Consider the following 49267-nt stretch of genomic DNA (forward strand, 5'->3'; position numbering starts at 1 on the left):
GAGCGCAACCTTGCCAAGGTTGAGGTCACGAGTTCGAACCTCGTGTGTCGCTCCAATTTGATAGCTTTCATTGTGCTTAACAGTGAATTGCGACACTCGCTCGTTTACAGAGCAAACTTACCAAAGTTGAGGTTACGCCTTTCTGTTATGGATAGGGAACTTCGTGTGTCGTTCCAATTCTTATTACTGCTTAAAGCAGTGATACATGGACGCGGGATGGAGCAGCTTGGTAGCTCGTCGGGCTCATAACCCGAAGGTCGTCGGTTCAAATCCGGCTCCCGCAACCAATTCACATCGCTCTTTTCATAATGCTGCGAAGCATGAACCCCTGAAAATCATATTTTAATCCGCATCAGTCGATGCCGGACGATTTCGTTTGTGTTTTAAACATGAGACGACTTGTCTGAGCAACGAATTGTCTGGTGTTCGGAGTGCTTTCTGTCCTTTAATTAACAGAGTTATCCACATACATCATTCTGTGGATAAGTTGGTTGATAAAGTGTTTTCAGCTTGGGTTTAAAGGGCTGCAAAGAAAGATCTTTTCTTTATGCGACAACAATAAAAATTTCCCTTTGCTGCATAAGTGCATGTTATTTATGGGGAAAGTTGCTTTTATTGCGGATCGGGTGCGTTAAATCAGGATCATTAATTTGTATTTTTTTGATCCTAATCATTTCTTTAGGTTGTGTTTAACTTTTTTCTCTTCCCTGAAATCTTTCGAGTCTTGACTTTTTTTCCACATTCCAGAATTGAGAACAAGGTCATGAATTGAACATGTAAAAAGTGTTTTCAATCTCTTGCATATGAGCTACGCGTTAGGCGTCTCTTGGAAGGCCTTTTTCGACGATTCTGATTAAGCGTTTCTTCTTCGTCTCGATAGAGTCTGATTCATTGGTAGGGAATTGGCTGAATTGCTGCTCTAGAGCCCAATTGATATGTTCATCTAGTAATTCACTTTCACCACGACGGCTCTCTAAGGCGTCAATGGCCTTTTGGCTATATTCTGCATTACCAAGTGCGACAGAAATATTACGCAACCATTGTAAGTGGCCAATTCGGCGGATCGCAGACCCTTCCATTTGTTTTAGGAAGGTTGCCTCATCCCATTCAAACATAGTAACGAGATCTGGGTCTTTAAAACTATCACGACGGTGAAAGTCTTCTTGAGTGGTGACTTCCGCGTATCGGTTCCATGGACAAACTAACTGACAATCGTCGCATCCGTAGATACGGTTCCCCATCGGTTTGCGGAACTCTTCAGGGATAACACCATCAAATTCGATCGTGAGATAAGAGATACAGCGTCGTGCATCTACGATTTTATCGTCAACGATAGCTTGCGTCGGACAGGATGTGATACATGCTTTACACTTGTCACATTGATCGACGCTTGGTTCATCCACGGGTAATGGCAAGTCGATAAGCAATTCGCCAAGGAAGAACCATGAACCACAGTCTTTATCTAAAATGAGTGAGTGCTTGCCTGTCCAGCCTAACCCGGCTTTTTGAGCGAGTGGGCGTTCAAGGATAGGGGCTGAGTCGACAAAGGGGCGATAGCCATATTGTCCGACTTCTTGCTCAATAAGTTTGCCAAGTTTATTAAGCTGCTTTCTCACCAACTTGTGATAATCACGACCAAGCGCATAGCGACTGATGTAAGCATGGTTTTTGTTTGCCAAATTGGAAGCGAACTTAGCTTCAGGTGGCAGATAGTCCATGCGCACGCTGATGACACGTATGGTTCCCGGTAGAAGTTCATTGGGTCTGGCTCTCATCATGCCGTGACGAGCCATCCAATCCATTGAACCGTGATAGCCAGCATCAAGCCATTTTTGCAGAGCCGCTTCATGTTCACTAAGATCAACATCGCAGATACCGACTTTCTGAAAGCCGAGCTCTTTACCCCAAATTTTGATTTGTTGAGCGAGTTGTTCGAAGTTCATGTTTTATCACCGAGATAAAGGGGGGCGGATCTTACCGGATCTTATGAATTGGTGCTACCAGAAAGTCTAGATAAGTATTTTGAAACAAAGTCAGCAAAAGTTGACGTGGGCATGAGCAATTTTCCTTATGCATTCAATAGAATCAGGTAATTAGGATTTGTCTTTTTTGGTCATTTTTTCGCATATATGACATTTGAGAGCTTGTCTCTCAAAACCAACACAGTTTACTATTCCTGTTCTTTTGATTTTTATATAGTCAACGATCATTAGTTAGAGAAACATCAATGAGCACGAAACAATTTAATCTTAAAGATGAGCATGAAACGGTAGCACTAGGCACCGCACTGGCTCAGCTTTGTTCTCAACAAACCACCATTTATCTGCACGGTGATCTGGGTGCGGGTAAAACAACCTTCAGTCGTGGTTTTGTCCGTGCTCTTGGCCATCAAGGAAATGTAAAAAGCCCGACCTATACTTTGGTTGAACCTTATCAGCTAGGTAAGTGGCAAGTTTACCATTTTGATCTTTACCGATTGGCGGATCCGGAAGAGTTGGAATTCATGGGGATTCGAGACTACTTCACGGATGATGCGATTTGTTTGGTGGAATGGCCAGAGAAAGGGCAAGGAATGCTGCCACAACCAGATCTTGATGTGGACATTCGTTACCAAGGCGAGCAGCGTGTAGCCGAACTAACGGCGAACAATGAATATGGTGTGCAGTTACTCAGTCGATTGGAGCTATGTTGAGTCTTCCTAAATTTAGAGTAGTGGCGGCGTTTGTCGCCACTTTTCTCCTTATCATCCCCAATTTAGCATTTGCTAACGTCGTAAAAAGTTTCCGAGTTTGGCCTTCACCAGATGAGACTCGTGTCGTCATCGATTTGAGCTCGGAAGCAGATTATTCCTATTTTTCTTTGTCTGGACCAGACCGCTTAGTCGTGGATATTAAAAACACCACGATGCAAGCCAAATTGCCTGTCACCGTAACTGACAGCCCGGTTCTAAAGCGGGTTCGTAAGAGTTCTCCACCGAACAAAGGTACATACCGTTTGGTATTTGAGCTCAAGAAGAACGTTAAAGCTGAACTCTTCACGCTAAAGCCAACTGGGCAATATGGCCACCGTTTGGTTATTGACTTACCACATGGCGCGAAGACATCGACAGCAGCAACCAGTACTTCAAAACCAAGTACCCCAGCAACACCAAGTAAAGACATGAGCTCGGTGAAGCGCGCACAAGAAATACTTATTGTCATCGACCCTGGTCATGGTGGTGAAGATCCTGGTTCAATCGGCCCATCGCGTCGTAAATATGAAAAGGATGCGGTGCTGAGCATTTCTCGTAAGATCTCGGCTCAGTTAGATGCGGTTCCCGGTATCAAAACTCGTATGACTCGTAACGGGGACTACTTTGTCAACCTCAACCGTCGTGTGGCGATTGCGCGTGAAAACAATGCTCACCTGTTGATTTCGATTCACGCTGATGCGTTCACCTCTCCAAAACCTCGTGGTGGTTCGGTATTCGTATTGAACACGCGTCGTGCAAACACAGAAATTTCCCGTTGGGTTGAAAACCACGAGAGACAATCTGAGTTGCTTGGCGGATCGGGGACGGCGTTTGTTAGCAACACTAATGATCGTAACGTGAACCAAACATTGTTGGATCTTCAGTTCAGCCATTCGCAGAAAGAAGGCTATAAGCTAGCAACCAACATTCTTGGCGAGATGGGTAAAGTTGCTCGCTTGCATAACTCGAAGCCAATCAATACCAGCTTGGCGGTTCTGCGTTCTCCACAAATCCCTTCAGTTCTGGTTGAAACAGGCTTTATCTCGAACCCAACGGAAGAGAAGTTATTGTTCCAACGTGCGCACCAAGACAAATTAGCACGAGCTATCACTAAAGCGGTTGTACAATATCTGAAAGACAACCCGCCAGAAGGTACGGTGTTCTCGTCTTCTGCTAAGCCATCGATTCATACTGTGAAACGTGGTGAGTCGTTGTCAGTTATTGCTCAGAAATACGGTACGTCGACCAAAGCCATCATGAGCGCGAACAAGCTTAAATCGAGTGGTTTGGCGGTTGGTCAAAAACTGAAAATTCCTGGTTCTGGTGCAGCGTCGGTTTCTATTCCGAACAAGCCAAATACCGTTGAAACTGAGACGATCACACACACGGTTAAATCCGGAGAGTTCCTTGGCAAGATTGCCAGTCACTATAAAGTGAAAATTGCGGATATTCGCCGTGAGAACAAGCTGAAATCAGATACGCTTTGGGTTGGCCAGAAGTTGAAGATCACTGTCGCAGTGAAAGACAAACCAATCCGCAAGCACAAGGTTGCTCGCGGTGAATACCTAGGTAAGATTGCATCGAAGTATGGCGTTAGCGTGTCAAGTATTCGTAAGGCGAACAACTTACGTTCTGATGAACTAGCGGTTGGGCAGGTGCTGATCATTCCAAACAAATAAGTGAGCTGATAACTCATCATGACCATCAAGATTTTGCCAGCTCGACTGGCAAACCAAATCGCGGCAGGAGAGGTCGTCGAAAGACCTGCTTCTGTCGTGAAAGAACTGGTAGAAAACAGTCTCGACTCTGGCGCGACTCGTATTGATATTGATATCGAGAAAGGTGGTGCCAAGCTGATTCGCGTGCGCGATAACGGCAAAGGGATTGTGAAAGATGAGTTAGGTCTGGCGCTGAGTCGTCATGCTACTTCTAAGATCCACACATTGGACGATCTTGAAGCCATCATGAGTTTGGGATTCCGCGGTGAGGCGTTAGCGAGTATTAGCTCGGTGTCGCGCTTAACCATGACTTCTCGCCCAGCAGCGCAAGAACAAGCGTGGAGTGCCTACTCGGAAGGGCGTGACATGAAGGTTAAGCTTCAGCCGACGGCACACCCAATTGGTACCTCGGTTGAAGTCTTAGATCTGTTCTTTAATACGCCCGCACGCCGTAAATTCCTCCGCACTGAGAAAACCGAATTTGCCCACATCGATGAGCTGCTAAAGCGCATTGCGTTAAGTCGCTTTGATGTCACTATCAATGTGCGCCACAACGGCAAAATGATTCGTCAATACCGTGCGGCAAAGAACCAACTTCAAACTGAAAAGCGCATTGCTGCGGTATGTGGTAATGCTTTTGTGCGTAATATGCTTCGTATCGAATTGGAGCATCAAGGTCTCAAGCTTCATGGCTGGATCACCACGCCAGAAGGAGCGAGACAACAGAGTGACTTACAATACTGCTACGTGAATGGGCGTATGATGCGTGACAAGTTGATCAATCACGCGATTCGTCAAAGCTATGAAACCAGCTTAAAGCCGGATCAGTTCGCCGCGTATGTCTTGTTTATTGAGCTCGATCCGCACCAAGTGGATGTTAACGTGCATCCAGCCAAGCATGAAGTGCGTTTCCATCAAGCCCGCTTAGTGCATGACTTTATTTATCAAGCTCTAGCAGATGCTCTGGCACAAAGCTCGGTGATTGATAAACCCCACGTCAACGAATCCGCGTTCCACCATGCCGACCCTGTTGAATCTTTTGAGGCGAGCACGGCAAATCAAGAACCAGTCAGCGCACCAGAGCCTGTGATCTCTCCTGTGCCAGAGCAAGTCTATCAAGCGATTGATAACACTCCAGCTTATCCGGGGCGTTCAGACTATGAAGCGAAACCTCGCGATAGGGCACCAAGTGATTCTTCTGTGCGAGAAGCACGTCCGGCAGACTCTTTCAGACGAACAGATTGGGTTGAGTCAAAACCTGCGCCTAACCCAAGTTCTAACAGAGAACAACGTCATGCTGAGCCTGCGCCAAGTAAACAAGAAGTGCGCGCTTATCATGAATTGCTTCAAACGCCAGATTTTGAGCCTCAAAAAGAAGCTCCAAAAGCATCAGTTAGCACATCGGCAGAAGCTGCTTTACGGCCAGTTACGGCATTAAGCAAAGCGCTGGCTGTGGTGGACGAGCAGTTTGTCTTGATGAGCAGCGATAGTGGTGTGGCTTTGGTCGCGTTGCCAAGAGCGGAGTTTTATCGGACCAAAGGTCAGCTAACACCAAGCGACGGAGCGTTAAAAGCTCAGCCACTGTTGGTTCCATTATCCGTTAAGTTGGAGCCGGAATTAGTTGAGCTTGCGCGCGATTATCAGCAAGATTTTGCGCAGTTGGGCATTCAACTGAAAGCTCGAAATGACAAAGCTTTGATGGTCATGGGTGTGCCATCACCACTGCGTCAACAAAACTTACAAAATTTGATACCAGATCTGTTATCTTACGCGCAAACTCGCGTGAGAGGAGAGGTGGCAACGGTTCAGCTGCTATCAGAGCTGATAGATTGGCTTGCTTTGCAGGTCACTACCGTTAAGAGCCACTATACTCTTTCCGAAGCCATTCAAATTATTGCGGAACTTGAACAGCTAAGACATGGTCAATTGCCATTAGAAGATACAAAATTTGTGTCTGCTGTTGATTTCTCTGCCACGATTGCCAAATTAAGACCATGACAGACAAACTACCTTTGGCGCTATTTTTAATGGGGCCAACAGCATCAGGTAAAACAGAGCTAGCGATTCGACTTCGCCAGAGATACCCAGTTGAGATCATCAGCGTGGACTCGGCGTTGATCTACAAAGACATGAATATCGGCACAGCAAAACCAGATGAGCGAGAGCTAAGTCTAGCGCCGCATCGTCTTATCGATATTCTTGACCCGAGCGAATCATACTCTGCGGCGGACTTCCGTCGTGATGCACTACAGGCAATGGATGACATTGTTGCAGAAGGAAAAATTCCGTTATTAGTCGGCGGAACAATGCTGTACTACAAAGCGTTACTTGAAGGCTTATCACCTCTTCCTGCTGCAAATCCTGAAATTCGTCAGCAAATTGAGCAAGAGGCATTGACTAAAGGTTGGTCGGTGTTGCACGATGAGCTGAAAGAGATTGATCCTGTATCAGCTGCGAGAATTCATCCAAACGATCCTCAACGTTTATCTAGGGCATTGGAAGTATTCCGCATTTCAGGTAAAACTCTTACTGAGTTGACTCAAACGAAAGGCGACAGCTTGCCTTACCGAGTCAAACAGTTTGCAATAGCTCCCAAGGACAGGGCAGAACTTCACCGTCGAATTGAGCTGCGTTTCGATAAGATGATGGAAGCGGGTTTTGAAGAAGAAATGAAAGCGTTGTATGCGCGCAAAGATCTTCACCCTGATCTTCCTTCTATCCGTTGCGTGGGCTACAGACAGATGTGGGAGTACTTAGACGGGGACTGCACGCGCGACGAAGCCGTTTTTCGTGGCATCTGTGCAACTCGTCAATTGGCCAAGCGTCAAATCACCTGGTTACGCAGCTGGAATGATTTAACTTGGTTGGATAGCGATAACATTGAACAGGCACTTGAAACTATGTCAGAAGCAATAGCATCTGATTGAGATAGCTGTGTATAATGTGATCGTTTTTGCGTGAACGCACTCTCAAAGGATCTGTTATTGGCGGTTTTTATACTATGCTGCTAATTACTTAGGGTGCATTTTGATTCGTTTAGCTCAGATGCAAAAGCAGTATCTTTTGCATTGCACCACTAGCTAAATAATTACAACTACAAATTAAATAAGGAAAATAAAATGGCTAAGGGGCAATCTCTACAAGACCCATTCCTAAATGCGCTACGTCGTGAGCGTATCCCGGTATCTATCTACCTTGTGAACGGTATTAAACTACAAGGTCAGATCGAATCTTTCGATCAATTCGTGATCCTGCTGAAAAACACTGTAAATCAAATGGTGTACAAGCACGCAATCTCTACCGTTGTTCCGGCTCGTCCAGTGAGCCACCACAGTGGTGATCGTCCTCAAGGTGATCGTCCACAAGAGAAATCTGAAGATTAATTCTTCATTTAGTATTGCAAAAATAAGGAGTTGATTGCTTGTTTGACCGTTATGAATCCGGTGAGCGAGCCGTACTTGTTCATATCAACTTCACGCAAGAAGGTGAATGGGAAGATCTGGCTGAATTCGAAATGCTGGTTTCTTCCGCTGGGGTAGAGGCGCTGCAAGTTGTGACTGGCAGTCGTCAATCCCCACACCCGAAATACTATGTCGGAGAGGGTAAGGCGCAAGAAATTGCTACTGCGGTACAATTAACTGGTGCTGAAATTGTGATTTTTAATCACTCCCTCTCTCCTGCCCAAGAACGTAACCTCGAAGCGCTGTGCAAATGTCGAGTCCTCGACCGCACCGGTCTCATCCTCGATATCTTTGCTCAACGAGCACGAACACACGAAGGTAAGCTGCAAGTAGAGCTAGCCCAACTTCGTCATATTTCTACTCGTTTAATTCGCGGTTGGACGCACCTTGAAAGGCAGAAAGGCGGCATCGGTCTACGTGGGCCAGGTGAAACCCAGTTAGAAACCGACCGTCGTTTATTGCGTGACAGAATCAAAGCTATCCTTCGTCGTCTTGAAAAAGTCGCGAAGCAGCGTGAACAAGGGCGCCGTGCCCGAAACAGAGCAGAGATCCCAACGATTTCTCTCGTGGGCTACACCAACGCGGGTAAGTCGACACTCTTCAACCGTATTACAGAAGCTGGCGTTTACGCGGCAGATCAATTGTTTGCTACTCTTGACCCAACTTTACGTAAGATAGAGTTAGCAGACGTAGGACCTGCGATACTTGCAGATACCGTTGGTTTTATCCGACACCTGCCTCACGATTTGGTTGCGGCCTTCAAAGCAACCTTGCAGGAAACGCAAGAAGCTGACATTTTGTTACATGTTGTTGATGCCAGTGACGAGCGTTTTCGTGAGAATATTCAAGCTGTTCATGAAGTTTTAGAAGAGATCGACGCACATGAAGTGCCGACACTCGTAGTAATGAACAAGATTGACAATCTAGAAGAGCAGAAACCACGTATAGAACGTGATGAGGAAGGCGTGCCTCGTACGGTCTGGGTTTCCGCGATGGACGGATTAGGCATTGATCTTCTGTTTGACGCGCTGACCGAACGTTTAGCGTCGCAAATGGTTGAGCATCAGTTGCGAATTCCTCCACAGTATCAAGGACGATTCCGTAGTACATTCTTCCAAATGAAGTGTATTCAACGTGAGGAATATGACCAGGAAGGTAACTTGTTGATCAATATTCGAATGCAACAGGTAGATTGGTCTAGACTTGAAAAAAGAGAAGGGGCAGTTTTAGTCGACTTTATAGTCACTTAAAGGACTGCTACAGTATAACGTCATATCAAATGATGGAGCTTTCTAATGGCGTGGAATGAGCCTGGAAATAACAACGGCAACAATGGCCGCGATAATGACCCTTGGGGTAATAATAATCGTGGTGGCCAGCGTCCTGGTGGCCGAGATCAAGGTCCGCCAGATTTAGATGAAGTGTTCAGCAAACTGAGTCAAAAGCTGGGTGGCAAATTTGGTAAAAAAGGCGGCGGTGGTGGTTCACCTATCGGCGGTGGTGGTAGTGCGATTGGCTTTGGTGTCATTGCAGTTATCGCGATTGCGGTGTGGTTCTTCGCTGGCTTTTACACCATCGGTGAAGCAGAGCGCGGTGTTGTGCTGCGTTTAGGTAAATACGACCGTATCGTAGACCCAGGTCTGAACTGGCGTCCTCGTTTTATCGACGAATACGAAGCGGTTAACGTGCAAGCGATTCGTTCGCTACGTGCATCTGGTCTAATGCTGACAAAAGATGAAAACGTAGTAACGGTAGCGATGGACGTTCAATACCGTGTTGCTGACCCATACAAATACCTATATCGCGTAACCAATGCGGACGACAGCTTACGTCAAGCAACGGATTCTGCGCTACGTGCGGTAATTGGTGACTCACTGATGGATAGCATCCTAACAAGTGGCCGTCAGCAAATCCGTCAAACAACACAAGAAACTCTGAACCAAATCATTGATAGCTACGATATGGGCATCGTGATTGTTGACGTGAACTTCCAGTCTGCACGTCCACCAGAGCAAGTTAAAGATGCGTTTGATGATGCAATCGCAGCACGTGAGGATGAAGAGCGTTTCATCCGTGAAGCAGAAGCTTACAAGAACGAAATCTTGCCTAAAGCAACTGGTCGTGCAGAGCGTTTGAAGAAAGAAGCGCAAGGTTACAACGAGCGTGTAACTAACGAAGCACTTGGTCAAGTAGCTCAGTTTGAAAAACTACTACCTGAATACCAAGCGGCACCGGGTGTAACTCGTGACCGTCTGTACCTAGACGCGATGGAAGAAGTTTACTCAAGCACATCGAAAGTGCTGATTGACTCTGAATCTAGCGGCAACCTTCTTTACCTTCCAATTGATAAGTTGGCTGGTCAAGATGGTCAAACAGACACTAAACGTAAATCGAAATCGACTTCAACGTACGATCACATCCAATTGGAATCTGAGCGTTCGCAAGAAGACACTTCGAGCTCGCAGTCTCGTTCAACTGGTACACGTCAAGGGAGATACTAAGAATGCGTAAGTTAATGATCCCTGTACTGGTAATCGCACTGGCATTAATGCTGATGTCACTGTTTGTGATTCCTGAAGGTGACCGCGGTATTGTGGTTCGATTTGGTCGTGTCTTGAAAGACAACAACGACATTACTCGTATTTACGAGCCGGGTCTGCATTTCAAAATGCCTTTGTTTGACCGCGTGAAAACACTAGATGCGCGTATCCAAACAATGGATGGCCGTGCTGACCGTTTCGTAACGTCTGAGAAAAAAGACGTAATCATCGATACCTACGTGAAGTGGCGTATTGAAGATTTCGGTCGTTACTACCTAGCAACTGGCGGCGGTAACACGCTGACTGCTGAAGCGCTTCTTGAGCGTAAAGTAACAGACGTTCTACGTGCAGAAATCGGTTCTCGTGAAATCAAGCAAATCGTATCTGGTCCACGTAATAACGACGTACTTCCAGAAGACGCAAGCAGTGATGAAGTGAGCACAGAGGCAGCTCGTGAAGCATTGGAAATCGATGGCGAACGTGACCTAATCATGTCTGAAGTGTTGAAAGACACGCGCGACAGCGCAATGAAAGATTTGGGTGTTCGTATCGTTGACTTCCGTATGAAGAAGATCAACCTACCAGATGAGATCAGTGAATCTATCTACCGTCGTATGCGTGCAGAGCGTGAGTCGGTAGCTCGTAAACACCGTTCTCAAGGTCGTGAGAAAGCAGAAGTAATCCGCGCACAAGCTGAGCTTGAAGTAGCAACGATTCTTGCTGAAGCAGACAAAACAGCTCGTGTAACACGAGGTGAAGCGGATGCAGAAGCAGCGAAGATCTACGCAAATGCGTACAACAAAGATCCTGAGTTCTTCAGCTTCCTACGTTCTCTAAAAGCTTACGAGAAATCGTTCAGCTCTAAGAGTGACATCCTTGTTCTGGATCCGAAGAGCGAATTCTTCCAATACATGAACAATGCGAAAGGCGCAGAAGCGAAATAAGCTCCGCGTTCAAGCAAATTGAAAAGGCTCCGTTATGGAGCCTTTTTTGTATCTATTTCTTGCTGCGCCGATTGCTAACGGCCAGATAGGTCAGAGTTGGGGCGGTAGAGTGATTAACTCATCATGATAGCGATCACAGCGCCGGCTACGACCAAGCAACCGCCGATGCGACGCAGATGGTTATCGGGTTGCTCGCTCAGTTGGGCAACCATGTTGCGCCAGCCATTTGGGGCGACCAGAGGGCCAATCCCTTCAACAATCAATACTAGCCCTATCGCTAGCCAAATTGACTCAGACATTGCGATTCCTTGTGGATTTAAGAAAGGTAAATATTATCAGTGATGTAGTGATTTCGAAATGAACAACATCGGTGATGTTTGCATTCTAGTATCAACTCTGTGAACAAAAATGACTGCAAGAAGAGTGATTCGGTGCTAGAATCCATTTTTAACTAGCAATCAGACTTGGAAAGATGGGAAATAACGTAGTCGTTCTAGGCACCCAATGGGGTGACGAAGGTAAAGGTAAAATTGTAGACCTTTTAACTGAAGATGCAAAATACGTGGTACGCTACCAAGGCGGTCACAACGCAGGTCACACACTTGTAATTGACGGTGAAAAAACCGTTCTTCACTTAATTCCATCAGGTATCCTTCGCGATAACGTAAAATGCGTTATCGGTAACGGTGTTGTACTATCGCCTGAAGCTCTAATTAAAGAAATGAAACCTCTTGAAGAGCGCGGCATTCCAGTACGCGAGCGTCTTTTCATTTCTGAAGCATGTCCTCTAATTCTTCCTTACCACGTTGCAATGGACCAAGCTCGCGAAATCGCTCGCGGTAAAAAAGCTATCGGTACAACTGGCCGTGGTATCGGTCCAGCATACGAAGATAAAGTTGCTCGTCGCGGTCTACGCGTTGGTGACCTATTCGATATGGAAGCTTTCGCAGAGAAACTAAAAGAAGTAATGGAATACCATAACTTCCAACTAGTTAACTTCTACAAAGCTGAACCAGTAAGCTACGAAGAAGTACTTGAGCAAGCGAAAGGCTACGCAGATCTACTAACTTCAATGGTTATCGACGTAACTGACGAACTAGACGCAGCACGTAAGCGCGGCGATAAGATCATGTTCGAAGGTGCACAAGGTACTCTACTTGATATCGACCACGGTACTTACCCGTACGTAACTTCTTCTAACACGACTGCTGGTGGTGTTGCTGCAGGTTCTGGTTTCGGTCCTCGTCACATCGGTTACATCCTTGGTATCGCGAAAGCTTACTGTACTCGCGTTGGTGCAGGTCCATTCCCGACTGAGCTATACGACGGTCTAGACAAGCAAGATCCAGTAGGTAAACACCTAGGTGAAGTTGGTCACGAGTTCGGTGCGACAACAGGTCGTCTACGCCGTACTGGTTGGTTCGATGCTGTTGCTATGCGTCGTGCAATCCAAATCAACTCTGTATCTGGTTTCTGTCTAACTAAACTAGACGTACTAGATGGTCTAGAAGAGCTAAAAATCTGTACTGGTTACAAGATGGAAGATGGCTCTACGCTAGAAGTTTCTCCGATGGCTGCTGAAGCATTCGAAAAAGCAACGCCTATCTACGAAACAATGCCTGGTTGGTCTGAGAACACATTCGGTGCGAAATCAATCGAAGAGCTACCACAAGCTGCTCTAGATTACATCAAGCGCATTGAAGAGCTAACTGGCGTGCCAGTAGACATCATCTCTACAGGTCCTGACCGTAACGAAACTATCATTAAGGTTCACCCATTCGAAGCTTAATCGATACTCGTTAGAGATTATAAAAACCGGCTTTTATAGCCGGTTTTTTTGTATCTGTGAGTTGTGTTCACTATGGAAAAACTGCTGAAAAATGCGACTCGCTGTGGCAAATATTTGCCGTTAAGCTTAAGTAGGAGGCAAAAATTGCCTAAAGCTTAACTGACCTTTGCCGATAAGGTTATCAAGCAGAGGAGATCCTTGGCTGATCTTTGGTTTCTTAGATACCTTAAAGAGTACATTTATGAAGTTACGAACAGTGGCTGCTTCACTGTTATTGATGCTGAGTGCGACATCGGCCAAGGCAAATGTTGCCGATGTAGGGGCGCCTGTCCCCATCTACACCGAAGCAGAGCTTATAAAGCTTATTGAGCAGAATAAGCATCTAGAACGCGTGCGCGCTGATAACTGCCAGCTAGTGGAAGATATCGTGGCACGTGCGACGCGCATTAACTTGCCGTCTTATGAATTCCTTTATGGCGATATGTTGGCGTGGGGCGTTTGTGTTGATCAAGATGTCGAACTTGGTCTTTATTACATGGAAAACGCAGCACACCAAGGTTTGCCTGCTGCACTAGAGCAGCTAGGTCGCTATTACTCTCGCGGTACTTTAGTCCAACAAGATAAAGAACGTGCAATCCCATACCTGCGCGAGGCAGCGGCAATGGGTAACTTGAATGCGCGTATTCACCTTGCTGAGCTATTGCTACGTGATTACGGTAGCCCGTTAGATTACGAAGATGCTTACCGTTGGTTATATAACTCGGTGACTGCCGACCAAAGAAAGCACAAACGTATTGCGATGCTGAGAAACGGTCTTGAGCAACGCATGCCACAAAACATTATTGCGCGCGCTAAGCGCCGCGACACCTTCTGGTAGGTGTACTCTTAAAACTCCAGTAACTTCATAAATCTCTGCCAATAGATACAACAAAGCCCACACCATGTGGGCTTTGTTGTTTTTCCCGAAGCGTAATCGCAGGCGATTAAACGACTTTGTGTGGGCCGAAGCACTCGTAATGGAACTGCTCTTGCGCTACGCCAAGCTCAAGCAATTGTTTGGCGACGTGCTGCATAAAGCCAACCGGACCACAGAAGTAGACTTGTACGTTGTCTTGCTTAAGGGCTGCTTCAATTTCATTTAGGTTGACGAAACCAGTGAAGTGGAAGTCTTCACCAATCTTGTCTTCTGCTGTTGGTTGGTTGTACCAAACCAACGAGTTCATGTTCTCTTTAGCATTCACGAGCTGGTTTACGTGCTGTTTGAATGCGTGTTGTTGACCGTTTTCTGCAGCATGCACCCAGGTTACTGGCGCTTGGTGCTCAGAAAGGCTCTCAAGCATCGATAGAGTCGGAGTTAGACCAACGCCCGCTGACACCAAAACAACCGGTGTGGTCGAGTCCACATCCATAAAGAAGTCACCCGCAGGTGCCGCAAGTTGCACCTTATCGCCGATGTTCAACTCATCGTGAAGGAAGTTCGATACTTTACCGCCTTCTTCACGTTTCACCGAGATACGATAAGTGTTCTCTTGAACCGCAGAGGATAGGCTGTATTGGCGAATCTCTTGGTTTTCGAACTTATCACTGTTGATGTAGATGCCTAGGTATTGACCCGGTTTGTACTCAGAAACCACTTCACCATCGGTTGGTTTGAAAACAAAGCTACAGATGTTTTCACTCTCAAGCTGTTTACCCACCAACTCAAATTCACGCAGGCCACGCCAGCCACCTTGCAGTGCTGCATTCTCTTGGTAGATTTGCTCTTCGCGTTGAATAAACACGTTAGCCAACACACCATAAGCTTCTGCCCATGCATCAATCACTTCCTGGCCCGGAGAGAACAGCTCGTCGATCGTCGCCAGTAGGTGTGTACCAACGATTTGGTACTGATCTTTGGTGATCATAAAGCTGGTGTGTTTATGGGCGATTTTCTCTACAGCACCAAGTAGTGCTGGTAGGTTATCGATGTTGGTTGCGTAAGCGCAGATTGCATTAAATAGAGCTTCACGTTGGTCACCATTACGCTGGTTGCTCATGTTGAAAATGTCTTTCAACTCAGGGTTATGGGTGAACATACGATCGTAAAAGTGCGCCGTTAACTTCGGGCCGGTTTCTGCAAGAAGTGGAGCAGTTGCTTTCACGATATCAATGGTTTGGTTGCTGAGCATAATGGCTTCCTATTTAAAGTTGTATTTGTAATGCATGTTTAAAGTTGTATCTCAAATGTATCTTTCGATCAAGAAAAGAATTACAATTTTGCTACTACAGAGGATAGCAACATGCAGTTAACTAGCTTTACCGATTATGCGCTCAGAACCTTGATTTACTTGGCTTCATTGCCAAAAGATGAGCTAACAAATATTACCGAAGTGACTGATTTATTTGGTGTATCACGTAACCATATGGTGAAAGTGATCAACCGTCTTGGTCAACTTGGTTATGTGCATACGGTACGCGGTAAAAATGGTGGTATTCGATTACTGAAAGCACCTAAAGAAATCACAGTTGGTGGTGTGGTGCGCGATTTAGAGCCATTGGATTTGGTGAATTGCTCCGTTGAATTTTGTCACATCACGCCAGCCTGTCGTCTAAAAGAAAAGTTAGCAAAAGCGAAAATGGCGTTTTTGGCTGAATTGGATGGTTGCACGATTGAAGAGCTGTTAAGTGACAATTCTGAACTGCTGATCTTACTTGCTCGTCCTTAGTCTTCTTAACGCTTTATAAATCTTCTTACTGACACTCTTTTTTAAAGCAATTTCTGTAGCTTATCGAGAGACTCGGATATACTAGCTCTATACCTTCCTTGCTAGATAGGCGTGCCTATGTCAGACAATATTCCAAACGATCCTTTCGCAGATCGTGAATCCAAAAATTACGAAAACCCAATTCCAAGCCGAGAGTTCATCACCGAGTTTCTGCAGCAAGCTGGTGTGCCGATGAATCGCAATGATTTGTTCGAAGCATTAAAGCTAGAAGGTGAAGAACAATACGAAGGTTTGCGCCGTCGACTGCGCGCAATGGAGCGTGATGGACAGCTCGTATTTACGCGCCGTCAGTGTTACGCGTTGCCAGAAAAACTAGAGATGGTGAAAGGTTACGTAATTGGCCACAAAGATGGTCATGGTTGGGTTCGTCCTGAAGGCAGTGTCGGCAAGGATAATGACATTGTACTGCCACACCATCAGATGAAGCACATCATCCATGGTGACTACGTGTTGGTGCAACCAACTGATAATAGCAAGCGTGGTCGTCGTGAAGGTCGTCTTGTTCGCGTGTTAGAAGAGCGCAACACGCAGATCGTAGGTCGTTTCTTCCTTGAATACGGCTACTCATACGTTGTGCCTGATGACTCTCGTATCAGCCAAGATATTCTGATCCCAAATGAGCACAAAGCAGGTGCTCGTATGGGTAACGTGGTCGTTATTGAGATTACTGATCGCGGCTCTCGCTCACGAGGCATGATGGGTAAAGTGGTAGAAGTTCTTGGTGAAAACATGGCGCCGGGCATGGAAACGCAAATAGCAATCCGCACCCACCAAATTCCCCACGATTGGCCAGCAGCTGTCGATAAACAGATCGAAAATTTGGGCGAAGAAGTTCCGGAAGAAGCAAAAGAAGGTCGTGTTGATCTACGTGACTTGCCGCTAGTAACCATTGATGGCGAAGACGCTCGTGACTTTGATGACGCGGTTTACTGTGAGAAGAAAAAGAGCGGCGGCTGGCGTCTATGGGTCGCGATTGCTGACGTAAGTTACTACGTACGTACAGACTCTGCGCTGGATAAAGAAGCCATCAACCGTGGTAACTCAGTGTACTTCCCATCTCAAGTAGTGCCAATGTTACCTGAAGTACTATCAAACGGCTTATGTTCACTTAACCCACAAGTTGATCGTCTGTGTATGGTGTGTGAAATGACCATCTCAGAGACGGGTAAACTATCGGGCTACAAACACTACGAAGCCGTGATGAACTCGCACGCTCGTCTGACTTACAACAAAGTGGGCGCGATTCTAGAAGGGGATGAAGAGCTACGCATGCGTTATCACGCTGTCGTTCCTCACCTTGAAGAGCTGCACGCGATGTACAAAGTACTTAAAGAAGCGCGTGATAACCGTGGTGCGATTGAATTCGAAACTGTTGAACCTAAGTTCATCTTCAACGCGGATCGTAAGATTGAAAGTATCGAGCCAGTGATTCGTAACGACGCACACAAGATCATCGAAGAATGTATGATCCTAGCGAACATCGCTTCAGCGTCTTATGTTGAGAAAGCGAAAGAGCCAGCGTTGTACCGTGTTCACGAATCTCCGGGTGAACTGCGCCTGCAAGGTTTCCGTGACTTCCTAAGTGAGTTAGGTCTGGATCTGAAAGGCGGTCTAGAGCCATCACCAACCGACTACGCTGATTTGGTAAAACAGATCGCAGAACGTCAGGATAAAGAGCTGATTCAAACCATGCTGCTTCGCTCAATGAAGCAAGCGGTCTACAACGCAGACAATGCCGGTCACTTTGGTCTAGCGCTGAAACGTTACGCGCACTTCACGTCGCCAATTCGTCGTTACCCAGACCTGCTGCTGCACCGCGCAATCAAGTACCTGATTGCTAAAGAAGAAGGTCGCAACCAAGATCGTTGGACACCAACTGGTGGTTACCACTACTCGTTTGACGACATGGACTTCTACGGTGAGCAATGTTCGATGACAGAGCGCCGTGCAGACGACGCAACCCGTGAAGTGGCTGATTGGTTGAAGTGTGAATACATGCAAGACCACGTTGGCGACGAGTTGGATGGCGTTATTGCCAACGTAACCAGCTTTGGTTTCTTTGTTCGTCTGACTGAGCTGCATATTGATGGTTTGGTGCACATTTCGACGCTCGCGAACGACTACTACCAATTTGATCCTATTGGTCAAAGACTTATCGGTGAAAGCTTCGGTAACATCTATCGCCTAGGCGATGCGGTGAAAGTGAAAGTGCTTGCGGTTAACTTAAATGACAAGCAAATTGACTTTGAATTAATCGAAACAAGCCGTAAGCTACGCGGCAAAGGTAAGACTGCGAAGAAACGCGCAGCAGATGCCAAACGCAAAGCAAAAGAGAAAAAACGTGCGGCAACCAAAGGCGGTACTCGCGCGAAGCCGATGATTGAACCGACCAAGCGCCCAGAACCTGCGGAGGCAGGCAGTGCTCGCAAAGGTAGCGCGAAGCGCGGTGACGTTGAAGGTACGAAAAAGCCGAAGAAAGCACGCAAGAAAAAGCCACACAGTAAGCCGAGAAAGACTAAGCGTACTAAGAGCGACGCTGAGTAGGCTGAAGCGCCAATCTAGTCCGAAAAGGAGTAGATTGGCGAAGGCAAGACGACCAGAACAACAGGTTAAACAATGAGTAACGAATTTATTTACGGCATTCACGCAGTGAAAGCGGTATTAGAACGCGAACCAGAGCGTTTTATCGAAGCATACGTCCTAAAAGGCCGCCAAGACGATCGTCTAATGCCAATCCTGAATGACCTTCAGGTTTGTGGTGTTTCGATTCAACAAATGACGCGTAAAACGCTAGACGACAAAGCGCACGGTGCTAACCACCAAGGCATCATTGCTCGTGTTAAAGCTGCGAAACAGCTTAATGAAAATGACATTGATGGCATCCTAGCGCAGCATGAATCACCGCTACTATTGGTATTGGATGGCGTGACGGATCCACACAACCTAGGTGCTTGCCTACGTAATGCAGACGCAGCTGGCGTAGCGGCGATCATCGTACCGAAAGATCGTTCTGCACCGATGAACGCAACCGTAAGCAAAGTGGCTTGTGGCGCAGCTGAAGTCGTGCCATTGATCCGAGTGACTAACTTGGCTCGTACTATGCGTACACTGCAAGAGCAAGGTATCTGGTTTGTTGGTACGGCGGGCGAAGCAACGCACGACATCTACCAAGCAAAACTGACGGGGCCTCTTGCTATCGTAATGGGTGCAGAAGGTGACGGTATGCGTCGTCTAACTCGCGAAACCTGTGACGATTTGATTAAGATCCCAATGGCTGGCAGCGTTTCAAGTTTGAACGTATCAGTGGCGTCAGGTATTTGTTTGTTTGAAGCGGTTCGTCAGCGTATTGCTGCAAAGTAATTGCTAAACAATTTAATAAACAAACAGTTACTGTAAAGTCAGACATAATGATAAAAACAAAGGATGGGGTGCCATCCTTTGTCGTTTTCACCGATTTATAAATAAAAATCTTCAGGGAAGTTATGACTCAACAAGACATTAAATTCATTGCCTTTGACCTAGACGGTACTTTGCTTGATAGCGTGCCGGATCTAGCGGTTGCGGCAGACCAGGCCGTTCAAGCACTTGGTTTTCCTTCTGTTTCAGAAGAACAAGTTCGTGACTATGTTGGTAACGGCGCAGACGTGCTGATTGGACGCTCACTAAGCCAAAGCCTGACCATCAACCCAGAGTTGAGTGAAGAGCTTCGTGCAAAAGCGCGTGTACTGTTTGATGATTACTACGAGCAAAGCGGTCACAAGCTAAGTCACCTCTACCCAACGGTAAAAGAGACACTAGCAGAGTTGCACAAAGCGGGCTTTGTTATGGCGTTGGTGACCAACAAACCTTCAAAGTTTGTGCCTGACGTTTTGGAAAAGCACGACATCGCAAAATACTTCGTTGATGTGCTAGGTGGCGATGCGTTCTCAGAGAAAAAACCAAACCCAGTAGCACTGAACTGGCTGATGGAAAAACACCAAATCCAACCTAGTGAAATGCTGATGGTTGGCGACTCGAAAAACGACATTCTTGCAGCGAAGAACGCAGGTTGCGCCTCATTTGGTCTGACATATGGTTACAACCACGGTGAACCTATTTCTGTATCAAATCCAGATTTCGTCGCTGACAGTTTGGCTGAATTATTGGACGTTGTAGCGGTTTCTGCATAACGGCTACAAAAGAGCTTCCAAAATACTCGTTAATGAGTACACTGAGTAAACCGTGCACCTATTACTGCACGGTTTTTTTCATTTAATTAGATTAAGAAGTCAAAGGAATCATTCTAATGAGCAAACCCATTGTATTGAGTGGTGTTCAACCTTCAGGTGAACTAAGTATCGGTAACTACTTGGGTGCTCTACGTCAATGGCAGCAGATGCAAGACGATTATGATTGCCAATACTGTGTGGTAGACCTTCATGCGATTACGGTTCGTCAGGACCCTAAAGCGCTGCATGAAGCGACTCTAGATGCACTGGCGATCTGTCTGGCAGTTGGTGTTGACCCGAAGAAGAGCACGCTATTTGTTCAGTCACACGTACCAGAGCATGCTCAACTTGGTTGGCTTCTTAACTGTTACACTCAAATGGGTGAACTGGGTCGTATGACGCAGTTTAAAGACAAATCTGCACGTTACTCAAACGACAGCTCAAGCCAGTTTGGTGATGTAAACGTGGGTCTGTTTGACTACCCAGTACTGATGGCGGCAGACATCCTGCTGTACGGTGCGCATCAAGTGCCTGTAGGTAGCGACCAGAAGCAACACCTAGAGCTAGCGCGTGATATTGCTAACCGCTTTAACAACATCTACTCACCAGAGCAGCCAATCTTCCAAGTGCCAGAGCCTTACATTCCGACGGTAAACGCGCGTGTAATGAGCCTTCAAGACGCAACGAAGAAGATGTCAAAATCTGATGACAACCGTAAGAACGTTATCACGTTGTTGGAAGAGCCTAAGTCGATCATTAAGAAGATCAACAAAGCGCAAACTGACACAGAAACGCCACCGCGTATCGCCCACGATTGGGACAACAAAGCAGGTATCTCTAACCTAATGGGTCTGTACTCTGCGGCAACAGGCATGAGCTTTGAAGAGATTGAAGCGAAATACCAAGGCGTTGAAATGTACGGTCCATTCAAGAAAGACGTTGGTGAAGCTCTAGTTACTATGCTTGAACCTATTCAAGCTGAATACCACCGTATCCGTGCTGACCGCGCTTACATGAACGAAGTGATGAAGCAAGGCGCTGAGAAAGCATCGGCACGCGCGGCTGAAACGTTGAAGAAAGCGTACGAAGCAGTAGGTTTTGTTGCTCGTCCATAGTTGCTAAAGAACATTCAGAATTCAAAAGCTCCACCATTGGTGGAGCTTTTTTTATGCTTGTATTACTGGAATGGAGTGTCTTGTTCGCAGCGTTCCATATCGTAATACTCCACACGTCCTCTTTTTCCCAAGAACTCGGACTTTACGACGAGCCCGCGATCGACGAAATAGCTCAACTCAATACATGATATTTCATAACTGATTTCTTTTATCCTTGCGGGTTTCCAATAGTAGCCAGGGCCAGGCAATCGGGCGGTATAGGTGATTAAGCCATTGTCACTTACTTTAAACATTTCGAACTCACTGAGTTCTTGCTTAGCCACTTCGACCAGATGCTCAGAGGTACTTGGTTCGATGGGCTCACTCGAGGTCAATTGACACCCCGCCATTAACATTGAAGCCGAAAGGGCTAGCGCAATCTGCTGAAATCGTTTCATTTTCTTATCCTGATAGTCGTTATTGGAGACCTTGTTCTCTGTCTCTTGCGGGTTTTATAACGAGTGATTATGGATTTGGCTAGTATTGTGTGGTGAAAATGATGTTTGATTTATAAAAATTTGAACTTAACAGGCTTAAATAACCAGAAAGCTTATTTTGATTCACACGGTAAAAAGGAAGGAAATAATAAGTTTTGTTATTCTAAATTAGCATTAATTAATGTTTAGTTTGGGTTACTAGAATGAAGTGAATTCAAAATAAATATCCAGATATTCACATAACATGTTGAGAAATATAAAACTGAGTAATAAGTCTAATTCTAGCCCTTTATTGGTTTAGTTACTGTATTTGTTACAAAAACTGTTTAAATGAACAGCCCTGGCATAATTTTACGTATCCACATGTGATTTATTTCACGGCTTTTACTGGTCTTTCTTATTTATTTCATAAATAAACCTGATAGTAGGCGCAAATAGTGGGCTCTGCTTAGGGCTTAGTTTGCATTTAAATAAATATCAGGTACGACAATGGATACGTTAATCAAACCCTCTTTACTGGCACTGACGATTGCTAGCGCGCTTAGTGCTAACGCTAACGCAGAAATTATCATCTCTCAGTATGTAGAAGGTGGTTCATACAACAAAGCAGTAGAGATCGCGAACACAGGCGATGCAGCGGTAACGCTAACCGGTTACGAGCTAGCGAAATCATCAAACGGTGGCGGTACTTGGGGTAGCACACTCGATCTTAGCCAAGTGACGCTACAAGCTAACCAAGTGTATGTACTGGCGCATGGTGACGCGAGCGACGCCATCAAAGCTGTCGCGGATATTACAGATAAAAGCGTCGCGAACTTTAACGGTGATGATCCGATCGCACTGCTTAAAGATGGTGAAGTGCACGACATCATCGGTGTGATGGGTGACGTAGATTTTGGTAAAGACACCACATTGGTTCGTAACAGTGATGCACTAACCCCTTCTGCTACTTATGATGCATCTCAGTGGACGGCATTTGAGAAAGACAACATTGACGGCCTTGGTGAGTTGAATGCGACTGAGCCACCAGCACCATTTGCTTGTGAAGTCGACGGTCAGCAACCTAACTTCACTGCTATCCAAGATATTCAAGGTGAAGGCGATACGTCTCCATTCATTGATGGTTACCCATACATTACTGACGAAGATCATTTCGTAACTGGTGTCGTGACTGCTGTTACCACTGGCCTAACCAAAGGTTTCTACCTACAAGCACTAGAAAGTGATAACAACGACAAGACCTCAGAAGGTTTGTTCATTCATACCGATGCGGCAGACACGGAGCTAAAAGCTGGTGACGTTGTTTGTGTTAAAGGTAAAGTTCAAGAGTACTACAGCAATACTCAGCTAGCTTCTGATGCTAACAGCTATGTGAAAACAGGCACATCGGATATTCCTCGAGTTACCGATCTTGTTATCAAAGAAGGTGAAACACTACGTGATGCGCTAGAGCGTCATGAAGGCATGCAAGTTGAACTAACTTCGGCAAGTGACCTGTTTGTAACTCGCAACTTCTCTTACGACTACGATTCACGTCGTAACAACATGATGTTGTCTCATGAAGCGCCATTGTTTAAGCCGACTCAATTGCACGCTGCAGAGAGCGATGCAGCCGTTGAGCTTGCAAAAGACAACGCAGCGAACCGCGTATACCTAGAATCTGATGGCAAAGCACCAAACGGCCAAATCCCTTACTACCCAGACTTTGCTAAAGATGCAGATCAAGATGGCTCTTCTGAACAGCACATTCGCCTTGGTTCGCGAGTAGAAGGTCTGCAGGGCGTGGTGGCTTACAGCTACAATGAATACCGCCTGATTGCGACCAATGAAGTCGATAACACCAACTTCGTGACTTCAGGTGAAGGCTTCGACGTAGCTCGTAAAGATGCTCCAGCAATTGCGGATTCAGATTTGCGTATCGCCAGCTTCAACGTACTAAACTACTTCAACTCTGTGGCTGACAGTGGCCATGAAAACCCAACCGGACAAAACCGCGGTGCGACTAACCTAGATGAGTTCCTGATCCAACAAGCGAAAATCGTTGCGGCGATGAACAAGATGGACGCTGACATCATTGGTTTGATGGAAGTCGAGAACAACGGCTTTGGTGATAGCAGTGCGGTGAAGAATTTGGTTGACGCATTGAACGCTGAAATCGAAGATGCAGAAGATCATTACACTTACGTTGAAATCGCGGATCAAGACAAATACCAAGATGAGTACTTTGGTAGTGATGCGATCATGGTGGCAATCCTATACCGTGCAAACGAAGTGACGCCAAAAGAAGCGGCGAAAGTGATTGTGACGCCAGAGCAGCACATCGAAGAAAACACCATTACGCGTAATGACGGTGCGGAAGGCAACCCAGCTTACGACAAATACCAACGTCATAGCTTGCTACAAACCTTCACGGTGAAAGAGACAGGTAAAGATCTGTCTGTTGTTGTTAACCACTTCAAATCGAAAGGTTCTGAATGTATTGAAGAGTGGATTGCGGGCGTAGAAGATTCTGAGCCAGCGGATCTGCAAGGCAACTGTAACAACTTCCGTGTTTCTGCTGCTAACGTTGTGGGTGATGCTCTGAAAGGCATTGAAGGTGACGTGCTAGTAATGGGCGACCTGAACGCCTACGGCATGGAAGATCCTCTGCTTACACTGACTGATTACTCGAAAGAGAAATACGGCCGTGACATTTACACTGCAGCTTACACAACCATTGGTGGTGGTGAGCTTCAAGTCGAGAAGACCAAAATTGAAAAAGGCTACGGTTACCATAACCTGAACACAGTACTTCACGGTGCAGATACCTTCTCATACACATACTCTGGTGAACTAGGTAACCTAGACCACGCGTTGGCGAGCAACAGCTTGGCACAAAAAGTGGTGGCGATTGAAGATTGGCACATCAACTCACTAGAAAGTAACTTGTTCGAATACAGCAGCAAGTACACCGGTGATATGCCGAAGTACAAAGATGCGTTCTCTGCGTCTGACCATGATCCTGTGATCATCGCGATTGATTTCCCAGATACAGATATCGATCTACCAAGCTCAGGTGAAAACTTAGCAGTGGAAGTTCGTCTACCACCAAACGCAGTTGTCGGTGATATCGTGACAGTAAGCCTAACGGAAGCAACTCAAGCGGCGTCGTCAACGTCAGATGCTGATGGTTACGAAGCGAGTGCAACTCTGACACAAACGGACATTGATGCTCGTCGCGTGAGTGTGGAATTCGACAAAGCACCAACGGAAGGCCAGTACGTTCTAGAAGAGAAAGTGACAGATTCTACCGGTAACACGGTTAAGTTCAGTGATTCTCGCGATGTTACGCTAGAGCCGTCGAGCACTAACCCATCAGACGATGATGATGGTGGTTCATTTGGCTTTGGTGCGCTAATTGCGTTGCTAGGTCTAGGCTTATTCCGCCGTCGCCGCTAAGCGAATTTATTTCCTGACAAACAGTTCCTAAATAGCTGTAAAGACCAAAGGCCAGCCTATGCTGGCCTTTTTATTCAGCAAAAACTTGCCTTTCTTGCTTGGTATAGCAAAATACCGCCCTTGATTGTCACGAATGTGGCGATTCACTACGTAAGCATTGCCAAAACGGATTGGAGCAACCGACCCTTTATGTTGTTGATCATCGATAACTACGACTCTTTTACCTACAACCTTTACCAATACTTCTGCGAGCTTGGTGCAGACGTAAAGGTGGTGCGTAACGATGAAATCGACATCCAAGGTATTGAGGCGCTCAACCCAACTCATTTGGTGATCTCTCCAGGGCCATGTACCCCTAACGAAGCAGGTATCTCTCTACAAGCCATTGAACACTTTGCTGGTAAGTTACCTATCTTGGGCGTTTGCCTTGGCCATCAGGCGATTGCGCAGGTGTTTGGAGGGGAAGTGGTACGTGCTCGACAAGTGATGCACGGCAAGACCTCTCCAATTCGTCACAACGGTCGCAGTGTGTTTAAAAATCTTAATAACCCACTGACGGTAACCCGCTACCATTCTCTGGTGGTGAAAAACGGCACATTACCTGATGTGTTTGAATTGACCGCTTGGACCGAACGGCCTGACGGAACCATGGACGAAATCATGGGCTATCAGCATAAAACCCTGCCAATTGACGCGGTACAGTTTCATCCTGAGTCGATTAAGACAGAACAAGGTCACGAGCTGCTTGCAAACTTTCTTGCGCGCAAAGCGATCTGATCGCGATCACCTTTCTTAACAAATTCTTCATGTTTTTCGCCTGAGAATGGGAATGCAAAACTATGCGTTCCGTCTATTTGCTGGCGGCTATTCATTTTTCTCCTTTCTTTCTAACCCTTGTCATACATAACTTTTATAAAAAATTGCTTCTCTATTTGCGTTTCTTGGTGCATAAATAATCATAGATAGTGAGTATGGGTGGTTGCGCTCCAAAGCGAAAAGAATAAATCACTATTGAAATGGTTAATTAAATGTAAATACAATGCCGCAATAGCTTAAATGCAAAACATTATTTGCTGGCAAAGAGTGCCGGTTAAATTCGCTTATCTGCTAGGCATGCGGTATCAAGAAGGAATGTGCAATGACAACGGAAAACAAAGTAGAGCGCGGTTTATTCGATGAGGTAATGGTACCTTGCTATAACCCGATGGAAATGATCCCTGTAAAAGGTGAAGGTTCACGCATTTGGGATCAGAACGGAAATGAATACATCGACTTTGCTGGTGGTATTGCGGTGAGCTGTCTTGGTCATTGTCACCCAGTTATGGTGAACGCATTGACTGAGCAAGGTAACAAGCTTTGGCACCTAAGTAATGTTATGACTAACGAGCCTGCACTGCGATTGGCGAAGAAGCTAACAGAAGTCAGCTTTGCTGAGCGCGTGTTCTTCGCTAACTCTGGCGCAGAAGCAAACGAAGCGGCACTAAAGCTAGCGCGTCGTTACGCAGCAGACGTTCATGGTACAGAGAAATCTGAAATCATCGCATTCAAACAAGGTTTCCACGGTCGTACTTTCTTCACGGTAACGGTTGGCGGTCAAGCGGCTTACTCAGACGGTTTCGGCCCTAAGCCAGGCGATGTGACACACCTTCCTTACAACGATATCGAAGCACTACAAGCACACATGTCTGATCGCACTTGTGCGGTAATGATGGAGCCTCTACAAGGTGAGGGCGGCATCATTCCACCAACTCCTGAATTCGCTCAAGCGGTTCGCGAGCTGTGCGACAAGCACAACGCACTGCTTATCTTCGATGAAGTGCAAACTGGTAACGGTCGTACGGGTCACTTCTACGCATACCAAGGTCTAGGCATTACGCCAGACATTCTAAGCACAGCGAAATCACTGGGTGGCGGTTTCCCTATCGGTGCCATGCTAACGACGGCAAAACTGGCTGAGCACATGAAAGTGGGCACGCACGGTTCAACTTACGGCGGTAACCCACTAGCGTGTGCGGTTGCAGAAGCGGTTGTTGAAGAGGTGACAAAACCAGAAGTATTGGCTGGCGTACTAGAGCGTGAAGCCATGTTCCGTGAAGGTCTGGAGAAGATCAACGCGAAATACAACATCTTCTCTGAAGTGCGCGGTAAAGGTCTACTGCTTGGTGCGGCACTGAATGAAGAGTGGCAAGGTCGTGCGCGTGACGTACTGGTTGCTGCAGGTAAACAAGGTCTCATGGTATTGGTTGCGGGTGCCAATGTCGTACGTTTCACACCATCACTCGTTATCACACAACAAGAAATCGAAGAAGGTTTGGCGAAGCTAGATAAAGCGATCGCAACGCTGGTTTAAGCGCGATCTCAGCTTATCGTCAACTTAGAAACCCCCATCAAGGATCTCTGATGGGGGTATTGTTCCTACAATATAGTTAGGATCTTCTTGCATCTGGAGGGAGTATTGATGCTAGTAGTTCGCCCTATCGCAATGTCGGATTATGACGCACTGCACACCTGTGCGGTTGAGTCAGGTCATGGATTTACATCTCTACCGGTTAACGAAGAACTGTTAACCAATCGAATCAAACACTCAGAATACAGTTTTGGCAAACCTGATGTGAACGAAGCTGGTGATGAAGGCTACCTAATGGTGGGCTTTGAATCTGAAACTGGTGAAGTGGCAGGTACCACAGGTATTGAAGCTTCGATCGGTTGGGATGTGCCTTTTTATTCTTACCACATCAGCAAAGTGGTGCACTCGTCACCAAAGCTTGGCGTAAACAACGTGGTTAAGCTGCTGACGTTTGGTAATAACTACACGGGTAACAGTGAAATCTGTACCTTGTTCCTACGTGAGAAATTCCGTGGTGGCTTGAACGGGCGTCTGATGTCCAAGTGTCGTTTCTTAATGATGGCAGAGCACCCAGAACGTTTCTCGGAAACCATCTTTGCTGAAATGCGTGGTGTATCAGACGAGAACGGTAACTCGCCATTCTGGCAGTGGCTTCAAGAGCATTTCTTCTCTATCGATTTTACGCTTGCGGATTACCTAACCGGTATCGGCAAGAAGGGCTTTATCGCCGACTTGATGCCGAAGTTGCCAATCTACATCAACCTATTGAGCCCAGAAGCACAAGCCGTGATTGGTAAAGTACACGACAACACGCGTCCAGCATTGAAACTGCTTGAGCGTGAAGGTTTTACCAACCGTGGATACGTCGACATTTTCGATGGTGGTCCAACGGTTGAATGTGACCTACGTAATATCGAATCGGTACGCCACTCATTCCGCGCGCAAGTCAAAATCTCGGAGCACACCAGCACACAAGACTTCTTGATGTGTAATTCGTCATTCGAGAACTTCCGTGCAGCAGCAGCAAAAGCAGCGTATGACGCAGAAACGCAAAGCGTAGTGCTTGCACCGGAATTGGCGGATGCACTCTTGGTTGAGGAAGGGGATTTTGTTCGCCTTCTTCCGCAGTAACTGACGACAGAATTTAAGGATAGAAACAATGACACATTGGATTGCAGGTGAATGGGTACAAGGTCAGGGTGAAGCATTTACGTCTCTGTCGCCTTACAACCAAGAAGAGATCTGGCAAGGCAACGGCGCAACAGCAGAGCAGGTTAACCAAGCGGTATCTGCGGCGCGTGAAGCGTTTGTTGATTGGAAGAAGCGCCCATTTGCAGAGCGCGAAGCGATCGTGTTGGCTTTTGCTGAGAAAGTAAAAGAGAACAGCGAAAAAATCGCTGAAGTGATTGCCAAAGAAACCGGCAAGCCAATCTGGGAAACACGTACCGAAGCAGCAGCGATGGCGGGTAAAATTGCGATTTCCATTCGTGCTTATCACGACCGTACCGGTGAAGCGACACGTGAAGCCGCAGGTAACCAAATTGTATTGCGTCATCGCCCACTAGGTGTGATGGCGGTGTTTGGTCCTTACAACTTCCCAGGTCACTTGCCAAATGGTCACATTGTGCCAGCACTATTGGCTGGTAACACCGTAGTCTTCAAACCGTCTGAGCAAACGCCATGGACGGGTGAACTCGCTATGAAGCTATGGGAAGAGGTCGGTCTACCAAAAGGTGTGATTAACCTAGTCCAAGGCGCGAAAGAAACCGGTATTGCGCTGGCAGATGCGAAAGGCATTGATGGCGTGTTGTTCACTGGCAGTGCAAACACAGGTCATGTTCTGCATCGTCAGTTTGCTGGTCAGCCGGGCAAAATGCTGGCGCTTGAAATGGGTGGTAACAACCCGATGGTTATCTCGGATAACTACGGCGACCTAGACGCAACGGTTTATACCATTATCCAATCTGCCTTCATCAGTGCAGGACAACGCTGTACCTGTGCTCGTCGTCTATACATTCCATTTGGCGACAAGGGTGATGCAGTCATTACTAAGCTGGTGGAAGCGACACTCAATATTCGTGTAGACCAACCATTTGCAGAGCCTGCACCATTCATGGGACCGCAAATTTCGCTTGCGGCAGCCAAGTTCATTCTCGATGCACAAGCGAACTTGCAAGCACTGGGTGGCGAAAGCTTGATTGAAGCCAAAGCAGGTGAAGCGGCGTTTGTTTCTCCGGGTATCATCGATGTGACGAACATTGCCGAATTGCCAGATGAAGAGTACTTCGGTCCACTTCTGCAAGTGGTGCGCTACGAAGGGCTGGAGAAAGCAGTAGAGCTGGCGAACGATACGCGCTTTGGTCTATCTGCAGGTCTGGTTTCAACCGACGATCAAGAGTGGGAATACTTCGTTGACCACATTCGTGCAGGCATCGTGAACCGTAACCGCCAGCTAACAGGCGCAAGTGGTGATGCACCATTTGGTGGTCCGGGTGCGTCGGGTAACCTACGTCCAAGTGCTTACTACGCAGCAGACTACTGTGCGTACCCAATGGCATCAATGGAAGGACAAGAGACGGTCTTGCCTGCCACATTGAGCCCGGGTGTAAGCCTGTAATAGAGAAATATGAAGCGGTGACAAAGTATCGCCGCTTCTCTCTGCCGGAGCTATTTACCAAGTTAGGATTCTGGTAAGCGCGCTGGCAAACGCCAAAGGCGAGCTTAAGACTCTCCAGAGCGTGTTGACTGACTGGCACTTATGCCACACATACCGTCACAGGTTGATGGCCGCTCGTTCGTGATTCTGGACAGCTTTAGGGCTGTGAACGAGCGGTCAACTTCCTCTTACCCCTAACTCTACATTTCATAACAAGGAGTCGTTATGACGCCCGATGTGTTATTTGAATCGCTATGGCAAGACTACATTCAACGTCTTTGCCCTTCCGCTGCTAAAGTCCATCAACTTCTTCAAGAAGATGAGCCTCTGATTAATGACCATATTGCGCTACGTACGTTTAATGTCGCTCCCCTAGGCATTGAAACGTTAGCCAAGCCATTCCTAGCGGTGGGTTACAAAGCCTGTGGTGACTACGTATTTGAAAGCAAAAAGCTGGTGGCAAAACATTTTGAGCACCCAGATCCAAAACAACCAAAAGTATTCATCAGTGAGTTGAAAGTGGATGAGTGCTCACCAGATCTACAAGCCATCGTTCATAAACTGGTAGAGCAGGTTGATGCTTCTAAACTGACCGGCAGTGACTTCTTGTACGGCGGACGTTTGTGGGACCTCAGTTATGCTGACTTCCAAACTCTGGCGAAAGAGAGTGAATACGCTTCTTGGCTTGCTGCGCACGGTTACGGAGCAAACCACTTCACAGTGAGTGTGAATCAACTCAACCAGCATGAAGAAGTAAAGCAAGTGAACGACCACCTACGTACAGTAGGGTTCACCATCAACGAGAATGGCGGTGAAGTAAAAGGCACGCCAGAGGTGTTACTAGAGCAATCATCGACCATGGCAGACAAAGTGCCAGTGACCTTTACTGAAGGCGTTGAGGTGATTCCTGGAGGCTTCTACGAGTTTGCTAAGCGCTACCCAATGGATAACGGTGAGTTGTACCCAGGATTTGTGGCTGCATCGGCAGATAAGATCTTCGAAAGCACCAACGGGTAGAAAGAATCGAGAACGTGCTACGCACTAGAGATGCGGGAACGCTTTGCTTCGAGATAGTTGAAAACTCGAAATCTGAGAGGGCTTTATCTCGTAGGACGAAGTCCGCTCTCGGAACGCAGTGTTCTCGACTCTCGATTCTTTGCTTTCCGTTCCCGATTCCCAAAAAAGAAAAAGCCACCAAACTTGCATTTGGTGGCTTTTAAATTTTTTAAACGTTAATCGAGATTAACGAGTCCCGTAAACAACGATAGTTTTACCGTGCGCAGAAATTAGGTTCTGCTCTTCTAGCATCTTCAAGATACGACCTACTGTCTCACGAGAACAGCCAACAATTTGACCGATTTCTTGACGAGTGATCTTGATTTGCATGCCGTCTGGGTGCGTCATCGCATCTGGCTGTTTAGCAAGGTTCAGAAGAGTCTGAGCGATACGACCAGTTACGTCTAGGAACGCTAGGTCACCCACTTTTTGGCTAGTAACTTGTAGACGACGAGCCATCTGCGCAGAAAGACGCATTAGGATGTCTGGGTTAACTTGGATAAGTTGACGGAATTTCTTGAAAGAAATCTCAGCCACTTCACAAGGAGATTTAGCGCGAACCCAAGCTGTACGCTCTTGGTCTTCTTCGAATAGACCAAGTTCACCAATGAAGTCGCCCTGGTTTAGGTAAGAAAGGATCATTTCCTTACCTTCTTCGTCTTTGATAAGAACCGCAACAGAACCTTTAACGATGTAGTACAAAGTCTCTGCTTTTTCGCCCGCGTGAATTAGCGTGCTTTTTGATGGGTACTTATGAATATGACAGTGTGAAAGAAACCACTCTAATGTTGGGTCGGTTTGAGGTTTACCTAGAACCATAATATCTCACTTCCTCTGCAGGGTACGCTTGCGCTATCCATATTTTAGCTAAGCCTGAATTGGCCTACTAGAATAAGAGCACTTTTTATATGCTGCAAGCTCTCTTGTGTTTCGGTTAGAAATAGTATCCTTTTTCGAAAACGATTTCTTGATTTTAATCGTGCCATGATTGAGATTTTGTAAGCAAAACTGTGCACATGATCACGGTATGAAAAGTAAACACTCCAGTAGGGAGGTTTTTAGCCAATTTTCCCTGTTTCGATGAGTTGTTGCAGAATCGGCCTTACTATGAGCTCCATTGCAAAGCTCATCTTGCCACCAGGAACCACAATGGTGTTATGGCGAGACATGAATGAGCCATCAATCATCGCCAACAAATACGGGAAGTCGACATTCTTGATACCGCGTAGGCGGATCACCACAAAACTCTCATCCAAACTTGGGATGCCTTTGGCGTTAAGTGGGTTAGAAGTATCGACGGTCGGTACGCGCTGGAAGTTGATATGTGTACGAGAAAATTGCGGGGTAATGTAGTTTAGGTAATCGTCCATCGAGCGCACGATCGAATCCATCACCGCTTCTCTCGAATGACCACGATCGCGTGTGTCACGAACGAACTTTTGAATCCATTCCAAGTTTACAATCGGCACCATGCCAATCAGAAAATCGACGTGACGCGCCACATTGACATCACCATCTACCACGCCACCGTGTAAACCTTCATAGAACAGTACATCGCTGTTTTCTGGCAGATCTTGCCAAGGCGTAAAGGTGCCCGGCATTTGGTTGTATGGAACGGCTTCATCAAAAGTATGCAGATAGCGGCGCACGCTGCCAGTGCCATCTTCACCAAACTTACGGAAGAACTCTTCTAGCCCCGGAAAGTCATTGGCTTGTGGACCAAAGTAGCTGATGTGTTTGCCTTGCTCACGCGCTTTGCGGATTTCGACATCCATCTCTGGACGTGTAAAGCGGTGGAAGCTGTCACCTTCAACCCACGCTGGTTTGACGTTCATCATATTGAACATCTTACGGAAGGCTTCAGAAGTGGTGGTTGTGCCGGCACCGGACGAACCAGTAACCGCAATGATTGGGTGTTTCGCTGACATGACAAACCTTGTCGAAAATTACTTACCTGTAAAGTGCAGCACACGTATGCTGCACGGTCGATAACCCACTATAGCACGTAACAAGCCCTTGTCATCGAGTGGGATACGGTAAAATGTGAAGGGTCTAAAACTTTGCTTTTAGTTGGATATCAACCGTTTCATGAAGCTCAGAAAATACGATGACCGCTTCGCCTTTCTCTAATTGGGATTTGACCTGATTGATTTTACTCTGCAATGAAACTTCGACTGAGCCGTAGTCGGTGCCTTCACGTAGCACGAATTCGCGGATCAGGTTTTCTAGTGTCTCTGGCGCAATGTCTTGCCATGGAATGATCATAAATACCTCAAACTTTTATGATGTTTAGTGCGTGCAGAAGCGTTATGTCTGACACGTCTAGTAGTTTACTGTGTTCGCGGCACGGATACAGCAGAAAGGTAGTCTGCGGCGATACTTTCGTAATATGAAGGCAAGGCTTCTTCCAACCAGAACTTAGGTTTTAATGCCGTGCCTGTCAGGAAGCCAACGTGACCACCATGCTCATAAAGTCGGTAATCGATGTTGTCTGGCAACACGAATTTTGGGATCACCTCTTCGGTCATAAACGGATCGTCTTTAGCGTGGATGATCAGGGTTGGTAAGGTGATCTGTTGCAGCTTGCTTAAGCCAGAACACTGATCGTAATAATCTTGCGCGTCTTTAAAACCATGCAAAGGGGCAGTGATCAGATCGTCGAATTCGTATAAGCGCGTCACGCGTTTGATTGAGTTATACGACAAGGCGAGTTCACCTTGGATTAAGTCGTGTTTCTGCAGTGCATTGCGTTTGAGCGAAGAGAGTAGGTAGCGCTTGTAGACTTTCGAGAAGCCTTGTTCAATACGGTTAGCACACGCTGCCAAATCCAGTGGCGCAGACACAATGGTTGCGGCACTTAAGATAGGATCGTCTTTGTACTCAGCCAAGTAGTTCGCCAACATGTTTCCGCCAAGAGAAATGCCGACCGCGACTTTTGGGTTATTGGGAAACTGCTGATTGAGCTGCTGAAGAAAGAAGCGAGCATCGGTCACTTCGCCAGAATGATAAGCGCGGGCTTTCTTGTTTGGTTTACCGCTGCAACCACGAAAGTGCATCATGACCGACAGCCAACCCGATTTAGAGAAGGCGTTCATCAAACCGTTCGCATACGGGCTATAGAAGCAGCCTTCCAAGCCATGAAATAGGACGAAAATAGGCTTATTGCGTGCGGCTTCAGAATCTGGCTGTTGTGACCATGCCAAATCGAGGAAGTCACCATCCGGTGTATCGAGTGTTTGCCAAACAGGCGTAAACAACGCTTTTTTGCGGATAAAGCGCGGTAATAGCGTCTGGAGATGCGGGTTCTTAATCCCGGCGGCTGCGAAAAATTGTGTCATACCTAACTGCTCTTATATGGTCCTTCAATGTTCGCTGAAGAACTTATTAATATAATCCTTTATAGCTTTAGTATAGATATTTTACTGGTTTATGACGGATTTATGGATGGTGAATGTTCGGAACGGGAATTGAGAACGCCTGTTGCAAATGCTCTCCACCCAATTGGCGGCAGTATCTCAGCGTCAGTGGGTCACCATCGTTTTTGACTAATTGAAGTGAGTTAACACAGTCAACTAAGTCTGATTGCTGTTGCTTTTCGAGCTGCAATTCGAACTGCAATGCTTCTCGATAAAGTGCGTCGTTGACTTGCGCTTTGAGGTGGCGACGAAGTTCGCGGTAAGAGTGGAGTAGGGTTTCGCTTCGACCAAGACAGCCTTGCACCAAGTGCCAGTCTTGCTCTTGGAAAATCACCTGCTGCTCATCGAGCCATCTGAGCAGCAGTAATAGGTTCACGTTGCCGTGGTAGTTGTTTTGCAATGATAAGCACGCTTCCTTCACTTCTCGCACACCATAAAATTGCAGACTGAACTGCCAAAGGTGTTCTAGGGTAAGAGTGTATTCTGCGTGCTCGTTTGTCATTGATTAAACTCTAGTTCCATCTGCTCGAGTGTTTCTTGGGCAGACATCCATTCCATTTCTACTTCTTCAAGATCTGCTTTGCTAGAAGCTTGAAGCGCCAACACTTCGTTAAGTTTAGCCTTGTTTTCGGCTTCATACAGCGAGTTATCCGCTAATTGCTCTTCTGCTTTCGCTAGAGCTTCACCTAACTTATCCATTTTGTTTTCTAACTGTGTCAGCGTTTTGCGAATTGGTGCGGTCTGCTTACGAAATTCTGCTTCGCGTCGCTTTTGCTCTTTTTTCGCCGCTGCACTGTTGGCGTTATCTTTAACTGGCTGAGCTGCTTGTGCTTCTTTACGCTCGGCTTTTTGTTGCTCGGTCAACCACTTGTAGTAATCGCTCAAGTCACCGTCGAATGGTGCCACTTGGCGATCGTGCACAAGGTACAAATCATCTGTGGTTGCACGCAATAGGTAGCGGTCGTGCGAAACAATCACCATCGCACCTTCGAATGTTTGCAGTGCCATGGTCAGTGCTTGGCGCATGTCCAAGTCCAAGTGGTTGGTCGGTTCATCGAGTAGCAATAGGTTCGGTTTCTGCCACACAATTAATGCCAATACCAAACGTGCTTTCTCACCACCTGAAAACGGTGCGACTTTCTCAAGCGCTTTATCACCTTGGAAACCAAAGCTACCTAGATAATCACGTAGCTGCTGCTCGGTTTGATCTGGTGCGATTTGCATCATGTGCTGCAGCGGTGTTTCTTCTGGGTGCAGTGTTTCTAGTTGGTGCTGAGCGAAGTAACCGATCTTCACGCCTTGCGAGTAAGTCAGATCGTCGCCTTGCGCTTTTAGCTCACCAGACAGCAATTTGATCAAGGTTGATTTACCCGCGCCGTTTCGGCCAAGTAGACCAATGCGGCTGCCCGGTACTAGGTTTAGGCGGATCTTCTCTAGGATCAGGTTGTCACCGTAGCCTGCCGACACTTCATCCATCATCATGATTGGGTTTGGTAGGGCTGCAGGATCGCGGAACTGGAAACTAAATGGGTTATCGAACTGCGCTGGCAGTACCTTTTCCATACGCTCCAGCGCTTTAATACGGCTTTGTGCTTGGCGCGCTTTCGATGCTTTGTAACGGAAGCGGTCAATGTAGCTTTGCATGTGCGACATCTGTTTCTGTTGCTTCTCGAACATCGCTTGTTGCAGCACCATTTTTTGTGCGCGTTGGTTTTCGAATGACGAGTAGTTACCCGTGTATTCGTTCAACTGCTGGTTCTCGATGTGAATGATGCGACCAACGATCGGGTCCAAGAAGTCACGGTCGTGCGAGATCAGAATCAGCGTGCCAGGGTAGTTTTGTAGCCAACGCTCTAGCCACATTACCGCGTCCAAATCCAAGTGGTTGGTTGGTTCGTCGAGTAACAGTAGATCAGAACGACACAATAGCGCTTGAGCCAAGTTAAGGCGCATACGCCAACCACCCGAGAACTGAGTCAGGTTCCAGCTCATTTGCTCTTGGCTAAAGCCCAGACCGTCAAGCAGTTCGGCAGCGCGAGCGCGAATGCTGTAACCGCCAATGGTTTCAATCTTGCCGTGGATCTCCGCAACTAAGGTGCCGTTGTCTTTCTCTTCGGCGATCGCCAGTTGAGCTTCAAGATCACGGAACTCTCGGTCACCATCAATAACGTATTCAATTGCGCTGCGGTCTAGTGCAGGGGTTTCCTGTGCTACCCATGCCAACTCCCAATGCTGTGGCTGACTAAATGAGCCCGCATCAATCGACAATTCGTCTTTCAGCAGTGCGAATAGAGTCGATTTACCACAGCCATTTTTACCAACCAGACCCACTTTATCGCCTGGGTGAATGGTTGCAGAAGCTTGGTCTAAAAGAGGTTTACCGCCACGCAGTAACTGAATATCAGAGAAGGTAATCATAGAGTTTTAATTCACTTTGCGCAGTGCGCGTTTCTTGGTCGTTGATCTCGCGATGAATAGTAGGGGTATTGGCGGGAAAAGTCGATCTCTGAGCTTTAATTGCATTATGCTATACAAAAAAGTATAACAATCTGATAACGATAATTTTTACTAGGAAATCAACACAAGGACGACCATTTGGCTGTTGCAGCGTCTATTCCCCCAAGAGTTCTGGTTATTTATGCTCACCCAGAGCCGCAAAACTCCATTGCTAATCAAGTGATGATTAAAAAAATCGAATCGCTTGAGCACGTCACGGTGCACGATCTTTATGGTGCGTACCCTGATTTCTTTATCGATGTTAACTATGAACACCACTTGTTGGCGGAACACGATGTGATCGTTTTTCATCATCCCCTCTATATGTATTCCTGCCCTGCGTTGCTAAAAGAGTGGATGGATCGTGTGTTAGGCAAAGGCTTTGCGTTTGGCGATGGTTGCGCATTAGAAGGTAAGTATTGGCGCAGTGTGATTACTACTGGCGGTAAAGAGGATGCGTTCAGTCCTATGGGTTACAACAAGTACCCACTTGAGCAAATCCTGCAACCGTTCGAGTTGACTGCAGCATTATGTCAGATGCACTGGATGGAACCTTTAGTGTTGTATTGGTCGCGTAATGTCTCGGACATCGAACGTTATCAGCATGCAGAGCAGTATCGTCAATGGCTCAATCATCCCCTGAGAGAGTGGGGAGAGCAAGGAGGCCAACATGGCGATGACCAGTGAGTTTCTTCAAAGTAGCGTCGTTTTTCTTTCTGCCGCCGTTGTTGCCGTACCGATTGCTCAGCGACTTGGTTTAGGGTCGGTACTCGGTTACCTGATTGCAGGTGTTTTAATTGGCCCTTGGGGGCTGGGGTTGATCAGCGATGTGGATGCGATTCTCCATTTTGCTGAGCTCGGGGTGGTGTTGCTGCTGTTCTTAATTGGCTTGGAACTGAACCCCAAAAAATTATGGCAAATGCGTGGGCCGATCCTCGGCTTAGGTGGCGCTCAAGTCATCGTGACCACGGCAGTAATCGGCAGTATCGTCAGCTTGTTTGGATTGAGCATGCAAGTCAGCCTCGTCATTGGTATGGGTTTGGCGCTCTCGTCGACGGCAATTGCACTCAAAGTGATAGAAGAGCAGGGGCAAGCCGGCACAGAAACCGGGCAGTCAGGCTTTGCGGTGCTGTTGTTCCAAGACATTGCGGTCATCCCGATGCTAGCTATGTTGCCATTACTTGCCGGTGGGCAAGGTGGTGGCGATTGGTTAGATGCCATTTGGGTACTAGGTAGTGTGGCTGCGTTATTAGTTGGCGGTCATTTCCTATTGCGTCCTCTGTTCCGTTTTGTGGTGATGAGTGGCGTGCGTGAACTTTTCACCGTTGCCGCTCTTCTAGTGGTACTTGGTATCTCTGTTGCGATGCAAAAACTGGGGCTATCGATGGCACTCGGCACTTTCCTTGCGGGCGTGCTGTTGGCAGAAAGTGAATACCGTCATGAGCTAGAAATCGCGATTGAACCTTTTAAAGGTCTGCTGCTTGGCTTGTTCTTTATCGCTGTTGGTATGGCGGTGAATTTGGGCTTATTAGCACTCCAACCGTTCGCGATAATTAGTGCTGTGATTGCTCTCGTGGTGGTCAAAGGTTTGGTGCTGTATGTCTTGGCTCGCACTGCTCGAGTCCGTGCTAAATCACGTAGTCGTATGGCGGCGATTTTGAGCCAAGGTGGTGAGTTTGCGTTTGTGATTTTCACCGCAGCAAGCCAAGAAGGTATCTTAACTAAAGAGCAAGTTTCCTTCTTACTGGTCGTGGTGAGTTTGTCGATGGTGACGACACCACTGCTGCTCATGGGACAGAAAAAATGGTTTGCTCATACTCTGAACCAAGAAGAAGAGAGCGTGGCCAGCAATGTTGTTGATCGTCGACCACGAGTGATCATCGCAGGTTTTGGTCGTTTTGGTCAGATTGTCGGACGCTTGATGTACGCCAACAAGATCAAAGTAACGGTACTAGAAAGTGACGCGAGCCAAATCCACTTGCTGCGTAAATACGGCTATAAGGTGTTTTATGGTGATGCGACTCAGATTGATTTGTTACGTGCCGCAGGTGCGGATAAAGCAGAAGCCTTAGTGATCTGTACCGACTCACCAGATGAGGTTATGGCGATTGTCGACATTTGCCGTGAATACTTCCCGAAATTAAAAATCCTCGCCCGTGCTCGCAGCCGTGTGGAAGCGTATCAGTTGATGAATCACGGTGTGCAGAACTACTCACGTGAAACCTTTTTAGGCGCCTTAGATCTAGGTCGTCAAGCGCTCGTAGAATTAGGCATGCACCCGTATCAAGCAAAGCGGGCAGAAGCACATTTTCGTAAGTTAGACAATGCTATGCTCAAGGATTTGTTACCTCAGCATAATGAGGACAAAGAACTTGCTCAGCGCTCGAAAGAAGCACGTAAAGAACTAGAAGAAATCTTTGGTCGCGAAATGGAAAGCGACCAACAGTCGCCAAATCATTGGAAGTAGTACCCGCGCAGCATCAAGCGGGAAAAGGAATAAAAGTGAAAGCCAAGAAACGTTTTATCGCGGGTGCAAGCTGCCCGCAATGCAGCCAACAAGATACCCTGCGTTGGTGGATTGAGAACAACATCGAACTGGTTGAATGTGTTGACTGTGATTTTACCGAGCAGCGTAAACCGCAATCTGTAGAAAAAAATAAACACTCAGAACAAGAAATGATTGGGATTTTTAAGCCTGAGTAATTGAACTTCGTTAATTGATCCCCATAATACTACCATCTCGGTACTTAACCCCATTCTGGTTAGGTCAATTAATCTCCCTGGAGTTAGTATGAAAATTGAAAAGAACGTTGTTGCAAGCCTTGCATACAAAGTAATGTTGGAAGACGGTGTTGTTGTTGATCAATCAACAGCTGACGCGCCTCTTGATTACCTACACGGTCACAACAACCTGATCACTGGTCTTGAAAACGAACTAGAAGGCAAAGTGGCTGGCGACAAGTTCTCAGTAACAGTAGCTCCTGAAGATGCGTACGGCGACCACAACGATGCACTAGTGCAACGTGTTCCTGCAGACGTATTCCAAGGCGTTGACCAAATCGAAGTTGGCATGCGTTTCCTAGCAGATACTGACCAAGGTCCAATCCCTGTAGAAGTAACTGAAGTAGACGGCGACGAAGTTGTTGTAGATGGCAACCACATGCTAGCTGGCCAAACTCTAACTTTCGAAGTAGAAGTAATGGCTACTCGTGAAGCAACAGCTGAAGAGATCGAGCACGGTCACATCCACCAAGGTGGTGGCTGCTGTGGCGGTGACGACAAAGAAGGCGGCTGCTGTGGTGGCGAAGAGAAAGGCGACGACCACGAATGTTGTGGCGGCGGCGGTTGCGGTTCTCACTAATCGCACGCTCTTCACTAGATAACGTAATCTAGAAAAGCTTTGAAAAGCGCAAGTTGAGGTTTCAACTTGCGCTTTTTGTTTATCTAGGGTGTAGTGCAAATCATACAAGGAATAACAGTTGGACAAAGTGATGACGAAACCCTTCTCGATTGCGATTCATGGTGGTGCGGGCACTATCTTACGTGAACAGATGAGTGATGAACTGCAACAATCCATCTTGGCGGATTTAGAAGTAGCGGTAAAAGCGGGCCATCAAATTCTGGAAAAAGGCGGCGAAGCGTTGGATGCTGTGGTTGCTGCGGTTAAGTCTCTTGAAGACTCCCCTAATTTCAATGCAGGCAAAGGCTCGGTTCTTACTCATAATGAAATGGTAGAAATGGACGCGTCTGTGATGGATGGTAGAAACCAAGCGGCAGGTGCTGTTGCCGGTGTTCGTCATATCAAGAACCCTATTGAGCTCGCTCGTGATGTAATGAAAAACAGCAACCATGTGCTGTTAGTCGGCGAGGGGGCTGAGAAATTTGCTTTCGAACAAGGCCATGAGTACACCGAGCAAGATTACTTCTTCACTGATCGTCGCTATGAACAACTGATTTCTATGCGTGAGAAAGGCATGTTTGCTCTTTCCGAGTCCCGCTACCCAGATGATCGTAAACACGGTACCGTCGGCGCTGTGGCATTGGACCAACAAGGCAACTTAGCCGCAGCAACCAGCACCGGTGGTGTGACCAACAAGAAATACGGGCGAGTGGGAGATTCCGCTCTGATTGGGTGCGGCACGGTGGCAGAGAATGGCGTTGTTGCGGTTTCCACTACAGGTGTCGGCGAGTTCTTTATTCGTAAACGAGTGGCGGAAGATGTCGCAGCGCGCATGCGTTATTTACAAGAAAACGTCCACACGGCTTGTGAACATATCATTCAAGGTGAACTTAAAGAGATGGGCGGAGAGGGCGGTCTAATCGCCATTGATGCACAAGGTGAGTTGCACTTTGCGATGAACAGTTCTGGTATGTACCGAGCAGGGATCAACACTCAAGGTGAGTTGAGCGTAAACATTTACTCGGACGAGTAGCGTTCGCTTCTTAAAAACAACAAAGCCCAGATAAGAGTCTGGGCTTTGTGTTATTTATTGCACTGGGATTCGGATGAATCAGTAGTGCGGTGGTGGTGTTTCTTCTGATGGATCGGCCAAATTCGACGAATCCATATTCTTCACTTTACCTACCACGTATTTCATCTGATCGAGCATCTTGGTGATTTGCAGTTGTTGCTGTGACAAGGCACCGTTCAGATCTTCAATCGTCTGTTCTTGGAACGCAAGCTGACACTCTAAGTCATTAATGCGAGCTTCCAATTGCTGAATAAGTTTTTCTGTCATGATCCGTTCTCTAGCTGCCAAGCTTGGGCAATGCCCGCAGAAGTGGCAGTAATTATACGTTGCTTGGAATCAAAGGCTGCATCATACACGACCGCACGGGGAGGGCGAGTATCTTTTTTCGGCTCGACTTCAAATCTATCCACTCGTTTACCCGTGTGAGTATCCCATACCATCACGCGCCCCGAAGGCGTTCCTGTAACCAATAAGCGACCATCGTCTGAGAATCGTGCCGTCGAGAAGATCAATTGACGAGACCAACTGCTGAGCTGTGTCACTTCTTCTCCAGTTTCTAAGTCCCAGATGATGGCTTGATTACCGCCATCGGATGTCATGGCCAGTTTTCCATCTCTCTGCAAGGCAACTCGAACAACGCGCTGGTCGTGTTCAAAGGTACGCAATACTAGCCCGGTTTCGGTATCCCACAGATACGCTTTGTAGTCATTACCGCCCGTTAAGGCGAAGCGGCCATTGGGAGATATCGCCACGGAATTGACTTTTTCTTGGTGTGCAAGGAACTCTAGCCGACGACCAGTGACTAAGTTGACGTAAATCGCTTTACCGTTGGACAGTCCAAGTAATACCTGTTCACCGTTACTGGTGATATCAACGTCTCGAATCAGCGCGTCATCGATAGACCAAAGTCCTTCGGCTTGAGTCCATCCGAGATCCCATACAGCGAAGTTCATTTGGCTCGCTGTGACTGCATAACGACCATTGTCCGAAATGCGAATATGGGAGACCACATTGGCGGCTTGATCGAGTTCACCCAGCTTTGCGAGTTGTTTGTTTTGCTCCAAATCCCAAAGAACCAACTGGTGCTCTTTGGAGTACAGCAGCGCGAATCGACCATCTCGACTGAGCGCAAAGCTGGTGGAACCTTGTGGTTCGAGTGACCAACGTTGAACATCGCGATCGGTAAAAAAGCATCCATTTAACGTGGTGATGACAATTAAATATAGGAATAAATGAGAAATTCTTTGCATCACATCTAATAATCCGGTTTGTGTCTTAAGACATATAGCTAGTATATTGGTATAACGATTGTCTTCACTAGTCTCATAGAAGATTTGTGCACAACAACCAGTGGCTAAGCCATTATTGGGAGAATTTAATGAAATCAGTTTTAAAAGTGTCGCTACTTGCTGCAACAGTAATGCTAGCGGTAGGTTGTCAAAAAGAAGAAACAAAACCAGAAGCAGCACCTCAAGCAGAACAAGTTCAAGCAGAAACTGGTAAAGCAGTTCACTTTAAAAACGACGATGACAAAGCGGCTTACGCAATCGGTGTTTCATTTGCTAACTACCTAAGCACTAGCATTGAGAAACCAAGCGAGATTGGCATCGACCTAAACAAAGATTTAGTTCTTAAAGGTATCGAAGACGTATTTAAAGACAAAGCAGCGCTAAACGAAGAAGAAACTCGTGCAGCTCTAGAATCTCTAGACAAGCGCGTTGCTGAAACTATGCAAAAGCAAGCGGCTGAAAAAGCAGCTGAAGCGAAGAAAGCTGGCGATGACTTCCGTGCTGAGTTCGAGAAGCAAGAAGGCGTAGTGAAGACAGATTCTGGTCTTCTATACCAAGTAGAGACTCCAGCTGAAGGCGAGAAGCCAAAAGACACAGATACTGTTCAAGTACACTACAAAGGTACTCTGATCGACGGTACTCAATTCGACAGCTCATACGATCGTGGCGAACCAGCAACATTCCCACTAAACCGCGTAATCCCAGGTTGGACTGAAGGTGTTCAGCTAATGCCTGTGGGTTCTAAGTTCAAATTCGTTATCCCGCCAGAGCTAGCATACGGTGATCAAGACACACCAAGCATCCCAGCTAACTCAACGCTAGTATTCGAAGTTGAGCTACTAAAAATTGAGAACGACAACGCTGCTCAATAATTACAGTTAGCGATAACTTGATGAAAAAAGGTCCGTTTTGCGGACCTTTTTTGTTCTAGGTCACTAGTTGGTGAGTTTGCTAGGTTGCCTTTCAAATTTTCTGATAAACTTACACCAATTTGTTGATTTTTCGCTCGAAGGCTTATGACAACTACAGAAACAATAAATGCGGAAATGTTGCTCGAAATGGAATCTGTCAACGTGATGCCATTTACCGAGCACGATAAAATCATCTTGAGATCTTACGAAGCGGTCGTGGACGGCATTGCCAGTCTGATCGGTCCTTTCTGTGAAATCGTTCTTCACTCACTCGAAGATCTCAATACCTCTGCAATCAAAATCGCTAACGGCGAGAACACTGGTCGTCAGGTAGGTTCTCCTATCACAGATTTAGCGCTTAAGATGTTGAAAGACATCGAAGGCTCTGAGCGCAATTTCTCGCGTTCGTACTTTACCCGCGCAAAAGGCGGCGTATTGATGAAGTCGATCACCGTTGCTATTCGTAACGGCGAAAACCGCGTGATTGGCCTGCTTTGTATCAACGTCAACCTTGATGCACCTTTCTCTCAAGTGCTGCAATCGTTCATGCCAACGCAAGAAGCGAAAGAAGCGGCGTCTTCTGTTAACTTCGCAAGCGATGTTGAAGAACTCGTAGACCAAACGGTTGAGCGCACGATTGAAGAGATCAACGCCGATAAATCGGTATCGAACAACACCAAAAACCGTCAGATCGTGATGGAGTTGTACGACAAAGGTATCTTCGACATCAAAGATGCCATCAACCGCGTTGCAGACCGTCTGAACATTTCTAAACACACCGTTTACCTATACATTCGTCAGCGTAAAACTGAGGACGAATAAGCGTGAGTGGATTAACTTACACGCTGGTCGTGAATGGTCCAGTTTACGGCAGTCAATCGGCACGCAGCGCATACCAATTCGCACAAGCGGTAATTGGACAAGGACATACTCTGGTGAGTGTGTTCTTTTACCAAGATGGTGTCACCAATGGTACGGCTCTGAGTGTGCCTGCCAACGACGAGTTTGACCTAACCAAAGCATGGCAATCACTCGCACAGCAGCACGATGTTCGTTTGGAAACGTGCGTGGCAGCGGCATTGCGTCGCGGTATCATCAGCGAAGATGAAGCGAATCAACACGGTCTTAAACAGAACAACCTAGCTACAGGGTTCGAGCAAGCCGGTTTGGGGAGCTTAGCCGAAGCCATGTTAACCCAAGATAGAGTGGTGCAGTTTTGAGTCAGCTAACTTACCTATTTCGTAGCGCACCTCATGGTAGCAATGCAGGACGTGAAGGTGTGGATGCGCTGCTAGCGGCATCTGCATACTGTGAAGACATCACCGTCCTATTTGTTGGCGATGGTGTTTATCAGTTACTGCTTGGACAAGAGCCTAATGGCATCTTAAGCAAAGACTACGCACCAATGCTGAAGTTGTTCGACTTGTACGACATTGAGCAAGTGTTTGTTTGTGCGAATTCGCTTGCCGAGCGTGGCTTGGCTCAAGCCGATTTAGTCATTGATGCAGAGGCTCTAAATACTGAGCAACTAAAAGCTAAACTGCAACAAGCGGGCAAACTGCTGTCATTCTGAGGAAGCCATGTTACATATCATCAAATCCGTAGCTGCGTTAGACGATGCAATGGCACTGTACAGTGAGCAAGATGATGTCTTGTTGATTGAAGATGCCGTGTACGCTGCGAACCCTCAGCATAAGGCGTTCAGCAAGGTAAAAGGTCCATCAGTGTTTGCGCTGCAAAGCGATATTGAAGCCCGCGGTATGAGCAATCGTATCAGCCCATCTATTGAGGTGATTGGCTATGCTGGCTTTGTTGAACTAACAGCAAAACAAGCCAAATCTCTGACTTGGGATTAAACCTTCTTTCCTGTCGATTGAGCTTTACGGACTAATTACCCTAATTGAACAAAAAAGATCCGTATATTTCTTGACACACCTCTCACTGCTGCATAGAATTTTGCGTCCCTAACTGCCAACCGCTGTTAGGGATAGATTTTTCACAAAGCTTACTTTCAAGTAAATCAGGAGCTAGTTAATGGCAACTATTAACCAGTTGGTACGTAAGCCACGTGCAAAGCAAGTTGTTAAAAGCAACGTGCCTGCACTAGAAGCGTGCCCACAAAAACGTGGTGTATGTACTCGTGTTTACACTACTACACCTAAAAAACCTAACTCAGCACTTCGTAAAGTTTGTCGTGTACGTCTGACAAACGGCTTCGAAGTTACATCGTACATCGGCGGTGAAGGTCACAACCTTCAAGAGCACAGTGTTGTACTAATCCGTGGCGGTCGTGTAAAAGACCTTCCGGGTGTACGTTACCACACTGTTCGCGGTGCACTTGACTGTGCTGGCGTTAACGACCGTAAACAAGGTCGTTCTAAGTACGGTGTGAAGCGTCCTAAGTCTTAATGGATTCCGTTAAGTAAGGCCAAACACTAAATTATTTTTAATTTTTTGAAAAAACTGAAAAGTTTTGGATAAAACCTGAAGAAGACAACGGAGAAAATCCATGCCACGTCGTCGCGTCATTGGTCAGCGTAAGATCCTTCCAGATCCAAAGTTCAAATCTGAACTGCTGGCAAAATTCGTTAACATCCTAATGGTTGACGGTAAAAAATCTACTGCAGAGAAAATTGTTTACACTGCACTAGATTCTATGGCTGAAAAGTCTGGTAAAGACCACTTAGCTATTTTTGAAGAAGCTCTTGAAAATGTTCGCCCAGCGGTAGAAGTTAAATCTCGCCGTGTAGGTGGTTCAACTTACCAAGTACCTGTAGAAGTACGTCCGGTTCGCCGTAACGCACTTGCTATGCGTTGGTTGGTTGAAGCTGCGCGTAAGCGTGGTGAAAAATCTATGGCTCAACGCCTAGCTGCTGAAATGCTAGACGCGTCTGAGAACAAAGGTACTGCGGTTAAGAAACGTGAAGACGTTCACCGCATGGCTGACGCAAACAAAGCGTTCGCTCATTACCGTTGGTAATACCTTTTCAGTGCTGCAAGGTTCCTTGCAGCACTTCTTTAGTTCCTATGCATATGCTAGGAACTATTGCTATATCTAGGGGATAGCATTTTTTAGCTATAGCAATAGTCCCTATCTCTAAGTAAGAGGATTCAATCGTGGCTCGCAAAACTCCTATTGAGCGCTACCGTAACATCGGTATCTGTGCTCACGTAGATGCAGGTAAAACAACCACTACTGAACGTATTCTGTTCTACACTGGTCTGTCTCATAAAATCGGTGAAGTTCACGATGGCGCAGCAACCATGGACTGGATGGAGCAGGAGCAAGAACGTGGTATCACAATCACGTCTGCGGCGACTACTACCTTCTGGCGTGGTATGGAAGCACAATTCCAAGAGCACCGCGTTAACATCATCGACACCCCTGGACACGTTGACTTTACTATCGAAGTAGAGCGTTCTCTGCGCGTACTTGATGGTGCAGTTGTTGTGTTCTGTGGTTCATCTGGTGTTGAACCTCAGTCTGAAACTGTATGGCGTCAAGCTGACAAGTACCACGTTCCACGTATGGTATTTGTAAACAAGATGGACCGTGCAGGTGCTGACTTCCTACGCGTTGTGGACCAAATTAAAAACCGTCTTGGTGCGAATCCTGTTCCAATCCAACTGAACGTTGGTGCAGAAGATGATTTCCGTGGTGTTATCGACCTTATCAAGATGAAAATGATCAACTGGAATGAAGCCGACCAAGGCATGTCGTTCACATACGACGAAATTCCAGCAGACATGCAAGAGCTTGCTGAAGAATGGCGCAACAACCTAGTTGAAGCGGCAGCGGAAGCAACTGAAGAGCTAATGGACAAGTACCTTGAAGAAGGTGAACTGTCTGAAGCTGAGATCAAACAAGCTCTACGTACTCGTACACTAAACAACGAAATCGTACTGGCTACTTGTGGTAGTGCGTTCAAAAACAAAGGTGTTCAAGCAGTACTAGACGCAGTGATCGAATTCTTGCCGTCGCCAGTTGATGTTCCTGCAATTAAAGGCATCGACGAAAGAGAGAACGAAGTTGAGCGTCACGCAGACGACAACGAACCGTTCTCTGCACTAGCATTCAAGATCGCGACTGACCCATTCGTGGGCACGCTAACTTTCATGCGCGTTTACTCAGGTGTTGTGAACTCAGGTGATGCTGTTTACAACTCAGTAAAAGACAAGAAAGAGCGTTTCGGTCGTATCGTACAGATGCATGCGAACAAGCGTGAAGAAGTAAAAGAAGTTCGCGCTGGTGATATCGCAGCTGCTATCGGTCTGAAAGACGTTACAACAGGTGACACGCTATGTGACCAGAACCACAAAGTGATTCTAGAGCGCATGGAGTTCCCTGAACCGGTAATTCAGATCGCGGTAGAGCCTCGCTCTGTTGCCGATCAAGAGAAGATGGGTATTGCACTGGGTAAACTAGCGGCAGAAGATCCATCATTCCGCGTAAAAACGGACGACGAAACAGGTCAGACACTGATCTCTGGTATGGGTGAGCTTCACCTAGATATCATCGTTGATCGTATGAAACGTGAATTCAGCGTTGACTGTAATGTTGGTAAACCTCAGGTTGCGTACCGTGAAACAATCCGTGGCAACGCGGAAGTTGAAGGTAAATTTGTACGTCAATCTGGTGGTCGTGGTCAGTATGGTCACGTATGGATCAAACTGGAGCCATCTGAACCTGGTGAAGGTTTTGTCTTTGTTGACGAAATTGTGGGTGGTGTTGTTCCTAAGGAATACATCAACTCGGTAGCGAAAGGTATCGAAGAGCAAATGAACAGCGGTGTTCTAGCGGGTTATCCTGTATTAGATATTAAAGCCACTCTGTTTGATGGTTCTTACCACGATGTTGACTCTAACGAGATGGCGTTTAAGATCGCTGGCTCGATGGCATTCAAGAAGGGTTCATTAGAAGCACAGCCTGTTCTTCTTGAGCCAATGATGAATGTTGAAGTAACTACTCCTGAAGATTGGATGGGTGATGTTGTTGGTGACCTTAACCGCCGTCGCGGTATGATCGAAGGTATGGACGATGGTGTGGCTGGTATTAAGATCATCCGCGCTCAAGTTCCACTATCTGAGATGTTTGGTTACGCAACGGACCTACGTTCTGCAACTCAAGGCCGTGCGTCTTACTCTATGGAGTTTAACGAGTACGCTGAAGTACCGAAAAACTTCGCAGATAAAATCATTGCAGACCGTGGTTACTAATTAAAACGCTTTGAGCTGAAAAAAAGTCCAGCTTTTTTTAAAGATCAATGCGTCCAAATATTGCGCTAACAGGCGTTGGCGCATAAAATAACAATTTCTGGCGCGTCGGGATCAATAATGATCACGGCGAATCATAACTAGGAAGGAACACGATTGTGTCTAAAGAAAAATTTGAACGTGTAAAACCGCACGTAAACGTTGGTACTATCGGCCACGTTGACC

The 49267-nt window shown here is 46.7% G+C and carries 46 protein-coding genes and 1 tRNA gene; 35 read left to right on the forward strand and 12 right to left on the reverse strand.

The annotated features are described in order from the left end of the window. Positions 1-210 precede the first annotated feature (210 nt). Positions 211-287 (forward strand) — tRNA-Met (locus VCHENC03_RS16775). 528 nt (positions 288-815) lie between these two features. Here VCHENC03_RS16775 and queG read toward each other — a convergent pair. Continuing rightward, complete coding sequence (queG, locus tag VCHENC03_RS16770) at positions 816-1943, reverse strand: tRNA epoxyqueuosine(34) reductase QueG (protein WP_009705476.1); 1128 nt, start codon at positions 1941-1943, stop codon at positions 816-818. Between the two features lie 284 nt (positions 1944-2227). On the opposite strand from queG, the gene tsaE reads away from it, so the two are divergent. The 8 genes from tsaE (at position 2228) to hflC (ending at position 11394) form a co-directional block, all read left to right on the forward strand. Further along, positions 2228-2692 carry a tRNA (adenosine(37)-N6)-threonylcarbamoyltransferase complex ATPase subunit type 1 TsaE gene (tsaE, locus tag VCHENC03_RS16765; protein ID WP_009705477.1) on the forward strand — a complete coding sequence of 155 codons (465 nt, stop codon included), beginning with the start codon at positions 2228-2230 and terminating at the stop codon, positions 2690-2692. Further along, on the forward strand, positions 2686-4410 hold the full coding sequence (locus VCHENC03_RS16760) for a LysM peptidoglycan-binding domain-containing protein (RefSeq protein WP_032802531.1): 1725 nt from the start codon (positions 2686-2688) through the stop codon (positions 4408-4410). The genes tsaE and VCHENC03_RS16760 overlap by 7 nt, the downstream gene beginning before the upstream one ends. A gap of 18 nt (positions 4411-4428) precedes the next feature. Further along, on the forward strand, positions 4429-6447 hold the full coding sequence (mutL, locus tag VCHENC03_RS16755; RefSeq protein ID WP_009705479.1) for a DNA mismatch repair endonuclease MutL: 2019 nt from the start codon (positions 4429-4431) through the stop codon (positions 6445-6447). Then, positions 6444-7376 (forward strand): tRNA (adenosine(37)-N6)-dimethylallyltransferase MiaA, encoded by a 933-nt coding sequence (gene miaA, locus VCHENC03_RS16750; RefSeq protein WP_005438326.1) that lies wholly within the window; start codon positions 6444-6446, stop codon positions 7374-7376. Before mutL ends, miaA begins: the two co-directional genes overlap by 4 nt. Before the next feature lie 192 nt (positions 7377-7568). After that, positions 7569-7832, forward strand: a complete 264-nt coding sequence (gene hfq, locus VCHENC03_RS16745; protein WP_005438329.1) for an RNA chaperone Hfq — start codon at positions 7569-7571, stop codon at positions 7830-7832. Positions 7833-7870: 38 nt separating this feature from the next. Beyond that, on the forward strand, positions 7871-9160 hold the full coding sequence (gene hflX / locus VCHENC03_RS16740) for a ribosome rescue GTPase HflX (RefSeq protein WP_005438331.1): 1290 nt from the start codon (positions 7871-7873) through the stop codon (positions 9158-9160). A 45-nt stretch (positions 9161-9205) separates the two neighbouring features. Next, positions 9206-10411: an FtsH protease activity modulator HflK gene (hflK, locus tag VCHENC03_RS16735; protein WP_009705480.1), complete on the forward strand. Its 1206-nt coding sequence runs from the start codon at positions 9206-9208 to the stop codon at positions 10409-10411. Between the two features lie 2 nt (positions 10412-10413). Continuing rightward, positions 10414-11394 (forward strand): protease modulator HflC, encoded by a 981-nt coding sequence (hflC, locus tag VCHENC03_RS16730; protein ID WP_009697541.1) that lies wholly within the window; start codon positions 10414-10416, stop codon positions 11392-11394. Between the two features lie 113 nt (positions 11395-11507). Here the strand turns inward: hflC and VCHENC03_RS16725 are convergent, their stop codons facing one another. Next, positions 11508-11693 carry a DUF2065 domain-containing protein gene (locus VCHENC03_RS16725; protein WP_005432777.1) on the reverse strand — a complete coding sequence of 62 codons (186 nt, stop codon included), beginning with the start codon at positions 11691-11693 and terminating at the stop codon, positions 11508-11510. A 173-nt stretch (positions 11694-11866) separates the two neighbouring features. On the opposite strand from VCHENC03_RS16725, the gene VCHENC03_RS16720 reads away from it, so the two are divergent. Both VCHENC03_RS16720 and motX read left to right on the forward strand, forming a co-directional pair. Then, the gene (locus tag VCHENC03_RS16720) at positions 11867-13183 is read left to right on the forward strand and encodes an adenylosuccinate synthase (protein WP_005438335.1); all 1317 of its coding nucleotides are present in this window, start codon (positions 11867-11869) and stop codon (positions 13181-13183) included. Positions 13184-13424: 241 nt separating this feature from the next. Further along, positions 13425-14060 carry a flagellar protein MotX gene (gene motX / locus VCHENC03_RS16715; RefSeq protein ID WP_005432781.1) on the forward strand — a complete coding sequence of 212 codons (636 nt, stop codon included), beginning with the start codon at positions 13425-13427 and terminating at the stop codon, positions 14058-14060. Between the two features lie 106 nt (positions 14061-14166). On the opposite strand, the gene hmpA is transcribed toward motX, so the two are convergent. After that, the gene (hmpA, locus tag VCHENC03_RS16710; RefSeq protein ID WP_009705481.1) at positions 14167-15351 is read right to left on the reverse strand and encodes an NO-inducible flavohemoprotein; all 1185 of its coding nucleotides are present in this window, start codon (positions 15349-15351) and stop codon (positions 14167-14169) included. A 111-nt stretch (positions 15352-15462) separates the two neighbouring features. Here hmpA and nsrR point away from each other — a divergent pair, with 111 nt between their 5' ends. The 5 genes from nsrR to trpS all read left to right on the forward strand — a co-directional run bounded on the left by nsrR (position 15463) and on the right by trpS (position 21271). Continuing rightward, the gene (gene nsrR / locus VCHENC03_RS16705) at positions 15463-15888 is read left to right on the forward strand and encodes a nitric oxide-sensing transcriptional repressor NsrR (protein ID WP_009705482.1); all 426 of its coding nucleotides are present in this window, start codon (positions 15463-15465) and stop codon (positions 15886-15888) included. 117 nt (positions 15889-16005) lie between these two features. Further along, on the forward strand, positions 16006-18492 hold the full coding sequence (rnr, locus tag VCHENC03_RS16700; RefSeq protein ID WP_009705483.1) for a ribonuclease R: 2487 nt from the start codon (positions 16006-16008) through the stop codon (positions 18490-18492). A 72-nt stretch (positions 18493-18564) separates the two neighbouring features. Next, positions 18565-19308 (forward strand): 23S rRNA (guanosine(2251)-2'-O)-methyltransferase RlmB, encoded by a 744-nt coding sequence (rlmB, locus tag VCHENC03_RS16695; protein ID WP_005438340.1) that lies wholly within the window; start codon positions 18565-18567, stop codon positions 19306-19308. 122 nt (positions 19309-19430) lie between these two features. Next, a complete protein-coding gene (locus VCHENC03_RS16690) occupies positions 19431-20117 on the forward strand; it encodes a phosphoglycolate phosphatase (protein WP_009705484.1) in 687 nt (228 codons plus the stop codon). A gap of 116 nt (positions 20118-20233) precedes the next feature. Then, entirely contained in the window at positions 20234-21271 is a 1038-nt protein-coding gene (gene trpS, locus VCHENC03_RS16685) for a tryptophan--tRNA ligase (RefSeq protein ID WP_005432761.1), read from the forward strand. A 62-nt stretch (positions 21272-21333) separates the two neighbouring features. Here the strand turns inward: trpS and VCHENC03_RS0125655 are convergent, their stop codons facing one another. Beyond that, positions 21334-21708, reverse strand: a complete 375-nt coding sequence (locus VCHENC03_RS0125655) for a hypothetical protein (protein ID WP_032802536.1) — start codon at positions 21706-21708, stop codon at positions 21334-21336. A gap of 528 nt (positions 21709-22236) precedes the next feature. Between VCHENC03_RS0125655 and VCHENC03_RS16680 the strand changes: the two genes are divergently transcribed. From VCHENC03_RS16680 to VCHENC03_RS16655, 6 genes are all read left to right on the forward strand, one after another. Next, positions 22237-25185, forward strand: coding sequence for an ExeM/NucH family extracellular endonuclease (locus VCHENC03_RS16680; protein ID WP_009705485.1), 2949 nt, complete (start codon positions 22237-22239; stop codon positions 25183-25185). Between the two features lie 189 nt (positions 25186-25374). Next, positions 25375-25962, forward strand: a complete 588-nt coding sequence (locus tag VCHENC03_RS16675; RefSeq protein ID WP_009705486.1) for an aminodeoxychorismate/anthranilate synthase component II — start codon at positions 25375-25377, stop codon at positions 25960-25962. Positions 25963-26323: 361 nt separating this feature from the next. Further along, positions 26324-27535, forward strand: coding sequence for an aspartate aminotransferase family protein (locus VCHENC03_RS16670; RefSeq protein ID WP_005438347.1), 1212 nt, complete (start codon positions 26324-26326; stop codon positions 27533-27535). Between the two features lie 108 nt (positions 27536-27643). Beyond that, complete coding sequence (astA, locus tag VCHENC03_RS16665; RefSeq protein ID WP_009705488.1) at positions 27644-28663, forward strand: arginine N-succinyltransferase; 1020 nt, start codon at positions 27644-27646, stop codon at positions 28661-28663. A 28-nt stretch (positions 28664-28691) separates the two neighbouring features. Next, the gene (gene astD / locus VCHENC03_RS16660) at positions 28692-30149 is read left to right on the forward strand and encodes a succinylglutamate-semialdehyde dehydrogenase (RefSeq protein WP_009705489.1); all 1458 of its coding nucleotides are present in this window, start codon (positions 28692-28694) and stop codon (positions 30147-30149) included. A gap of 264 nt (positions 30150-30413) precedes the next feature. Next, complete coding sequence (locus tag VCHENC03_RS16655; RefSeq protein WP_009705490.1) at positions 30414-31205, forward strand: DUF1338 domain-containing protein; 792 nt, start codon at positions 30414-30416, stop codon at positions 31203-31205. Between the two features lie 225 nt (positions 31206-31430). Here the strand turns inward: VCHENC03_RS16655 and crp are convergent, their stop codons facing one another. The 6 genes from crp to VCHENC03_RS16625 all read right to left on the reverse strand — a co-directional run bounded on the left by crp (position 31431) and on the right by VCHENC03_RS16625 (position 37078). Next, positions 31431-32063, reverse strand: coding sequence for a cAMP-activated global transcriptional regulator CRP (crp, locus tag VCHENC03_RS16650; protein ID WP_005381432.1), 633 nt, complete (start codon positions 32061-32063; stop codon positions 31431-31433). A 239-nt stretch (positions 32064-32302) separates the two neighbouring features. After that, entirely contained in the window at positions 32303-33172 is an 870-nt protein-coding gene (locus VCHENC03_RS16645) for a phosphoribulokinase (protein ID WP_005438358.1), read from the reverse strand. Between the two features lie 124 nt (positions 33173-33296). Further along, a complete protein-coding gene (locus VCHENC03_RS16640; RefSeq protein WP_009705491.1) occupies positions 33297-33509 on the reverse strand; it encodes a YheU family protein in 213 nt (70 codons plus the stop codon). Between the two features lie 65 nt (positions 33510-33574). After that, positions 33575-34582, reverse strand: coding sequence for a hydrolase (locus VCHENC03_RS16635; RefSeq protein ID WP_009705492.1), 1008 nt, complete (start codon positions 34580-34582; stop codon positions 33575-33577). Between the two features lie 100 nt (positions 34583-34682). After that, positions 34683-35162 (reverse strand): TIGR02444 family protein, encoded by a 480-nt coding sequence (locus tag VCHENC03_RS16630; RefSeq protein ID WP_009705493.1) that lies wholly within the window; start codon positions 35160-35162, stop codon positions 34683-34685. Then, positions 35159-37078, reverse strand: a complete 1920-nt coding sequence (locus VCHENC03_RS16625; protein WP_009705494.1) for an ABC transporter ATP-binding protein — start codon at positions 37076-37078, stop codon at positions 35159-35161. The genes VCHENC03_RS16630 and VCHENC03_RS16625 overlap by 4 nt, the downstream gene beginning before the upstream one ends. A 177-nt stretch (positions 37079-37255) precedes the next feature. Here VCHENC03_RS16625 and kefG point away from each other — a divergent pair, with 177 nt between their 5' ends. From kefG to VCHENC03_RS16600, 5 genes are all read left to right on the forward strand, one after another. After that, positions 37256-37843 (forward strand): glutathione-regulated potassium-efflux system ancillary protein KefG, encoded by a 588-nt coding sequence (gene kefG, locus VCHENC03_RS16620; RefSeq protein WP_009705495.1) that lies wholly within the window; start codon positions 37256-37258, stop codon positions 37841-37843. After that, a complete protein-coding gene (gene kefB / locus VCHENC03_RS16615; protein ID WP_009705496.1) occupies positions 37827-39623 on the forward strand; it encodes a glutathione-regulated potassium-efflux system protein KefB in 1797 nt (598 codons plus the stop codon). Before kefG ends, kefB begins: the two co-directional genes overlap by 17 nt. Before the next feature lie 35 nt (positions 39624-39658). Beyond that, positions 39659-39859 carry a YheV family putative zinc ribbon protein gene (locus VCHENC03_RS16610; RefSeq protein WP_009705497.1) on the forward strand — a complete coding sequence of 67 codons (201 nt, stop codon included), beginning with the start codon at positions 39659-39661 and terminating at the stop codon, positions 39857-39859. Positions 39860-39947: 88 nt separating this feature from the next. Next, positions 39948-40517 carry a peptidylprolyl isomerase gene (slyD, locus tag VCHENC03_RS16605; protein ID WP_005438368.1) on the forward strand — a complete coding sequence of 190 codons (570 nt, stop codon included), beginning with the start codon at positions 39948-39950 and terminating at the stop codon, positions 40515-40517. Between the two features lie 130 nt (positions 40518-40647). After that, on the forward strand, positions 40648-41589 hold the full coding sequence (locus tag VCHENC03_RS16600) for an isoaspartyl peptidase/L-asparaginase family protein (RefSeq protein ID WP_009705498.1): 942 nt from the start codon (positions 40648-40650) through the stop codon (positions 41587-41589). Between the two features lie 78 nt (positions 41590-41667). On the opposite strand, the gene VCHENC03_RS16595 is transcribed toward VCHENC03_RS16600, so the two are convergent. Both VCHENC03_RS16595 and VCHENC03_RS16590 read right to left on the reverse strand, forming a co-directional pair. Beyond that, complete coding sequence (locus VCHENC03_RS16595) at positions 41668-41895, reverse strand: SlyX family protein (RefSeq protein WP_005438375.1); 228 nt, start codon at positions 41893-41895, stop codon at positions 41668-41670. Further along, positions 41892-42878 (reverse strand): WD40 repeat domain-containing protein, encoded by a 987-nt coding sequence (locus VCHENC03_RS16590; RefSeq protein WP_009705499.1) that lies wholly within the window; start codon positions 42876-42878, stop codon positions 41892-41894. The genes VCHENC03_RS16595 and VCHENC03_RS16590 overlap by 4 nt, the downstream gene beginning before the upstream one ends. A 128-nt stretch (positions 42879-43006) precedes the next feature. Between VCHENC03_RS16590 and fkpA the strand changes: the two genes are divergently transcribed. The 8 genes from fkpA (at position 43007) to fusA (ending at position 49045) form a co-directional block, all read left to right on the forward strand. Then, a complete protein-coding gene (gene fkpA / locus VCHENC03_RS16585; protein ID WP_009705500.1) occupies positions 43007-43789 on the forward strand; it encodes an FKBP-type peptidyl-prolyl cis-trans isomerase in 783 nt (260 codons plus the stop codon). A gap of 144 nt (positions 43790-43933) precedes the next feature. Further along, complete coding sequence (locus VCHENC03_RS16580) at positions 43934-44650, forward strand: helix-turn-helix transcriptional regulator (RefSeq protein WP_005438378.1); 717 nt, start codon at positions 43934-43936, stop codon at positions 44648-44650. Between the two features lie 2 nt (positions 44651-44652). Continuing rightward, positions 44653-45048: a sulfurtransferase complex subunit TusD gene (gene tusD / locus VCHENC03_RS16575; RefSeq protein WP_009705501.1), complete on the forward strand. Its 396-nt coding sequence runs from the start codon at positions 44653-44655 to the stop codon at positions 45046-45048. After that, the gene (gene tusC, locus VCHENC03_RS16570; RefSeq protein WP_009705502.1) at positions 45045-45401 is read left to right on the forward strand and encodes a sulfurtransferase complex subunit TusC; all 357 of its coding nucleotides are present in this window, start codon (positions 45045-45047) and stop codon (positions 45399-45401) included. Before tusD ends, tusC begins: the two co-directional genes overlap by 4 nt. A 7-nt stretch (positions 45402-45408) precedes the next feature. Then, positions 45409-45684, forward strand: a complete 276-nt coding sequence (tusB, locus tag VCHENC03_RS16565) for a sulfurtransferase complex subunit TusB (RefSeq protein WP_005438388.1) — start codon at positions 45409-45411, stop codon at positions 45682-45684. A 178-nt stretch (positions 45685-45862) separates the two neighbouring features. After that, entirely contained in the window at positions 45863-46237 is a 375-nt protein-coding gene (rpsL, locus tag VCHENC03_RS16560; RefSeq protein ID WP_004399892.1) for a 30S ribosomal protein S12, read from the forward strand. A 100-nt stretch (positions 46238-46337) separates the two neighbouring features. Further along, positions 46338-46808 carry a 30S ribosomal protein S7 gene (rpsG, locus tag VCHENC03_RS16555; RefSeq protein WP_005438390.1) on the forward strand — a complete coding sequence of 157 codons (471 nt, stop codon included), beginning with the start codon at positions 46338-46340 and terminating at the stop codon, positions 46806-46808. Between the two features lie 137 nt (positions 46809-46945). Continuing rightward, entirely contained in the window at positions 46946-49045 is a 2100-nt protein-coding gene (fusA, locus tag VCHENC03_RS16550) for an elongation factor G (protein WP_005438392.1), read from the forward strand. Positions 49046-49267 lie beyond the last annotated feature (222 nt).

Origin of the sequence: Vibrio sp. HENC-03, assembly GCF_000305755.2 — a bacterium.
GTDB lineage: Bacteria > Pseudomonadota > Gammaproteobacteria > Enterobacterales > Vibrionaceae > Vibrio > Vibrio owensii.

Coding starts and splice junctions, on each gene's coding strand:
- queG (WP_009705476.1), bottom strand. CDS start 1,943: ATGAACTTCGAACAACTCGCTCAACAAATCAAAATTTGGGGTAAAGAG.
- tsaE (WP_009705477.1), top strand. CDS start 2,228: ATGAGCACGAAACAATTTAATCTTAAAGATGAGCATGAAACGGTAGCA.
- VCHENC03_RS16760 (WP_032802531.1), top strand. CDS start 2,686: ATGTTGAGTCTTCCTAAATTTAGAGTAGTGGCGGCGTTTGTCGCCACT.
- mutL (WP_009705479.1), top strand. CDS start 4,429: ATGACCATCAAGATTTTGCCAGCTCGACTGGCAAACCAAATCGCGGCA.
- miaA (WP_005438326.1), top strand. CDS start 6,444: ATGACAGACAAACTACCTTTGGCGCTATTTTTAATGGGGCCAACAGCA.
- hfq (WP_005438329.1), top strand. CDS start 7,569: ATGGCTAAGGGGCAATCTCTACAAGACCCATTCCTAAATGCGCTACGT.
- hflK (WP_009705480.1), top strand. CDS start 9,206: ATGGCGTGGAATGAGCCTGGAAATAACAACGGCAACAATGGCCGCGAT.
- hflC (WP_009697541.1), top strand. CDS start 10,414: ATGCGTAAGTTAATGATCCCTGTACTGGTAATCGCACTGGCATTAATG.
- VCHENC03_RS16725 (WP_005432777.1), bottom strand. CDS start 11,693: ATGTCTGAGTCAATTTGGCTAGCGATAGGGCTAGTATTGATTGTTGAA.
- VCHENC03_RS16720 (WP_005438335.1), top strand. CDS start 11,867: ATGGGAAATAACGTAGTCGTTCTAGGCACCCAATGGGGTGACGAAGGT.
- motX (WP_005432781.1), top strand. CDS start 13,425: ATGAAGTTACGAACAGTGGCTGCTTCACTGTTATTGATGCTGAGTGCG.
- hmpA (WP_009705481.1), bottom strand. CDS start 15,351: ATGCTCAGCAACCAAACCATTGATATCGTGAAAGCAACTGCTCCACTT.
- nsrR (WP_009705482.1), top strand. CDS start 15,463: ATGCAGTTAACTAGCTTTACCGATTATGCGCTCAGAACCTTGATTTAC.
- rnr (WP_009705483.1), top strand. CDS start 16,006: ATGTCAGACAATATTCCAAACGATCCTTTCGCAGATCGTGAATCCAAA.
- rlmB (WP_005438340.1), top strand. CDS start 18,565: ATGAGTAACGAATTTATTTACGGCATTCACGCAGTGAAAGCGGTATTA.
- VCHENC03_RS16690 (WP_009705484.1), top strand. CDS start 19,431: ATGACTCAACAAGACATTAAATTCATTGCCTTTGACCTAGACGGTACT.
- trpS (WP_005432761.1), top strand. CDS start 20,234: ATGAGCAAACCCATTGTATTGAGTGGTGTTCAACCTTCAGGTGAACTA.
- VCHENC03_RS0125655 (WP_032802536.1), bottom strand. CDS start 21,708: ATGAAACGATTTCAGCAGATTGCGCTAGCCCTTTCGGCTTCAATGTTA.
- VCHENC03_RS16680 (WP_009705485.1), top strand. CDS start 22,237: ATGGATACGTTAATCAAACCCTCTTTACTGGCACTGACGATTGCTAGC.
- VCHENC03_RS16675 (WP_009705486.1), top strand. CDS start 25,375: ATGTTGTTGATCATCGATAACTACGACTCTTTTACCTACAACCTTTAC.
- VCHENC03_RS16670 (WP_005438347.1), top strand. CDS start 26,324: ATGACAACGGAAAACAAAGTAGAGCGCGGTTTATTCGATGAGGTAATG.
- astA (WP_009705488.1), top strand. CDS start 27,644: ATGCTAGTAGTTCGCCCTATCGCAATGTCGGATTATGACGCACTGCAC.
- astD (WP_009705489.1), top strand. CDS start 28,692: ATGACACATTGGATTGCAGGTGAATGGGTACAAGGTCAGGGTGAAGCA.
- VCHENC03_RS16655 (WP_009705490.1), top strand. CDS start 30,414: ATGACGCCCGATGTGTTATTTGAATCGCTATGGCAAGACTACATTCAA.
- crp (WP_005381432.1), bottom strand. CDS start 32,063: ATGGTTCTAGGTAAACCTCAAACCGACCCAACATTAGAGTGGTTTCTT.
- VCHENC03_RS16645 (WP_005438358.1), bottom strand. CDS start 33,172: ATGTCAGCGAAACACCCAATCATTGCGGTTACTGGTTCGTCCGGTGCC.
- VCHENC03_RS16640 (WP_009705491.1), bottom strand. CDS start 33,509: ATGATCATTCCATGGCAAGACATTGCGCCAGAGACACTAGAAAACCTG.
- VCHENC03_RS16635 (WP_009705492.1), bottom strand. CDS start 34,582: ATGACACAATTTTTCGCAGCCGCCGGGATTAAGAACCCGCATCTCCAG.
- VCHENC03_RS16630 (WP_009705493.1), bottom strand. CDS start 35,162: ATGACAAACGAGCACGCAGAATACACTCTTACCCTAGAACACCTTTGG.
- VCHENC03_RS16625 (WP_009705494.1), bottom strand. CDS start 37,078: ATGATTACCTTCTCTGATATTCAGTTACTGCGTGGCGGTAAACCTCTT.
- kefB (WP_009705496.1), top strand. CDS start 37,827: ATGGCGATGACCAGTGAGTTTCTTCAAAGTAGCGTCGTTTTTCTTTCT.
- slyD (WP_005438368.1), top strand. CDS start 39,948: ATGAAAATTGAAAAGAACGTTGTTGCAAGCCTTGCATACAAAGTAATG.
- VCHENC03_RS16600 (WP_009705498.1), top strand. CDS start 40,648: ATGACGAAACCCTTCTCGATTGCGATTCATGGTGGTGCGGGCACTATC.
- VCHENC03_RS16595 (WP_005438375.1), bottom strand. CDS start 41,895: ATGACAGAAAAACTTATTCAGCAATTGGAAGCTCGCATTAATGACTTA.
- VCHENC03_RS16590 (WP_009705499.1), bottom strand. CDS start 42,878: ATGCAAAGAATTTCTCATTTATTCCTATATTTAATTGTCATCACCACG.
- fkpA (WP_009705500.1), top strand. CDS start 43,007: ATGAAATCAGTTTTAAAAGTGTCGCTACTTGCTGCAACAGTAATGCTA.
- VCHENC03_RS16580 (WP_005438378.1), top strand. CDS start 43,934: ATGACAACTACAGAAACAATAAATGCGGAAATGTTGCTCGAAATGGAA.
- tusB (WP_005438388.1), top strand. CDS start 45,409: ATGTTACATATCATCAAATCCGTAGCTGCGTTAGACGATGCAATGGCA.
- rpsL (WP_004399892.1), top strand. CDS start 45,863: ATGGCAACTATTAACCAGTTGGTACGTAAGCCACGTGCAAAGCAAGTT.
- rpsG (WP_005438390.1), top strand. CDS start 46,338: ATGCCACGTCGTCGCGTCATTGGTCAGCGTAAGATCCTTCCAGATCCA.